Consider the following 52,435-nt stretch of genomic DNA (forward strand, 5'->3'; position numbering starts at 1 on the left):
GGTTGCTACCGGAGTCTTGTGTTCGCCGTCCAGAGGTAGGAAGCAATCCTCCTGGGCGTCGTAAGCGCGAATCTCACTGGTCTCGATGTCATAGACCCAGCCGTGAATGAACAGCTGACCGCTCGCCATTTTCGACGCCACTGAAGGGTGGGTGCGCAAATGCTGCAATTGGGCAATGACGTTCTCTTCGGTGAGCACGTGCATGGTTTCCTGCTCTCCGGAGCAACTGCAGTTGTCCTGCACTACGGTTTTGGCGACTTCGGCATGGCGCAGCCAGGCTTTGACCGTCGGCATTTTTTCCAGGGTGTCGGGGTTGAGCACCGCGCGCATGGCGCCGCAATCAGAGTGACCACAGACAATGATGTGCTGCACGCCCAACGCCAGCACCGCGTATTCGATGGCAGTGGACACGCCGCCGTTCATCGGGCCATAAGGAGGCACGACGTTACCCACGTTACGCGTGACGAACAGGTCGCCGGGCGAACTTTGAGTGATGAGCTCGGGGACGATGCGCGAGTCGGCGCAGGTGATGAACATGGCCCGCGGATGTTGTGCCGTGGCAAGCTTCTTGAACAGCTCTTCCTGTTGCGGGAAGACGTCCTGACGAAAATGTTTGAAGCCGTCGACGATATGTTGCAGCGCCTGTTCGGCGGATTCGGCGTTTGCCGTGGCTTGAGTCGTCGACGGCTGCGGTTGTTTATCCCTGTTGCTCATGTCTTATCCTCTCTGTCGGATTGAAGCGGAGTTTCCAGTGATTTGCGTGGATGTCCCACTTTTTTCTGGCATGACGGACAATTCCATCTATACGCGACCAGCAGGTCACTTGCGTAGCACCTTAGCGATGGAAACTTAATTGAAACTGAATGCATCGCTCTGGATCGCGGGTCTTGCTTAAGAAAATCTAAATCCGCGAGCGCTCCGCATCCCTACAGGTCTGCGTATCGAGAATTAAGACGCAATCAGAGTCACAACAACGACATCTGCCCGCCCGGCGGGCAAAAGGCCTGGCAATCGAGCTTGAAGCTCTCCCGGTGATTCAGGCCCAGTTTCTTCACCGCAAGACTGTAGCGTTGCGCTAGCAACTGGGCGAATACGCCTTCGCCACGCATTCGCGAGCCGAAGCGGCTGTCATACACCTGACCGCCGCGACTCTGCCGGACCAGGCTCATCACATGCTCGGCCCGGTGAGGGTAATGCGCCTGTAGCCATTCCTCGAACAACGGCGCGACCTCCAACGGCAGTCGCAGCATCACGTAACTTGCGCTCAAGGCTCCGGCAGCCTTGGCTTCGGTCATAAGCTTTTCCAGTTCCATGTCGTTGATCATCGGGATCATCGGCGCCAGCAGCACGCCCACAGGTACGCCGGCATCGCGCAGAACCCGAATTGCCCGCAGTCGCGCCTTGGGCGCCGCGGCCCGCGGTTCGAGAATGCGCTTGAGCTCATCATCCAGCGTCGTCAGGCTGATGAACACCGAGACCAGATTGAGCCTGGCCAGCTCAGCCAACAGATCCAGATCACGCAGAATCAACGAACCTTTGGTGATGATGGTCACCGGATGCCGATAGCGCAGCAGCACTTCCAATGTGGCGCGGCTCAGCTTGTATTCGCGCTCGATAGGCTGATATGGATCGGTATTGGCCCCGAGGGTGATCGGCGCCACGCTGTAGCCGGGTTTGGACAGCTGCTGTTCAAGCAGCGCCGCCGCGTTGGTCTTGGCAATGAGCCTGGTCTCGAAATCCAGTCCCGGTGACATGTCCCAGTAGGCATGGCTGGGTCGGGCATAACAGTAAATGCAGCCATGCTCGCAGCCACGGTACGGATTGATCGAGCGATCAAACGGGATATCGGGGGAGCAATTGCGCGCGATGATGCTCTTGGCGGTCTCCAGGGTCACGGTAGTGCCCTGGGTGACCGGCACTTCCTGATACCAGCCATCGTCCTGGGCCACCGAGCGATTCGGTGCGAAACGATTGTGGGGATTGGTCGCGGTGCCGCGGCCACGGGGTGGCAATGAAATGGACATGCGCGCTTCTCGATAACTGTTTATATATACAGTATCGCACTCGATGCAACCGTTCCAGAGTCAGACCCCTGCTTTATCAGAGCCCGGACAGGCGGTTTGGGCGCAAGACGCGCCGATTGCTCAAGCCACGTAACAATTGCAGTCAGTTTGACAATGGCCGGTTTCGGATATCCCGCCAATACTCTCGCTCAACTCCAGGATGGAGGGCACCTAGAGAAACCCTCAGTGCATGAAGCGCTGATATTTGAAAAGGATTTCAATCATGAATCAACTCCAAAGATACGCCAGTCTCTTCGGCGGTCTTTTTACAGTATTGACGACGGCGCATGCGGGTACTCACCCACTCGCTCAGAAAGACCTGCCTTTTGATCGTCTGAGCTGGGTTACCACTCATAATTCATACGAGAAAATAAATCAGAACTTCAGGGAGATTCCGCAGCAACTGGACGATGGGGTCCGTGGCTTCATGTTGGATCTTTATCACGATGAAAAATACTCAGACAGTGAGGCCATTCGGGTCTGTCATAAGAAAATCTGCTATGGCAGCTTCGCCAATCAACTGGGTAACGAAATTCTGCCTTTTCTAAAGAAAAACAGAAGTGAAGTCGTCACCCTGTTCCTGGAAACCTACGTTACCCGCGACCAACTTCAGAAGTTTTTGCACAGCTTTCCTCAAGTGGCCGACGTAGCGTTCAATCCCGATAACTTCCCGGCCGCCAGCTGGCCGACTCATGGACAGATGGCGCAAAAAAACCAGCGGCTGATCATTTTTACTGACAGGTCTGAAGTCGCCGGCACTTATACCGTCAGCGGGCGGCCCATCAAGGTCCTTTTCGATCAGGACTGGCTGGTGCAGAACCACTGGAAAACCTTAGGAGCAGCTGCCTCCAGCATTTCGGCCGCACACGATTTTTCCTGTCCGACCCGGTGGACCAGCCTGCCGCTATCAACCGTCAAGGTGGAGGCACGCACGGGCAAGCAGTGGAACCGCCTGTTTCTGATGAATCAGTTTCACTATGCAACATCTACCACTGCGGATTCGGCCACCTACGACAATAATCTGACCTGGCTGATGCGTCGCACGGCAAACTGCGGAACCACACCCAACTTCATCGGCATCAATAACTATCGCAATGGCGATACGCTGCCTTACACCCAGGCGTTGAGTCAGGGAGGCATCTATCTTTGGGAGCGCAATAACGCCAGCACAGCGGGCGACACCGTCTGCGTCATTCCCCGTCGGGCTCAAACGTTGAGACTGCCAGCCAACGGATGCGAAAACGATGAAGCTCGATCGCTCTCGCTGACCGGTATCGATAAGGGCACGCGCATCACGCTCTTCGACAACCCGAGCGGCAACCGTGCAGACGACCACCTCATCATTGATGTAATACGAGATATCGGCATTCATGAAAAAGTGGTCGTCGGCACCCTGGAACAAAGCCGGACCACCGACGCTTACCGAGCAGTGTATGTCCGTAACAACGGTCTGGCGGGCAAGGTCTCTCGCGTGGAAATTGGTACCACTCCTACCGACTTCTCCGATGCGTCTATTGCCCTGTATGAAGGCAATAACGCTGAACAGAACCTGGACTGCGTCGTGCCGTTTCATTACACCCACAATGTGAGGATGAAGCGTAACGGCTTCGGCTGTTCCAATGACGAGATCCGATCCGCCAGAATAGTAAAGGCCAAGGCGGGAACGGAGTTCACATTGACCGGCCATCCGGAGGGTAGCTCCGGGCAAGGCAGAACACACGTGATGGTACTTCGGGACATCACCACTCCTGTCGTTATTCCAAGCTTCAATCGTTCCTATCGGGACGTAAACGTGAAAGTGACGAACCACGGCCAGGGTATCGATGGAAAAATTTCCTTTGGTTACTTCTACGGGGGTCGATAGCGGTCTCAACCGGGGCGGTGCAACAGCGCCCCGGTTCCGTTTTGCAAACAAGCCTGCCGAAGTCCGGCCATAACGAAGTTTTGACATTCCCCTCACACTGCATTGACCCTGGGCCGTGGAGACTTACCTAACTTCTCTCACAGCTCGCTCGCACGGTATGACTCGATGCGCCTTCGATTGATTGCTCCGCTTGTCGCCATGCTCGTAGCTATTTCTGTCAGCGTATCGGCGCCAGCCGAGGACTCGACGTCGTCGGGATCGCGCCCTAGCCAGTGGGCGCAGCCGATCGATACACATTACAACCTGTACCGGATGACGCCGACGCTCTACCGCAGCCGACAGCCCGACGCCGACGCACAGCCGTTGCTCAAGCAGCTCGGTGTAGTGACCGTGGTGGACTTCATCAAGGAAAGCGACAGCAACTGGCTGTCGGATCCGACCGTGACGCTGATCCAGATTCCGTTGCAGACCGTCCACATCGATGACGAGGACATCATTCAAAGCCTGCGCGCCATTCAGACCGCCCAGGAAAAAGGCCCGGTGTTGATGCATTGCAAACATGGGCTGGACCGTACCGGTCTGGTGGCAGCGATGTACAGGATTGTCGTGCAGGGCTGGAGCAAACAAGACGCACTCGATGAGATGGAACATGGCGGGTATGGCAGTGTAGACAGCCTCAAGCACGGCATCGAGTACATCAATAAGGTCGATGTAGACGCCTTGAAAACCGCCTTTAACAGCGGCGCGTGCAGCACCAGCGCATTTGCTGGCTGCGCGCTCAAAGGCTGGTTTCAAAAAACCGATGTGGTGGGGGTGCAGACGATCTTGTGGCGGCTGTAAGCCTTCACAACGCCTTCTGACCTGGCCGAGGCCTGCAGGAGCCGGCTTGCTGGCTCCTGCAGGTTGATGCCAGCGTGTCAGCTCGGATCAATCGGCTTCTTCAGCTTCGGGTTGGGAAAAAACTGCACGCCCTGCACCTTTGGACCAGCCGGCTTTACCGCAGCCTTGGTGACGCGTGTCCCCAACTCTTTGGGGATCGACTGACCCTGAGCGTTGAGCGTGTCGCAATACCCGCAGTGCACGCACTCCCGATGCGGAACGTCGTCCTCGCTCCACATCATCAGCTTATCGGGCTCGCTGCACGCCGGGCAGACCGCCCCGGCGATGAAGCGCTTCTTGGTGATCACACGCGGCGTGTCGCTCATGCTGCCGCGTCCTCACTCAAGCCGCAGTGGCGCAGGAGTGCATCGATCGAAGGCTCGCGTCCGCGGAAGTCGACGAACAGCACCATCGGCGCCTGCGAGCCACCACGGGCCAGAATCGCTTCACGGAAAGCGCGCCCGGTTTGGGCATTGAGCACGCCGTCTTCTTCGAACTTGGAGAAAGCGTCGGCCGAAAGCACTTCAGCCCACTTATAGCTGTAGTAACCAGCCGCATAACCGCCTGCAAAAATGTGCGCGAAGCTGTTGGGGAAGCGGTTGTAAGCAGGTGGGCGCATCACCGATACCTCGTCGCGCACCCCATCGAGGACTTGCAGCGTGGTGCGGCCATCGCCATGGGTGGCATGCAGTTCGAAGTCGAAAAGCGAGAACTCCAGCTGGCGCACCATCATCAGGCCGGACTGGAAATTCTTCGCCGCGAGCATCTTCTCCAGCAGATCCTGAGGCAGCGGCTCGCCGGTTTCATAGTGGCCGGAGATCAGTGCCAAACCGTCCGGTTCCCAGCACCAGTTCTCCATGAACTGACTTGGCAGCTCGACCGCGTCCCAAGCCACGCCGTTGATGCCCGAGGCACCCGCATGTTCAACGCGGGTCAGCAAGTGATGCAGGCCATGGCCGAATTCGTGGAACAGGGTGGTGACTTCATCGTGGGTCAGCAGGGCAGGCTTGCCGGGTGACGCCGGAGTGAAGTTACACACCAGATTGGCAACAGGGCTTTGCAGGGAGCCACCGGAGGTACGGCGACGGTCGCGGGCGCCGTCCATCCAGGCACCGCCACGCTTGTTGGCGCGGGCGTAGAGATCGAAGAAGAAGCGTCCGACATGCTGTCCGTTCTCTTTGATCTCAAACAGGCGAACATCCGGGTGCCAGGTATCGAAGCCTTTCTGCTCGGCGATTTCGATGCCGTACAGCTTTTGTACGATGGCAAACAGGCCGCTCAACACTTTGTCGATCGGGAAATAGGCGCGAAGGGTTTCCTGGGACACGCTGTAACGCTGTTCACGCAATTTCTCGCCATAGAAACCCGTGTCCCAGCTTTGCAGATCCGCACAGCCCTGTTCAGCGGCATACGCCTTGAGCTCTTGCAGATCCTGAGCAGCGAATGGTTTGCTGCGCTTGGCCAGATCGCGCAGGAAACTTAGCACCTGATCGCTGGATTCGGCCATTTTGGTCGCCAGACTCAGCTCTGAGAAGCTGGAAAAGCCCAGCAGCCTGGCCAGCTCCTGGCGCAGATCGAGGATCTGCTCCATCACCGGGCCATTGTCGTTTTTGCCTGCATTGGGGCCCTGATCAGAGGCGCGAGTGCAGTAGGCTGCGTAGACTTCTTCACGCAGCGCACGGTCCTGAGCGTAGGTCATCACCGCGTAGTAGCTCGGGAATTCCAGAGTGATCAGGTAGCCTTCCAGGCCCTTGGCCTGGGCGGCTGCCGCCATTTGCCCCTTGGCCGAATCGGTCAGACCGGCGAGAGCGGCTTCATCAGCGACGTGTTTGGTCCACGCTTGCGTGGCATCGAGCAACTGATTGGAGAACTGGCTGCCCAGCTCCGACAGCTTGCTCTGCACCTCGGCGTAGCGCGTCTGCTGCTCGGGCGGCAGGTCGATACCCGACAGTCGGAAATCACGCAGCGAGTGTTCCAGAATGGTTTTCTGCGCCACGTCGTAGCTGCTGGCCTCTGGGCCGTTGGCCAAGGCTTCAAAGGCCTGGAACAGCTCGCGATTCTGGCCCATCTCGGTCGAATAGGCGCTCAGCGCAGGCAGGCAAGACTCATAGGCCTCACGCAGCTCAGCACTGTTACACACGGCGTTAAGATGGCTAACCGGGCTCCAGGCAGCGCCCAGGCGGTCGTTGAGCTCGTCCATCGCCAGCACCAGGCCAGCCCATGTAGGCTGTCTGCCCTGCTTGGCAAGAAGGTCCGCGATCGCGACACGATTGTCTGCCAGAATCTGGTCAATGGCAGGTTTTACGTGCTCGGCGCGGATCGCCGAGAAAGGTGGCAGGTCGTAGGATTGCAAAAGAGGGTTGTTCGCGCTCACGGTTTGGCACCTTGGCAGAAAGAAACACTTGAGCATCTTAATTACAATCGGCGCTGACCGCAGCTATCAGTGCCAGAGAAGGAGCCTATCGTGGCTATTCGCACGTTCCAGAATCACACGCCAGCCCTTGGCGAGCGGGTCTTTGTCGATCATTCGGCCATTGTCATCGGCGACGTTGAAATCGGCGCCGACAGCTCGGTCTGGCCGCTGACGGTGATCCGCGGCGACATGCACCGCATCCGCATCGGCGCCCGTACCAGCGTTCAGGACGGCAGCGTGCTGCACATCACCCACGCAGGCCCCTTCAACCCGGAGGGTTTTGCGCTGTTGATCGGCGATGAAGTGACCATCGGCCACAAGGTCATGCTGCACGGTTGCTCGATTGGCAGCCGGATTCTGATCGGCATGGGCAGCACGATCATGGACGGCGCGGTGGTCGAAGATGAGGTGATTATCGGCGCGGGCAGTCTCGTTCCTCCGGGAAAGCGTCTGGAGAGCGGCTTTCTGTATGTGGGTCGCCCGGTCAAACAAGTACGGCCGCTGACCGAAAAAGAGACCGCGTTCTTCCCCTACAGCGCTACCAACTACGTCAAGCTCAAGGATCAGCACCTGGCTGAGGGTTTCGATACACCCTGCTGAGATGTTTATCCAAGGCTGCCCGTGAGAGACGAAATGCATTACCAGAATATTCTGTTCGACCTGGACGGCACCCTGACCGATCCGCGCGAAGGCATCACCCGTTCGATCCAGTTTGCATTGAGTAAACTGGGCATCGATGAACCCGACATCACCCGACTCGAACACTTCATCGGTCCGCCCCTGTTAGAGCAGTTTATGCATGCCTACGCGTTTGACGAACCGAAGGCCTGGGAAGCAGTAGGCTTCTATCGAGAGCGCTTCAAGGTCACGGGCCTTTACGAAAACGTGGTGTTCGATGGCGTGTTCGAACTGCTCGACCTGCTGTCTGATCAGGGACGCACGCTGTTCATCGCCACCTCCAAGCCCTGGGTGTTCGCGCGGGAAATCGCCCGCCATTTTGACTTTGCCCGGCACTTCAAACTGATCTATGGCAGCGAGCTGGACGGCACACGGACCGACAAGGTTGAGCTGATCCGGCATTTGCTGGACGAGGAAAAGCTTGATCCGAAGCAGACGTTGATGATCGGCGATCGCAAACACGACTTGATTGGCGGCAAGCGCAACGGGCTGGATGTCGCAGCAGTGGGCTATGGTTTTGGCAGCCGTGAAGAGTTGCAGGCTGAAGCGCCGACTTATCATTTCGAGTCGTTGCAGGCGCTGCATCAGGCGTTTCTCAAACACTGAAACCACAGGAGCAGACCTGACCAGCACTGATCGAAATTGCTCACACAGGTGAAATGTATTCAGCCCGGCTTGGCTAACCGCGCCAACGCTGCCTTGCGCTGATCCGTGGGCAATCCGCCCAAATGTTCGACGGCATCAAAAAATGCAGGCCAAGCGCCGTTGACCTGATTGAACAGCCTCTCGAACGCCGGAACCCACTGGTCATACAGCCCGATGGGCAGCAGGCGTGCGTTGTTCATCGGCGCATAGATCCAGCTGTCGAAACGCTTGTCGCCGCCCCATTGGCTGTCGCGCAGCTGCCGGTACTCCACGCGCAGACGCTCGAATTCGGCGGCCTTGCGCTGACGCATAACCTGTGGGGCCAGCGGCGCGGCATACAAGGCTTTCAGGCGCTCGCGGGTATGGAGTACCAACCGGGTCAATTGATCGCGACGCCGGGTTTCGGATGACGCAGTTTCGGCAGGCATGCCACGTTCCGCGCGCCATTGGCGGGTGCCTTCTTCTTCAACGAAGGTGGCGTAAGACTCGTTGAACTCGCTGTCGTCCTTTACATAAAAACGCTGATGCGCCAGCTCATGGAAGATCAGGGTGGCCAGGCGTTCATCGCCCCAAACCATCATCGAACTGATGATCGGGTCGTTGAACCAGCCAAGCGTCGAATAGGCCTCAACGCCACTCACGTACACGTCCTTGCCGTCGCGCTTCTGCAAAGCTGCCTCACCTCGCGCCGCGCCTTGGCTGTAGTAACCGCGGTAGGCGACACAGCCCGCAATCGGGAAGCAGTGGGTGACCGGGTCGAGGGAAAACTCGCCAGTGGCGAAGACGTTCCAAACCACGTAAGGGCGATGGATGTCGGCGTACAGTCGGTAGCTTTTATTATCCGGCAGGTGCAAATGCTGGCTGGCGAAGTCCCGCGCCTGCTGCGACTTGAGCAGATGATCGCGCAAGTTAGGGTCACGCTGCGGATCGGTAATCACTTGCGCTACCGGCTCGCGAGCGCGCAACAGGGCTAGCTGACCGCTGGCCAATTGCGTGTAATAGGAAAGACTGGAGCAACCGCTAATGAGTAAAATCGCCAGCATTGGCAAGGCGCGCCGGAACCCCGGAATGTTCAATCGATTCATGCAGCGGCCTTTACGTCAAAATACAAAAGTTGCCCACCGCCGCCGTTATGCCGTACAGCCGACCTGTGACGCAACCAACATTGTCATCTGCCTGAATGCGGAGTCTGTCATGCGCTTGCCCCTGTCAATCATAGCTTTGAGTCTGCTGGCGGGATGCGCAGGCCCGCTGCCTGCGGTCGATCCTCAGAGGGCCTGGATCGATCTGCACACCTTCACCGGCAAAACACTGATGGCCGACAAGCTCGATGGCGTACGCACCGAAGACGGCCGTTATTTTCAGGTCACCCCAGGCAAGCACACGCTGGAGGTTCGCTACGACTATGAGTACGCGTCCGGCGGACTGGGCTTGTCGATGGACATTTACAATGAGCTGACCTGCTACGTCACCATCGACTATGACCACTTCGAAGCGGGGCAGCGATATCGGCTGGACGTGCGCCACGTGGCTAACAGCATCGATGCGCAATTGCGTGACGAGCAGCGCAGAGTGCTGGCGCAAGAGGGCCGGGTTTTTTGTATCCCGTGATGCGGTGAGCGTGCAGATCGGGGGCTATCGATGACCTGTGGAGGCGAGCTTGCTGCGTATGGGTCCGCAGATTCACAACATAACTAACGGCTGCGAGTCGGACGCCGCGAGTAAGCTCGCTCCCACCGAAGTCGTCTTCTGCCACGCCACAGTTGTGGTCATTTCCGCCCCTCTGCGCCGGCCTGCAAATTACCGATCATTATTCTGATAGATGATCTTCTTCGTGCCGTTGTCGCAGGTGCCCTTGACCATGTTGGGGTCCTTGGCTTCGTCATTGCTCACAATCTCGAGCGTGTAAGAGCTGACGTTCTGCGCCTGGATCTTGGCCTCGATCTCAGCCTTAAGTTCTTCACAGGGTTTGGGGGCGGCGAACACACTGGTGGTCAGTGCGCAGAGGATCAGGGTTACGGCTAAACGCTTCATGGTCGACTCCTTCGAGGCCGCGCGATACGCAGCGGCCACTCATGTGACATTGCTCGCCGCCGCCGGTTCTCTGCCCTCGGAAACGCAGATGACCCGCATAGGCGGGCCATCGAGGTCGTGCGCTGAGCGAAGGGTCAGCTCAGCAGGGTGGCATCCAGGGTGATCTTGGCGGAGAGTAGCTTGGACACCGGGCAGCCTTCTTTGGCTTTGGCGGTCAGTTCATCGAACTGCGCTTGGGTAGCGCCTGGAATCTTGGCCTTGAGAATCAGGTGCACAGCAGTAATAGAGAAACCACCATCCACCTGATCCAGTTTCACTTCAGCCTGCGTATCGATGGCGTCGGCTTTCAAACCGGCGTCGCCGAGAATCATCGACAGGGCCATCGAGAAGCAACCCGCGTGGGCTGCGCCGATCAGTTCTTCCGGGTTGGTGCCCTCGCCGCCTTCGAAGCGCGCTTTGAAACCGTAGGGCGCTTCACGCAGCACGCCGGTTTCAGTGGAGATGCTACCGGTACCAGACTTCAGGTCACCTTCCCAATGTGCGGATGCTTTCTTGACGATGCTCATGGTGTCTCCTCGTGAAAATAAGTGCGATTGGCTCGCACTGGACTAAAAGTGTGAGGAGTGTAGGCGGAACTTAGTTCCGCGGTTCTCACAGGCCAGCGTTATTTGCTGATTTCTCGCCGCGACAAATCCGACCAAATTAGTAGGAAATTGCTACTTCCCCATTGCAACCTGAAAATACGGCCTTATCCTAAAGCCTTAACGCAAATATTTAGGCTTAACGCAGGTTTGCTCTCGCGCCTTCGAGCTGGCGGCGCCTGGCCAAGCCCTCAAGAGGATCCATCACAGCCTATGAAACGCTTAGCTGATGTGAAGATTTCCACGCTCGACCTGGTGCCGGTTCGCGAAGATAAAGGACCGGCAGAATCGCTGCGCAACTCCCTGGACCTGGCTCAACACGTCGAGAAGTGGGGTTACAACCGGTTCTGGGTGGCCGAGCACCACAATATGGATGGCATCGCCAGCTCCGCAACTTCGGTATTGCTGGCTTATCTGGCAGGCGGCACCTCAACTATCCGGGTCGGCTCGGGCGGCGTCATGTTGCCAAACCACGCCCCGCTAGTGATCGCCGAACAATTTGGCACCTTGGCAAGCCTCTATCCCGGTCGTATCGACCTGGGCTTGGGTCGTGCGCCGGGTTCCGATCAAATGACCGCCCGCGCCCTGCGCCGTGAACGCTCCGGCAGCGCCGACGACTTCCCGGATGATGTCGCAGAGTTGATGAGCTATCTTGGCCCGCGCCAGCCGCACCAACGGGTGATCGCTGTGCCAGGCACCAACACCAACGTGCCGATCTGGCTGCTGGGCTCAAGCCTGTTCAGCGCGCAACTGGCCGGGCAACGCGGTTTGCCCTACGCCTTCGCTTCGCACTTCGCCCCACGCTTCATGCACGAGGCGATTCGCGTCTATCGCAACCACTTCCAGCCTTCGGCAGTGCTGGATAAGCCGTATGTGATGCTCGGCGTACCGTTGGCGGCGGCTGACACCGACGAGCGCGCTGAATACCTGGCAACCTCGGTGTATCAACGAATCCTGAGCTTGATTCGTGGGCAAAGTCTGATGCAGAAGCCACCGGTCGAAAGCATGAACGGGTTGTGGTTGCCCCATGAGCGCGAGGCAGTCATGGACTTCTTCGGTATCGCGATGGTCGGCGGCCCGGAAAAGATTCGCGCCAAGCTGGACGTACTGCTGGAACAGACCGACGCCGACGAGTTGATCTTCACCTGCGACATGTACGAACACGCCGACCGGTTGCGCTCTTATGAGATTCTCGCTCAGGTAGCGAGAGGCTAAATTCCTGAGCGCAATCAGACTGTGGTAGCGAATTCATTCGCGATGGGTGGGTGCATTAATGGATGTCCATCAGTTGCACCGTCTCGCGAATGACTTCGTTCCCACACTGGGTTGACCCCGATTTCAAGGGTCGGACACGACCTCACCCAGGGCACGCTCACCGGGCCCATAAAAAAACCGACGCCAATGCGTCGGTTTTTGTATGCTGCAACGGACCACATCAGCCGCGCTTGTATACCAGTTCCTTGGTGCCGCCTTCGCAGGTCCCGACGACTTTGCCATCGGCAGCGCTGCCCTTATCCACGGCTTCCAGGGTGTAGGACGAAGCACCATTGGCCTTGATCTTTGCGTCGATCTCCGCTTTCACGTCATCGCACGACTTTCCGGCCGCCATGGTGGTGCCTGCAATGCTTAACAACCCTACTGCCAACAGAATCTTCTTCATCAGTCACACTCCCTCGTCAGGCGCTTTGCAAGCGTAAAGGCCGCTCGAAAGAAGCGGCCCTGTCACACAATACCCGTGTCGCATTCACGACAGTGCGGTAGGTATAGCGAAGGTTGTGGCATTCAGCCAGTGCAAAAGTTCATCAACTCTTGTCGAGGCGAAACCCTACTTTGATGGTCACCTGAAAGTGTTCCACCTTACCGTCCTTGATGTGACCTCGAGTTTCCAGCACTTCGAACCATTCCAGAAACTTCACGGTTTCGGCCGCTTGGGCGATTGCATTCTGAATCGCATCGTCAACGCCAGTGGTCGACGAGCCGACCAGTTCAAGCAGCTTGTAGGTGTGGTGATCAGACATGGCAGTTTCTCCAGGGGGTCTTCAATGGCCGTAACAGCGAAATCGCTCTATACGTCAGTCGCGAAAAGCCTCCGAAAAGTTCACAAATAAAGGCACTTGCAAACCGCACTGCACTTTCTGGAAGCGCTGTAGTCGGAATCAACACACGCCACTCATCATTGCAGGAGAGTTAAATCATGGCATTCACGTCATCCCGTAAAGCGTCATTGCAAAGTATGGAAGCTGAAATCGAAAGTCTGCTCAAGTCTTTGGAAGGCTTGAAGTCGGACGCTTCGGACGAGTCGCGCAAAACCCTGAAAACCCTCAAAGCCAACGCCGAAAGCGCGCTGAGCCATTCGCGCAGTCTGCTGAGCGATGTCTATGAGGATGTCAAAGTGAAGACCCGCGAAACCAGCGTTGCAACACGCGACTACGCGCAAGAACACCCATGGACCACTGCTGGCGTTGCTGTCGGCGCGGTCGGTCTGCTGGCTGCCTATTTGCTGTGCAAACGCAGCAACTGATTACGTCCGGCCTGACCGTGTCAGCTCTTGCTTGAGCCACTGAGCCAGTTGTAGCGCACGCCCGTTAGCAGCACGTCCAGGTACCCATAACGCCAGTTGCGCCAAGGTTTCACTGAAACCCCACGGCGCAGCCAGGCGTCCCGCCTTCAAGTCGTCAGCCACCAGTTGTTCAGGTGCGATGGCAATCCCAAGTCCTGATACAGCGGCCTCCAGCAAGTAATACAGGTGCTCGAACCCTTGTCCGTACACAAGTGCCTCGGGATCGATGCCGTTTTGCCGTGCCCAACTGGGCCATGCCTGCAGGCGGGACATGGTTTGCAATAACGGCTCGCTGAGCAGCGCTTCTAGTGGCGCGTCACGCAATGCTTCAAAACGCGGGAGGTGCGGACTCAATACAGGTCCAATGCGCTCGCTTGCCAGCTCAAAGACCTGCATGTCGGCGGGCCAGGGCGGTTCGGCGAATACCAGCAACGCGTCCAGACCTGGCCGCCGGGGATCGAGATCACCTTCTCCGGCAGACAAATGCAGACGCAAGTCAGGAAGATCCGCATGAAGGCGTCCCAGTCGCGGAATGAACCAGCGCGCCAGCAAACTCCCTGAGCAGCCCAAGACGAACGGCGCGTCAACGCTCGCCTGAGTCAATTCAGCGCACACCCCGCGCAGACGATCAAATGCCTCCCCACTGGCGTCTCTTAATCTGACACCTGCATCTGTGAGTTTAATGCCGCGTCCATCCTTGCTGAACAAAGCGACTCCCAGATGCTCCTCCAGCACTTTCAACTGCCGACTGACGGCGCCGTGGGTAACGTGCAGCTGCTCTGCAGCCTGACTGACGCTGTTGAGGCGAGCAGCGGCCTCGAAGGCACGCAGGGCGTTAAGCGGGGGAAGGTCTCGGCTCATGGTATCTGTGAGTTTTTCTGACAGGTTAGGGCGATCTTATCGGTTTTCATCGATCATGACGCTCGTTAAAGTGTGTTCACTGCCTGACGGCTAACCCATTCGTCACCCTGGAGCGCCCCACCATGACCCAGACCCAATACCGTAACGGCCCGGATGCCCGTGGCATGTTCGGCGCGTTCGGCGGTCGCTATGTCGCCGAAACCCTAATGCCACTGATCCTCGACCTGAGCCGTGAATACGAAGCGGCTAAAGAAGATCCTGCATTTCTTAAGGAGCTGGCCTACTTCCAGCGCGACTACGTGGGTCGTCCGAGCCCGCTTTATTTTGCCGAGCGTCTGACCGAGCATTGCGGCGGCGCCAAAATTTATCTCAAGCGCGAAGAGCTGAACCACACTGGCGCGCACAAGATTAACAACTGCATCGGGCAGATTCTGCTGGCACGGCGCATGGGCAAGAAACGCATCATTGCCGAAACCGGCGCAGGCATGCACGGCGTGGCCACTGCCACCGTAGCCGCACGGTTCGGTCTGGAATGCGTCATCTACATGGGCACTACCGATATCGAGCGCCAGCAAGCGAACGTGTTTCGCATGAAGCTGCTGGGCGCTACCGTGATCCCGGTCGTTGCGGGCACCGGCACCCTGAAAGACGCGATGAACGAAGCGCTGCGTGACTGGGTGACCAACGTCGACAACACCTTTTACCTGATTGGTACTGTTGCCGGCCCACACCCTTACCCAGCGATGGTCCGTGATTTCCAGGCCGTGATCGGTAAGGAAACCCGCCAGCAACTGCAAGAGCAGGAGGGCCGTCTGCCCGACAGCCTGGTGGCATGCATTGGCGGCGGTTCGAATGCGATGGGCCTGTTCCACCCGTTTCTGGACGACACCAGCGTGCGCATCATCGGTGTCGAAGCGGCCGGCCACGGCATTGAAACCGGTAAACATGCAGCGAGCCTCAACGGCGGCGTGCCGGGCGTGCTGCATGGCAACCGCACGTTCCTGCTGCAAGATGACGACGGTCAGATCATCGACGCCCACTCGATTTCTGCCGGCCTGGACTATCCAGGCATTGGCCCGGAGCACGCCTGGTTGCACGATATCGGACGCGTCGAATACACCTCGGTCACCGATAACGAAGCCCTGGCCGCTTTCCACCAGTGCTGCCGTCTGGAAGGCATCATCCCGGCACTGGAAAGCGCCCATGCCCTGGCCGAAGTCTTCAAACGCGCGCCCACTTTGCCCAAGGATCACCTGATGGTGGTCAACCTGTCCGGTCGCGGCGACAAGGACATGCAAACCGTTATGCACCATCTTGATCTGTCCAGGCAGGAGACACACTGATGAGCCGCCTGCAAACCCGTTTTGCCGAGCTGAAAGAGCAGAACCGCGCCGCCCTGGTGACATTTATCACTGCGGGTGACCCGTCTTACGACACCTCTTTGGCGATCCTCAAAGGCCTGCCAAAAGCCGGTGCCGATGTCATCGAGCTGGGCATGCCGTTCACTGACCCGATGGCCGATGGGCCGGCGATTCAGCTGGCGAATATTCGCGCGCTGGACGCTAAGCAGAATCTGGCAAAAACCCTGCAAATGGTGCGCGAGTTCCGCACCGAGGACAGCAGCACACCTTTGGTGCTGATGGGTTACTACAACCCGATTCACAACTATGGCGTTGAGCGCTTCATCTCTGAAGCTCATGAGTCGGGTGTCGACGGGCTGATCGTGGTTGACCTGCCGCCGGAGCATAACGCCGAACTGTGCGACCCTGCGCAAGACGCTGGTCTGGACTTCATCCGGCTGACTACGCCGACCACTGACGATAAGCGCCTGCCAACCGTACTCAACGGCAGTTCGGGCTTTATCTATTACGTGTCGGTGGCCGGTGTGACCGGTGCAGGCTCTGCCACCATCGATCACGTCAAGGAAGCGGTGGCACGGCTGCGTCGTCATTCTGATTTGCCGATCAGCGTCGGTTTCGGGATTCGTACGCCGGAGCAGGCGGCGGCCATCGCTAGGGTTGCCGATGGTGTGGTCGTCGGCTCTGCGCTGATCGATCACATCGCCAACGCGCACTCCGCTGATGAGGCTGTCAGCAACGTGCTGCAATTGTGTTCGCAACTGTCCGAAGGTGTTCGTAAGGCACGTGTGTCCTGAAGGTAAAGTTCCTGATACAGAGGAATCTACGCCTTGGTCAGTGGACTAACCGGTACAGTGAAGGGGTTCGGACCTACGTTCTGAGCCCCTTTTGCTGACTCGAATTCGCTGAGGAGCGCGCTACATGAAAGTCTCGAATCGTTTGGTCGCAGGGTTAGGCGTATTAATGGTCAGCGCCAGCGCGCTGGTCCATGCGGCGCCACCGGATCAGCGTGGCGACCATGATGACAACGGCCCTGGTCAGCATCAGGAACAAGGCGCTCAAGGTGCTCAAGGTGGCCAGCAAGGAAACCGGGGCAATGACCGGGGCAACGATCATCGCGCGGACAACCAAGGCAATGATCGTCGCGGCGGGCGCCCACCGCAGGACTTCGGCGATGTTCGTCGCACGATCCAGGACCACCGTGAAGTCATCGGTCGCGGCCAGCCACTGCCGGCAAACATTCATGTCGAGAAAGGGCGCCCGTTGCCGCGTGGCTATGGCCGTCGACTGGATGACCGTTCGATGCAGTACCTTCCCCGTTACGACGGCTATGAATGGCGCCGACTGGGCACCGATGTCGTGCTGGTCGCCATTGGCAGCGGAATCGTCTACGAAATCCTGGATGGCGTTTTGAACTAAGGCATTTCCCGGACACATGGGACAAACCTGCAGGAGCGCATTCATTCGCGATGTAGCAGTACCTCTGAAAGATATCTATCAGGTGCCGCCCTCTCGCGAATGAAGTCGCTCCCAACGGGTCATTTTGCAGCGCACGGCCGCCACCAGCCTTGATACTGCGCTGAAAATGCTGGGACCGGCGGCCGTCGGCATTGCCGACGAGCTGGAACTGAACCTGCACGCACGCCAATGTGTGAATTGGGTTGCATGAGAGTGCGGTGAGCCTCTACACCGCAATCGATGGCAGCGGCTTGCCCACCAACGAATCCCCATTGAGCGCCTGCTCACTTTTTAACCAATCGACAAAACGCTGCACGATCTGCAATCGGCGTTTTCGCTGAGGCAGAACGATGTAATAGCCGTAAGCGGAAATTGCCGTGCCTGCGATGGGACGGCATAACAAACCTTGCTCCAACAGGTCGTCGACCAGGTGCCGCCAGCCAATCGCAACCCCCTGAGCGCCAATCGCCGCTTGAATCAGCAGTGTGTAATTGTCGAACCGCAATTGCCCAGGAGCCGGCATCTGCGCGATGTTCAGGGCGCGGAAGACACCGCCCCAGTCGAACCAGTTATTGCCGCCTTCTCCGCGCAGATGCAGCAACGCAAATTCTTTCAATGCCTCGACGGGCAAGGGCAGGTCACGCCCGGCGAGTAGTTTGGGGCTGCACACTGGAAATACTTCTTCACTGAACAGCCAGTGGCTTTCGCCCTGTTTGAAGCGCCCGTCGCCAAACAGTACGGCGACGTCGATGTCCGCGCGCAGCATGCTGTGGCTGCGCTCGCTGGTCACCAGACTGACATCCACGTCCGGATTGTCTTTGTGAAACCGATGCAGACGCGGCATCAGCCAATACGCAGCGAAGGCGAAGTCCGTCGCCACCTGCAGCACCTCATGCTGATGCTGCTCGGTAATCAGGCTCAGCCCGGCGTCCATCGACTGCAACCCAGCCTGCACATGATTGAACAGAATCTCCCCGGCGTCGGTGAGTTCGATGCCGCGGTAGATACGATCGAACAGGCGCGTTGCGAGTTGCTCTTCAAGCCTTTTCATTTGCTGGCTGATAGCCGGCTGGGTGGTGCCCAGCTCAATGGCGGCAGCCGTGAAACTGCGCAGTCGGGCAGCTGCCTCAAAGCCGCGAAGCAAATCCAGCGACATGTCACCAAGAGAAATAAACATAAGCGTGGCTTATCCTACACATTGTGTTTAACGGGCTTTACCGCTGAAGCCATGGGTCCCATCCTCTGAATCAGCAATTTCGCATAAATATTCACTATGGAATGCCGCGAAAACATGAAGCGCAAGAACATTCTTTTCATCATGGCCGATCAAATGGCCGCGCCGATGTTGCCGATTTACGCTCCATCTCCAATCAAGATGCCAAATCTGAGCCGCCTCGCCGCCCAAGGCGTGGTGTTCGACGCTGCCTATTGCAACAGTCCGTTATGCGCACCGTCGCGTTTTACACTGGTCAGCGGCCAGCTGCCGAGCAAGATAGGCGCCTACGACAACGCTGCCGATTTCCCTGCCGACGTACCGACTTACGCCCACTACCTGCGCAGCCTGGGCTACCGAACGGCGTTATCGGGCAAGATGCATTTCTGCGGCCCCGACCAGCTGCATGGCTATGAAGAGCGCCTGACCAGCGATATCTATCCAGCCGACTATGGTTGGGCAGTCAACTGGGATGAGCCCGACGTTCGCCCGACCTGGTACCACAACATGGCGTCAGTGCTGCAGGCTGGCCCCTGCGTTCGCACCAATCAGCTGGATTTCGATGAAGAAGTGGTGTTCAAGGCCCAGCAATACCTGTTCGATCACGTGCGCGAGGATGGCGACCAACCGTTCTGCCTGACCGTATCGATGACCCATCCGCACGACCCGTACACCATTCCCAAGGAATACTGGAATCTCTACAGCGACGACGAGATCCCGATGCCGTCCGCGCCACCCGCGCACGCCGACCAGGATCCACACTCCCAACGCCTGCTCAAGGTCTATGACCTGTGGGACAAGCCGTTGCCAACGAATAAGATCCGTGACGCCCGTCGCGCCTACTTCGGTGCATGCAGCTATATCGACGACAACATTGGCAAATTGCTGAAGACCCTGGAGGACACCGGTCTGGCGGAAGACACCATCATCGTGTTCTCCGGCGACCACGGCGATATGCTGGGCGAACGCGGGCTTTGGTACAAAATGCACTGGTTTGAAATGTCCGCCCGCGTACCGCTGCTGGTGTACGCTCCGGGGCAGTTCAAGGCGAGTCGCGTGAAGGCCGCTGTGTCGACCGCCGACCTGCTGCCCACGTTTGTCGCACTGGCAGAAGGTCGTCTGGATGCCGGTTTGCCGCTCGATGGCCGCTCATTGCTGCCGCATCTGCAAGGCGAGGGCGGTCACGACGAAGTGTTCGGCGAGTACATGGCCGAAGGCACCGATAGCCCGTTGATGATGATTCGTCGCGGCGCTTATAAATTCATTTATTCGGAAAAGGACCCATGTCTGCTGTATGACGTGGCCAATGATCCGAAGGAACAGGAAGAGCTGAGCCAGTCTGAAGTTCATCGCGACCTGTTCAATGCGTTCCTGGCCCAAGCCAGGGACAAGTGGGACATTCCGGCGATACACCACCAGGTGCTCGCCAGCCAGCGTCGTCGGCGTTTCGTTGCCCGATCGCTGGCCCTCGGCAAGCTGAAGAGTTGGGATCACCAGCCGCTGGTAGACGCCAGTCAGCAGTACATGCGCAACCATATTGATCTGGACGATCTGGAGCGCAAGGCCCGTTATCCGCAACCTTGACCCTGCCAATACCTAGAAAACCAAAAGGGGCACACCATGAAGAAATTGTTCACGACGTTGGCGGTTACGGTGATGAGCTTGAGCGGCGTTGTTGCAAACGCCGCTGACGAAAGTTGCAGTACGGTCAGGATGGCCGACCCAGGTTGGAGTGACATTGCTGCAACCAACGCCACGGCGGGGTTTCTGCTCGAGGGCATGGGTTACAAAACCAAGGTCGATACGCTAGCGGTGCCGATTGCCTATGGGGGGCTCAAGGACGGCAAGATAGACGTGTTCCTGGGTAACTGGATGCCTGCGCAGCAGGGCTTCTATGACAAGTTCATTGCCACGGGGGACGTGACTCAGTACGCGAAGAACCTGGAAGGCACCGAATTCACCCTGGCTGTTCCCGATTACGTTTACGACGCTGGCGTGCATGATTTCGCCGACCTGAACAAATTCGCCGACAAGTTTCACAAGAAGATCTATGGCATTGGCTCGGGCGCTCCGGCCAACGCGTCGATCCAGGAAATCATCAAGAACAATGAGTTCGATCTGAAGGACTGGAAGCTGATCGAGTCCAGTGAACAGGCGATGCTGGCGGAAGTGACGCGTAATGTGAAGAAGAAAGAGTTCGTGGTCTTCCTCGGCTGGACCCCCCACCCGATGAACGTGCAGATTAAAGGCATGCACTATCTGAAAGGCGGCGAAAAGTACTTCGGCGATACCGGCAGCGTCTACACCGTGACGCGTAAAGGCTACGCCGAGGCTTGTCCGAAAGTGGCTAAACTGTTTTCCAACCTGACGTTCACGCTGGACATGGAAAACAGCATCATGCAGGACGTCAACAGCAAAAAGATCAATAACGCCGAGGCAGTGAAGGCGTGGATCAAGGCCAATCCGGCGGTGCTGGACAAGTGGCTCGACGGCGTTAAAACCATCGATGACAAGGACGCACTGGCGGCAGTCAAAGCCAGTTTGTAATCGCCATCCGCGACCTTGGGATCTAGCTTGATCTCAGGGTCGCCCAAAGACCTGTAGGAGCGATCACCCAAGGATATAAGCGCTTGGGGCATGCAAAAACGAAGTTAACCCTCAGCCATCAACCTTCGCAACTCGGCCAGCACCGGTGCCGAATCAGGACGCACCCCGCGCCACAGATAAAAGGCTTCAGCGGCCTGCTCCACCAGCATCCCCAACCCATCCACCGCCTGCCCGGCATGATGTTGCACGGCCCAGCGGCAGAACGCGGTGGGCTCCTGAGCGTACATCATGTCGTAGCAGAAGGTTTCGCCGCGCTGGACAAGGATCGGCGGGATCGGCGGCAAATCACCCGACAGACTCGCCGATGTGGCGTTGATGATGATGTCAACCGGCTCTTCCAGCCAGTCGTACCCGGCAGGCAGGATCGGCCCCAGGTCGGCGAACTCCTGCGCCAGCTGCTGGGCCTTTTCCACAGTACGATTGGCGACCACGAGCACATGCGGCTCCTCGGTCAGTAACGGCTCCAGCGCGCCGCGTACAGCGCCGCCGGCCCCCAACAGCAAGATGCGTTTGTCTTTAAGCGCAACGCCGTGGTTGACCTTCAAGTCGCGAACCAGACCGGCGCCGTCAGTGTTGTCGCCCAAGAGGCTGCCATCTGCCTGACGCGCGAGGGTGTTCACAGCACCGGCTCTGCGACCGCGCTCGGTCAGTAGATCCGCCATCCGATAGGCCTCTTCCTTGAAAGGCACCGTGACGTTGGCGCCAAGGCCGCTCTCGAAAAAGTGTTTGGCGAAGGCGGTGAAGCGGTCCAGCGGCGCTAATGCAGCCTGGTAATCCAGCGTCTGTCCAGTTTGCTCGGCGAACAGTCGATGAATCAGCGGCGATTTGCTGTGGCCAATGGGATGGCCGAAGACGACGTAGTGATCCATGTGCATTCCAGACCTGGAGTCAGCCTCCAGCAATTAAGGGTGGGTCGGGGTGCTTTCGCAAGCCTGCTCGCTTCCACAACAGTGATGAGCTGAGCAGAACTTGACCTCTTTAGGCGAGCTTGCCTAAGGAGGGTTAACTCGCTCCGAGACCCAGCCAGTCGCGATCCTGCAGGTAATAATCGGTCAGGCGCGCCTCTTCACTGCCCGGCGCAGCTTTCCAGTCATAACCCCAACGCACCTGGGGCGGTAACGACATCAGAATGGACTCGGTACGCCCCCCCGATTGCAGACCAAACAAGGTGCCGCGGTCGTACACGAGATTGAACTCCACATAGCGACCGCGGCGGAATTCCTGGAACTCACGCTGTTGCGGGGTATAAGGCGTCGCCTTGCGGCGCTGGACGATCGGCAGATAAGCATGGACGAACGCATCACCGATGGCACGCAGGAATGCGAAGCTGGTGTCGAAATCCCACTCGTTCAGGTCGTCGAAAAACAACCCCCCCACGCCGCGTGGTTCGTTGCGGTGCTTGATGTGGAAATAGCGGTCACACCAGGCTTTGTAACGCGGGTAGACGTCCGCACCGAATGGCGCACAGGCCTGTTCGGCCACGCGGTGCCAATGTATGCAATCCTCATCGACGCCGTAATAGGGGGTCAGATCGAAGCCGCCGCCGAACCACCAGACCGGTTCTTCGCCCTCTTTTTCAGCGATGAAGAAACGCACGTTGGCGTGGGAGGTCGGAACATGTGGGCTATGCGGATGCATGACCAGCGAAACGCCCAGGGCTTCAAAACCGCGGCCAGCCAGTTCCGGACGATGGGCGCTGGCAGAGGGCGGCAGACCGGCGCCGAAGACGTGGGAAAAGTTGACCCCGCCTTTTTCGATGACATCGCCGTTTTCGATTACCCGCGTACGACCGCCACCGCCTGCGGGACGCTCCCAGGCGTCCTCGACGAAGCGGGCGCCGCCGTCTTCTTGCTCCAGAGCGGCGCAGATCCGGTCTTGCAGATCGAGCAGGTAAGCTTTGACGGCATCGGTGCGAAAGGACATAGCAGTACCCTGAATAACGTAAAACCGGTATTTGGGAGCGTCGTTGCACACGCCGCTTGCGGTCCACGACCGCCGCGAGCCTGAACGAAGCTCTGAAAGTGGCGCGTAGCATACACCGCCTTGACGGGCGCCGCAGTTGACGAGGACCAAACGAAGGAGTCCGATAGAAGCCTTTCGCACTCCCGGTTTTGTCCCAAAGTTTCGATTCATGATGGAGAAAGCACATGGCAAAGCGTATCCAATTCCGCGCCCACGGCGGCCCTGAAGTTCTCGAGTACGTCGACTTCGAACCGGCCAAACCGGGCCCGAAAGAAGTGCTCGTGGGCAACAAAGCGATTGGCGTTAACTTCATCGAGACTTATTTGCGCACCGGCCTGTATCCCGTTGCCTCGATGCCATCGGGTCTGGGCAATGAGGGCTCGGGCATTGTTGAGGCCGTCGGCGCAGAGGTCACACACGTTAAGGTCGGCGACCGCGTGGCTTACGGTACTGGCCCTCTGGGAAGCTACGCAGACCAGCACCTCGCGCCTGCCGCGAACGTGGTCAAACTGCCTGATGAGATCAGCTTCGAACAGGCGGCGGCAATCATGCTCAAGGGCTTGACCGTGCAGTACCTGTTTCGCCAGACCTACGAGATTCGTCCCGAAGAAATCATCCTGTTCCACGCTGCAGCCGGTGGCGTGGGCTCCATCGCCTGCCAGTGGGCCAATGCGTTGGGGGTCAAGCTGATCGGCACGGTCAGTTCGCCGGAAAAAGCCGCACATGCCAAAGCTAACGGCGCTTGGGAAGTCATCGACTACAGCAAGGAAGATGTGGCCAAGCGGGTGCTTGAGCTGACTGGCGGCAAGAAAGTCTCGGTGGTGTACGACGGCGTCGGCAAAGACACGTGGGAAACGTCATTGGACTGCCTTGAACTGCGTGGCTTGCTGGTCAGCTTTGGTAATGCGTCGGGCGCGGTTTCCGGCGTGAACCTCGGGATTCTGGCGCAGAAGGGCTCGCTCTATGTGACCCGCCCTACACTGGGCTCCTACGCGAATACCCCGGAAACGCTTCAGGCCATGGCCGACGAGGTGTTTTCCATGGTCAGCAGCGGCAAGGTGAAGGTCGATGACATCAAGAAATTCGCCTTGAAGGATGCTGCACAAGCGCACACCGAACTGTCCGCCCGACGCACCACCGGGTCAATCATCCTAGTGCCTTGATCACCTCAGTGCCTCGTCGCACAACCGGTGGGAGCGAGCTTGCTCGTGAATGCTGAAGCCAGGACACAAGGTGTGTCGCAGGCACCGGCCTTGTCCTGAGCAAGCTCGCTCCCCAGGTGTGTAAACGGTTGAGCCATCAGCCCGCTCTTACAACCTCAGCCGTCACCAGATCACGAATCACGCTTGGATTGCGCCGTCCGCCCAAGGGGCCGTTCAGAACATGGTCAAGTTGCCCGTGGAAGTACTGCTCGATCCGCAAACGCGTGCGAGCAGCAGGACGGCCCGTGGGGTTGGCGGAGGTCGAGACCAGCGGACCGGTCAGGGCGCACAGCTCACGCACCTGGGGATGATCGCTGACGCGCAGAGCTACCGTTTCGCGACCGCCGGTGATCCAGTCCGGCAATAGGCCTTGATGCGGTACCAGCCAGGTATTTGGCCCAGGCCAGGTGCTGGCCATGCGATCAATCCAAAGCTCAGGGAAGTCCTCGAACAGAAAGTCGAACTGACGAATGTTATCGGCAATCAGGATCAGGCCTTTTCCGACCGGCCGCTGCTTGATTGCCAGCAAGCGGTAAACCGCCTCGAAATCCCAAGGATCACAGCCCAGCCCCCAGACTGCTTCGGTTGGATAGGCAATCACCGCTCCGGCCCGGATCTCTTGTGCGGCTTGTTGCACACGCCAACTGCTGACCATTGTTCGCTCTCCGATTTACGCTGGGGGGCAGTTTAACCTCAGCGCGCCCGAGCAAACCATCGCCCGGCTTCACAGACCACGCTGCTGTCGAGTTCAAGCTCGGTCAATGCTGCCAGCACTTTTGGCAAAGGCCAGCCGCTGTTGGCAGCCAGCGCTTCACTGGTCTGCGGCGCAGCATGCAGCAAAGCCAGCAGTGGATGATCGGGGCTTGCGGAATTTGGCTCGGCTGCAGCGCTGGGCGGCAGGCTTTTCCAGCCCTGTAACCCCTCAAGAATGTGATCGACCGTTTCGACGAGCGTTGCGCCGTCACGAATCAGTTGGTGACACCCGCGAGCGCCCGGGTGATGAATTGATCCCGGAATCGCATACACCTCGCGGCCTTGCTCTGCAGCGAGCCTGGCCGTAATCAGCGAGCCGCTGGCAACGCTGGCTTCCACCACCAGCACGCCAAGCGACAGCCCGCTGATGATGCGATTGCGTCGAGGGAAATTGCTGGCGTGGGGCTCGGCGTCCAGAGGCAATTCCGAAATCACTGCGCCACCGTGGGCGATCATGGCCGCGGCAAGCTGACGATGGCGCTGTGGATAAAATTTTTCGATCCCCGTCCCAAGCACGCCGATTGTCGCGCCTTTTACATCCAGTGCACCTTGGTGAGCAGCACCGTCGATACCCAGCGCCAGGCCACTGGTAACCACGAATCCAGCGCTGGCCAGACTTCGTGCAAACGCGGCAGCAGTATCCAGCCCAGGCTTGGAAGCACGGCGACTGCCGACCATTCCCAACTGCGGACGATCAAGCAAAGTGCGATTGCCCGCAACGAACAACAGAGGAGGCGGGTCGGGAATTTCTGCAAGCAAAGCCGGGTAGTCGGGGTCGTCCCACATCAGCAAATGCTGGTCCGCACGCTCAAGCCAGGCCAACGCAACGCTGGCGCCATCGCGCACATCAGGGCTGCGTCGTGCATCGGCACTGGCCGCTGGCAGGCGCAACGAACGCCAGGCAGAGGCCGGTGCGCTGAGTGCGGCAGACGCGCTGCCGAAGGCATTGATGAGGGTCTGGAAGCGCTTGGGACCGATTTCCGGCAACCGGTGAAGACGCAGACGCGCCTCCAGTTCGGCAGGCGAATGCCCAGGTTTTTCGAACAGCGGCATGAGATCTTCCTTGATCCTGTGCCCACCTAAAACAGTGGGCGAATCTGTGGATAACTCTGTTAACAACATTTAGATAAGTGAAGCATGCCGGTGGAAAAAAGTGTTCTGGAGCTGATACATAGCATTACGGATTGCGGACCTTGTCGCTGACCGCCAAAGATCGGCTCGCATGCAAAACCATTGCATAGCTCAAGTGGTTGTAGGTGCGGAACACCATCAGCAAGCCGGAGCGCTCGTCGGGAATCTTGACCTGGTCGCCAGTGATCCGGTCACGCACGGTTTCGCCCGCCTTATAGATCGCCAGCACATTGCCCTCGGCCAGCCCTTCCAGCTTGCCGCGATCCAGCGTCACCACATCGAACTCACCGATCTGCGTGACGCCACGGGGTACGTCGATGATCGTGCCGCGAATGTCCTGCTTCGGCTCGCTGGGCACGAACATGGAGTTGATGGCGCGCTCTTCACTGACGAACAGCCGATCTCCCAGGCGCACTTCCTGAGTGGAGCGCTGCATTTGCAAGGTTGCGATATCGCCTTCGCGGGCCACGACATCACCGCTGCCGATATCGTCGGCATTGATGCCCAACGGCTTGTTGGTTTGAGCATCGAAGTAGGTCTTGCCCTTGCGAAAGATGCCGTACGACGCGTGATCCGGGCTGAAGGTACCGCGCGCATAAATGCGATCCCCTGCGCCACTGAGCACCCGCTCGCCGTTACCGGCCACGACGTACGGTGCATCCTCGAATTGCTCGGGCGTGTCCATGATCCGGTTGTTCAACAGAAAAGCGTTGATTGCGCCCAACGGGATGGTTGGAATGGCATCGGCAATCGGCGTGCTGCGCACACGCGGTGACAATTTGATGGTGCCCCGCGATTCACCGCGGGTGGCGACGATCCTCGGCTGACCGTCTACGTAAATCAGGTTCAGGGTATCGCCCGGGTAGATCAGATCCGGGTCATGCACCTGCGGATTGGCTCTCCAGAGCTGTGGCCACTTCCAGGGCTCGCTGAGAAACTTTCCGGAAATGTCCCAAAGCGTGTCGCCGGTGACGACGGTATAGCTTTGCGGATGCCCCTCCCTGAGCTGTACTTGCGCCTGAACAAAGCCTGTCGCGGCCAACAGCAGCAGGGCGAGTAGTGATTTCCTCATGCGGTGAATCCCTTTATCATGTTGGCTTCGCGTGAAACGTTGAGTCTTGCGAGACTTTTGTTTTACAAGGGCTGCCCGCTGGTGACATTTCCCAGCCTAGCAGCCGATTTCGACTTTACCCTACAAGTGCAGCTCTTACGTATATGGCCATTTTAAACATTCTCGAATTCCCCGATTCGCGCCTGCGCACCCTCGCCAAACCGGTGGACGCAGTGGACGACGGCATTCGCCAGTTGGTCGACGACATGTTTGAAACCATGTACGAAGCGCCTGGCATCGGTCTGGCAGCGACGCAGGTTAACGTACACAAGCGCGTGGTTGTCATGGACCTCTCGGAAGATCGCAGCGAACCCCGGGTGTTCATCAATCCTGAACTGGAGCCGCTGACCGAAGAGATGGATCAGTATCAGGAAGGCTGCCTGTCGGTTCCGGGCTTCTATGAAAACGTCGATCGCCCTCAAAGGGTCAAGGTCAAGGCGCTGGGCCGCGATGGCCAGCCCTACGAACTGATCGCCGAAGGCCTGCTCGCCGTATGCATTCAGCACGAATGCGATCACCTCAATGGCAAGTTGTTCGTCGACTACCTGTCTAATCTCAAGCGTGACCGGATCAAGAAAAAGCTGGAAAAGCTGCACAAGCAGAACGCTTGATCCCTTCGCCCCCAAAAGGCCTCCTGGAGGCCTTTTCTTTTTCTGAAACGAGAAGCCCATGACTGAGCCACTGCGCATCGTCTTCGCCGGCACCCCCGAATTCGCCGCCGAACACCTCAAAGCCCTGCTCGACAGCCCTTATGACGTGATCGCGGTCTACACCCAACCCGATCGCCCGGCGGGCCGCGGCCAAAAGCTGATGCCAAGCCCGGTCAAGCAACTCGCCCTGCAACAAAACATCCCGGTGCTGCAACCACCCACCTTACGGGCTCCCGAGGCGCAGGCCGAACTTGCGGCACTTAAGCCCGATCTGCTGGTGGTGGTCGCCTACGGCTTGATCCTGCCGCAGGCGGTGCTGGATATTCCGCGCCTGGGTTGCATCAACAGCCATGCCTCGTTGCTGCCGCGCTGGCGCGGAGCCGCACCGATCCAGCGAGCCGTGCAGGCGGGCGATGCCGAGAGTGGCGTGACCGTGATGCGTATGGAAGCGGGGTTGGACACAGGTCCCATGCTGCTCAAGGTCACCACGTCGATCACCGGTGAAGACACCGGCGGCACGCTGCACGATCGTCTTGCCGGGTTGGGCCCGGTTGCCGTCTTGCAGGCTATTGGCGGTCTTGCCGATGGCACGCTGGAGGGCGAGGTTCAGGACGACACCCTGGCCACCTATGCCCACAAGCTCAATAAAGACGAAGCACGCATCGACTGGACCCGTCCGGCCGATGAACTGGCGCACCTGGTGCGGGCTTTCAATCCGTGGCCGATCTGCCACAGCACCCTCGGTGGCGAAGCGCTCAAGGTGCTGACCGCGCAAGTCGCCGAAATGAAGGGCGCGCCGGGTACGATTATCAGTGCCAGCAAAGACGGCCTGATCGTGGCCTGTGGACAAAACGCGCTGCGTCTTACCCGTCTGCAACTGCCCGGCGGCAAGCCACTGAACTTCACTGACCTGTTCAACAGCCGCCGTGAGAAATTCGCGATCGGGACGGTACTGGGGCAACCGGTGGGCACACAATGAATCCGCGTCTGGCCGCCGCCAAGGCTCTGGCCGCCGTACTCAGCGGCAAGGCCTCATTGAACAGCTCGCTGCCGACTCAACTGGACAAGGTCGAAGACCGCGATCGCGGGTTGACGCAGGATCTGGCGTTCGGCACTGCGCGCTGGGAGCCTCGGTTGTCAGCGCTGGCAGCGAAGCTTCTGCAAAAACCCTTTAAGGCTGCGGACAACGACGTGCAGGCGCTACTGCTGATAGGCCTGTATCAACTGTTTTATTCGCGCATCCCGGCCCACGCGGCGATTGGTGAGACCGTCGGCTGCGCGGACAAGCTGAAAAAGCCCTGGGCCAAGGCGTTGCTGAACGCGGTCCTGCGTCGCGCACAACGAGAAGGCCAGGCGCTGCTGAGCGAGCTGGAACACGACCCGGTCGTGCGCACCGCTCATCCGCGTTGGCTGCAGAAGGCGCTCAAGGCGGCCTGGCCCGAGCACTGGGAAGCGATTTGCGCAGCGAACAACGCGCACCCACCGATGATTCTGCGGGTCAATCGTCGCCATAAAAACCGCCAGCAATACCTTCATCTGCTACAAGAAGCGGGGATTGGGGCCACTGCGAGCACATTCAGCCAGGACGGCATCGTGTTGGCCGAGCCTTGCGATGTCCGCGCGCTGCCGGGTTTCGCCGATGGCTGGATCAGCGTGCAGGACGAAGCTGCGCAACTGGCCGCCGATCTGCTGGAACTGGCACCGGGTCAACGGGTGCTGGACGCCTGCTGCGCACCGGGAGGCAAGACCTGTCATCTGCTGGAAGTGCAGCCGGGATTGTCCGGCGTGGTCGCAGTGGATCTGGAAGCCAAGCGCATGGTGCGGGTCAAAGAGAACCTCGACCGCCTAGGCTTGAGTGCCGAACTGATCGCCGCCGATGCCCGCGCCACCGATCGATGGTGGGATGGCAAGCCATTTCAGCGCATCCTGCTGGATGCGCCCTGTTCAGCCACGGGCGTGATTCGTCGTCATCCTGACATCAAGCTGACGCGTCAGGCCGATGACATTCCGGCGCTGGCGACTCTGCAAGGCGAACTGCTCGACGCGCTATGGCCCACATTGCAAGTGGGCGGAATGCTGCTGTATGCAACCTGCTCGACGCTGCCGACCGAGAACACCGAAGTGATCGACGCTTTCCTTGCGCGCACACCAGGAGCCAGAGAGTTGGACATCGCCGGTCAGCAAGGCAACCCGCCGCCCGGCCTGATGCAGCCACATGGTCGGCAGTTGCTGGCTCAGGAAGGCGGCCATGACGGGTTTTATTACGCGAAGTTGATCAAGATCGCGGCACCTTCAGGCTGAACACTTTCGCAAAGAGCGGCTTGCTCGCCAAGGGGCCGGCAAATTCTAATACATGCGCGCGGCGCCTGACCTATTGCTTTCGTGCGCAGTCTCCCTCCCACAGGGGAATGCGCGAGGCGCGATCTACATTCCAAGGAGAGACTGATTGAAGATCATCATTCTCGGTGCAGGGCAGGTGGGCGGCACGCTGGCTGAGCATCTGGCCAGCGAAGCCAATGACATCACGGTGGTTGATACCGACCCTGATCGCCTGCGAGCACTCGGCGACCGTCTGGATATCCGCACCATTCAGGGCCGAGGCTCGCACCCCACGGTATTGCGTCAGGCAGGTGCCGACGACGCAGACATGCTGGTGGCCGTTACCAGCAGCGACGAAACCAACATGGTCGCCTGCCAGGTCGCCTACACCCTGTTCCACACCCCGACCAAGATCGCCCGCGTGCGCGAATCCGCCTACCTGACCCGCGCAGGCCTCTTCAACAACGACGCCATTCCGGTTGACGTGCTGATCAGCCCCGAACAGGTCGTCACCAACTACATCAAGCGCCTGATCGAATACCCAAGCGCCCTGCAGGTCATCGACTTTGCCGAAGGCAAGGTGCAAATGGTGGCGGTGAAGGCCTATTACGGAGGCCCGCTGGTTGGCCAGCAACTGCGTCAGTTGCGCACGCACATGCCCAATGTCGAAACCCGAGTTGCCGCCATTTTCCGCCGAGATCGTCCGATCACTCCCCAAGGGGATACGGTCATCGAGGTTGATGACGAAGTGTTCTTTATTGCGGCCAAGGCGGACATTCGTGCGGTGATGGGCGAAATGCGCAAGCTTGACGTCAGCTATAAACGCATCGTCATTGCTGGCGGCGGGCAGATCGGTGAACGCCTGGCCGAGGCCATCGAAAACCGTTATCAGGTAAAGATCATCGAGATGAACCCGGCGCGCTGTCGCTATCTCTCGGACACACTCGACAACACCGTTGTTCTGCAAGGCAGCTCATCAGACCGCGATCTGCTGATGGAAGAGAACATCGATAACACCGATCTGTTCCTGGCCCTGACCAACGACGACGAAGCCAACGTCATGTCTTCGCTGCTGGCCAAGCGGCTGGGGGCGAAGAAAGTCATGACCATCATTAACAATGCAGCCTATGTGGATCTGGTGCAGGGCGGTGAGATCGACATCGCGGTCAGCCCGCAACTGGTTACCATTGGCACCTTGCTGGCCCACGTGCGACGCGGCGACATCGTCAGCGTTCACTCATTGCGGCGGGGCGCGGCAGAGGCCATCGAGATCGTGGCCCACGGCGATGCGAAGTCGAGCAGGGTGGTCGGCAAGGCGGTCATGCACATCAGCCTGCCACCTGGCACCACCATCGGCGCGATTACCCGGGCAGACCGGGTACTTATCGCTCACGACAGCACCGTCATCGAATCCGGCGACCACGTGATCATGTTCCTTGTGGATAAAAAACATATTCGCGACGTGGAGCGGCTGTTTCAGGTGGGGTTGAGTTTTTTCTGACGGAGGGTCCTCGTGCTCGTATCACTGGAAAAAATGCTCGCCAAGGGCGTGGACAACGCTCTGCTGCGCTTCGGCCTGGGCAAGGGCCATCTGGACGCTGGAGATCACACCAACGCCGTCGAGCACTTGCAGCGCTGCGTCGAATTCGATTCGAAATACTCAGCAGCATGGAAGTTGCTCGGCAAAGCCTGGCTGGCGGCAGGGGATGACGCCCAGGCCCGCCATGCGTGGGAACGGGGCCTTGAAGCCGCAGCGGCCCATGGCGATAACCAGGCCGAGAAGGAAATGACGGTGTTCTTGAAGAAGCTCGGTCGCAGGAACAACGCGTTATAGGAGCGCGCTGTCCGCGATGGGTTACGTCAGGCAAAAATACGTCATAGACACACCGCAAGCGTGCGCCTGCGGTGATGCGATAGCGCGAGCAGGCCTTAATACCAGCGCTTCTCGCCCTCAGGGCGCTTCTTGAAGCGTTTCATGGTCCACATGTACTGGCTTGGATAGGCCCGCACATACTTTTCCACCACCTTGCTCATTGCCGCCGCCGAGGTCTCGGTGTTGGTGCTGTACATGTCGTCTGGCGCGGCTTCCAGAACCACTTTGTAGCCTGAGCCATCGTCCAGACGCATGGCGTGAAGGAAGACGCCCACTGCCTTGCCGCCCGCCAGCATGTTCGGCACGAATTTGCTGGTTAGCGCCATGGTCCCGCAGAACGGTACGAAAATTCCGGCTGATTCCGCTGGCTCAGGGTCGGCTGGAATACCCACTGAGCCACCTTTGCGCACTTCCTTGATGACACTCAGAATGCCCTCCTTGGTGGAGGCTGCCACTCGATTTCCCAACTGCACGCGTTGTTTGCGCAGCAAGTCGTCCACCGCCTTGAGCTTGGGCGGGCGGTAGAAAATAATCGGTTTGCACTGGCTGCAATAGAAGTGGTTGAGCACTTCCCAGTTGCCCAGGTGGCTGGTAATTCCGACCACGCCTTTGCCGGATGCCAAGGCGTCTTTCAACACTTGCAGCCCTTGGACTTCGCGTACCAGATTGATCGATTTCTGAGCAGGCCAGATCCATGCGCAGGCGCTTTCGGTCAGCGTCTTGCCGATATCCATCAGACTGCGACCGACCAACGCCTCGAGTTCGGCAGGGCCCAGTTCGGGAAAGCACTTTGACAGGTTGATACGTGCGACTTCGCGGGAGCGGTTTGGCAGCTTCCACATCAGCCAGCCAATAGCGGTGCCGGTCCATTGCACGGCCCGCCATGGCAGCAGGGCAAACATCCGCAACGCGCCGACCATCACGGCGCCTTTGAACTTATCCACAGAGCACTCCTGAATTGATGAGGCGGGCATTGTAACCATTGACGGTAAATGATCGCCCAACCATCTGCGCTTGCCATTTTCGAACCCAATGCCCACAGAGGGCCGTGTTTGCAGCGCGACCGTGCGGCGCAGGGACTATCACCGGTATATCGCTTACGTTTTGACCAACTGTGCATACCGATCGCACTCAACGGTATGGTCCATGACCATGCCCGTAGCCTGCATGTAGGCATAGCAGATGGTCGGACCAACAAAGGTAAACCCTGCCTTCTTCAAAGCCTTGCTCATCGCTTCGGCCTCTGGCGTGATGGCGGGGACTTCGCTGCGGTCCTTGAAATGATTGACCTTAGGGGCGCCGCCGACGAACGACCAGACAAACTCGACAGGGTCCTTCAGACGCAACCAGGCTTGGGCATTTTTGCGTGCGGCATTGAGTTTCAGGCGATTGCGGACGATACCGGGTTCGAGCATCAGCGCCTCGATTTCAGTATCGGTCATCGCTGCAATCCGGCGTACGTCGAAGTTGAACATCACCTCGCGATAGCGGGCGCGCTTTTTCAGAATGGTGATCCACGATAATCCAGCCTGGAACCCTTCGAGCAATAAAAACTCGAACAACATCTGCGCATCGCGCAACGGCACACCCCACTCTTGATCGTGGTAGTCCATATAAAGCGGATCATCGTTGCACCAAAAGCAGCGTGGCATAGGGCTCCCAAGGGTGGAGGCACTGTCGAATCGGGTATACTCCCGCTCTTTAAATCGCAGCCCCCCAGTACAGGTGAATTTCGTGAGCCAGCCTACGCCAGCCGTGCGTACCTTCCAAGACTTGATCCTCGCCCTCCAGCAATACTGGGCTGAGCAAGGTTGTGTGGTACTTCAGCCCTACGATATGGAAGTGGGCGCCGGCACTTTCCACACTGCCACGTTTCTGCGCGCCATCGGCCCGGAAACCTGGAACGCAGCCTACGTACAACCGAGCCGTCGTCCTACCGATGGCCGTTATGGCGAAAACCCTAACCGCCTGCAGCACTACTACCAGTTTCAGGTGGTTCTGAAGCCGAACCCTGACAACTTCCAGGAGCTGTATCTGGGCTCGCTGAAGCATGTAGGCCTGGACCCGCTTGTCCACGACGTTCGCTTCGTCGAAGACAACTGGGAATCGCCAACCCTGGGCGCCTGGGGCCTGGGCTGGGAGATCTGGCTCAACGGCATGGAAGTCTCGCAATTCACCTATTTCCAGCAAGTGGGCGGCATCGAGTGCTACCCGGTGACCGGCGAAATCACCTACGGCCTCGAGCGTCTGGCGATGTATCTGCAGGGCGTGGAAACGGTCTATGACCTGGTGTGGACCGACGGCCCGTTTGGCAAAGTGACCTACGGCGACGTGTTCCACCAGAACGAAGTGGAGCAATCGACCTACAACTTTGAATATGCCAACGTTGAAAAGCTGTTCGAACTGTTCGACTTCTATGAAAGCGAAGCGGTGCGCCTGATCGAAGCGGAGCTGCCATTGCCGAGCTACGAAATGGTCCTCAAGGCTTCGCACACTTTCAACCTGCTGGATGCCCGTCGCGCAATTTCCGTGACGGCGCGTCAGCAATACATCCTGCGCGTGCGCACCCTGGCTCGCTCCGTGGCCCAGGCGTACCTGACGGCCCGGGCCAAGCTTGGCTTCCCGATGGCCGCACCCGATATTCGCGATGAAGTGTTGGCTAAGCTGGAGGCTGCACAATGAGTGCTCAAGATTTCCTGGTTGAACTGGGTACCGAAGAGCTGCCACCCAAAGCGCTGAACACCCTGGCCGATGCGTTCATGGCCGGCATCGAAAAAGGCTTGCAGGCAGCCGGTCTGACCTACAGCGCCAAGCAGGTTTATGCCGCGCCGCGTCGTCTGGCTGTGCTGATCACCGAGCTTGCGACTCAGCAGCCAGACCGCAGCGTCAATCTGGATGGCCCGCCCCGTCAGGCCGCATTCGACGCCGAAGGCAACCCGACTCAGGCAGCGCTGGGCTTCGCCAAGAAGTGCGGCGTCAATCTGAGCGAAATCGATCAGAGCGGCCCGAAACTGCGCTACAGCCAGAGCATTGCCGGCAAGCCGACTTCCAGCCTGCTGCCCACCATCATTGAAGACTCGCTCGACGACCTGCCGATTCCAAAGCGCATGCGCTGGGGTGCACGCAAGGAAGAGTTCGTGCGGCCGACGCAATGGCTGGTCATGCTGTACGGCGACCAAGTGATCGACTGCACCATTCTCGCCCAGACTGCTGGGCGCGAGTCCCGTGGTCACCGTTTCCATCACCCGGAAAACGTGCGCATTTCCTCGCCGGCCAACTATGCCAGCGACCTGCGCGCAGCCCACGTTCTGGCTGATTTCAACGAGCGCCGTCAGCTAATCAGCAAGCGTGTCGAAGAATTGGCCACCCAGCATGAAGGCACCGCGATCGTGCCGCCTGCGCTGCTCGACGAGGTGACCGCGCTGGTCGAATGGCCGGTACCGCTGGTGTGTTCGTTCGAAGAGCGTTTCCTCGAAGTGCCGCAGGAAGCGTTGATCACCACCATGCAGGACAACCAGAAATATTTCTGCCTGCTGGATGCCGAGGGCAAGCTGCTGCCGCGCTTCATCACCGTGGCCAACATCGAGAGCAAGGACCCGTCGCAGATCGTGCTGGGTAATGAGAAAGTCGTTCGCCCGCGCCTGACCGATGCCGAGTTCTTCTTTAAGCAGGACAAGAAGCAGAAGTTGGAAACCTTCAACCAGCGTCTGCAGAACGTGGTCTTCCAGGCTCAACTGGGCACCGTGTTCGACAAGGCCGAGCGTGTTTCCAAACTGGCTGCGTTCATCGCACCGCGCATTGGTGGCGACGCTGAGCGTGCGGGCCGTGCAGGCCTGCTGTCCAAGTGCGACCTGGCCACCGAGATGGTCGGTGAATTCCCTGAGATGCAGGGCGTGGCTGGCTACTACTACGCACTGGCCGATGGCGAACCGCAAGACGTGGCTCTGGCGTTGAACGAGCAGTACATGCCGCGCGGCGCGGGCGCTGAACTGCCAAGCACACTGACAGGCGCTGCAGTGGCAATCGCCGACAAGCTCGACACCCTGGTCGGTATCTTCGGTATCGGCATGCTGCCTACCGGCAGCAAAGACCCTTACGCACTGCGTCGCGCAGCGCTGGGCATTCTGCGGATTCTGATCGAGAAGAAGCTGGACCTGGACCTGATCAAGACCGTGCAGTTCGCGGTCGCTCAGTTCGGCGTCAAGGTCAAACCTGCCGGTCTGCCAGAGCAGGTGCTGGAGTTCATCTTCGACCGCCTGCGTGCGCGCTATGAAGATGAAGGCGTCGACGTTTCGGTTTATCTGTCGGTGCGCGCCCTGCAACCGGCTTCGGCACTGGATTTCGACCAGCGCGTGCAAGCCGTTCAGGCATTCCGCAAGTTGCCTGAAGCCGCCGCCCTGGCTGCGGTGAACAAGCGCGTATCGAACCTGCTGGGCAAGGCTGAGGGCAACATTGCCCAAACGGTTGAACCCAAGTATTTCGACAACGCCAACGAGTTCTCGCTGTACTCGGCCATTCAACAGGCAGATCAGGCGGTAGCGCCCATGTCGGCCCATCGTCAGTACACCGAAGCGTTGGCCCGCCTGGCAGCATTGCGTGAGCCTGTGGATGCTTTCTTCGAAGCGGTGATGGTCAATGCCGATGATGCCAGCGTGCGAGCCAATCGTTACGCGTTGCTGGCACGTCTGCGCAATCTGTTCCTCGGTGTCGCCGACATCTCTGTGTTGAACTAACACCGGAGCGGATGATTTGAAGCTGCTGATTCTCGATCGGGATGGGGTGATCAACGAGGACTCCGACGCTTACATCAAGTCGGTGCAGGAGTGGATTCCAATCCCCGGCTCGATCGAGGCAATCGCGCAACTGAGCAAGGCTGGCTGGACGGTAGCGGTCGCTACCAACCAGTCGGGCATTGCTCGCGGTTATTACGATCTGGCCACACTGCACGCCATGCACGCACGATTACGTGAACTGGTAGCGGAGCAGGGCGGCGAGGTCGGTCTGATCGTTTATTGTCCCCACGGGCCGGATCAGGAATGTGAGTGCCGCAAGCCCAAGCCTGGCATGTTGCTGACCATCGCCGGTCATTACGCCACGGATCTGCGGGGTGTCTGGTTCGTCGGTGACAGCAAGGGTGACTTGCAAGCTGCGGTGGCCGTCGACTCTCAACCTGTACTGGTCATGACGGGAAAGGGTCACAAGACGCGGAGTGCGCCGTTACCTGCGGGCACTCTGATTTTTGATGATCTGGCGGCAGTTGCCGCAGAACTTATCCACAATAGCGCCTCGCTGAACGGCTGACCGGTCGTACAGCGGCACGCTCAATCCGGGCACTGCCCGTAATGGTAAAAGCAGCTATGTCGATAGTGCAGGCCATCAGGATCTTCATCTTTTACCTGCTGCTGGGCACCACTGCCCTGCTGTGGTGTTCGCTGAGTTTCTTTATTGCCCCTTTCCTGCCTTTTCGCGTTCGTTATCGCTTCATCAACGTTTATTGGTGTCGCTGCGCGGTCTGGCTGACGAAGGTGTTTCTCAATATCAAAGTCAATATTACTGGCCAGGAAAACGTACCAAAGACGCCCTGCGTGATCGTATCCAATCACCAGAGCACTTGGGAGACGTTCTTTCTGTCGGCCCATTTCCAGCCACTGAGCCAGGTGCTCAAGCGTGAGCTGCTATACGTTCCGTTCTTCGGATGGGCGATGGCAATGCTGCGCCCTATCGCCATTGATCGCAGCAACCCGAAAGCGGCGCTAAAGGTGGTCGCGAAGAAGGGAGACGAGCTGTTAAAGGATGGCGTATGGGTCTTGATCTTCCCTGAAGGCACTCGAGTACCCTACGGCCAGGTTGGCAAGTTCTCGCGAAGCGGCTCGGCCCTGGCAGTCAACGCCGAACTGCCGGTCCTGCCCATTGCTCACAACGCCGGCAGATACTGGCCGAAAGAAGGATGGGGTAAAAAGCCCGGGACGATTGAAGTGGTGATTGGCGAGCCTATGTACGCAGAAGGTTCGGGACCACGTGCCATTGCTGCCCTCAACGACCGAATCTCTGCCTGGAATACAGAGACGCAGAAGGCTTTGGGCTCCCCCGCAGCGCCTGCACCCACACCAGAAAAAACGCCCACGTGAATTGTGGATAACCTGTGTATCAAATATGCAAAATTTTGCATTAACCGCGCTAAGCGCTTAATTTAAATACTTATTGTTTTGGGCATGTTTCGTGCCCAAAACGTGCATAAGTTTTTTTGACCATCACTTCCCTGCTTCTAGAACATCGGCCTTGAGCCTCCCAGGCCAAGACCGATGTCATTTCTACCCAGTCTGTTCGCTTCGCGATGTCCATAGATTGCACAGCGCCGCCATGGAGATCAGAACCAGCCCTCCCAATGCCGCTGCAATGAAGCCCATGGCAGGGGAGAGGCTGTCGATCGCGAATCCGACCAGGGGCGCGGAAAGGGTTTGACCGATGCGATAAGCCGAGTCATGCAAGCCCATCACTTCACCACGCACGCTGGCAGGCGCCAGCTTGGCAACAGCTTCCGAGCCTGCTGCCAGCGTCGGTGTACACAGCAAGTTTGTTGGCAACAACGCCAACATCAGCCACCACCACACCTGATCGAACAGCGCGACAGGCAGCAACAGTAAACTCATCGCCAGCGCCAGCCGTGTCTGCGACCACGAGCGATGAACGATGCCATGTACAAAACCGCCCGCAATGGAAGCGACTGACATTGCAGCGATCACATAACCGGTAAATGCGATCTCATCGTTGCTGCGCAAAACCGCGATCAAGGCCAACTCTGTGCCGTAAAGCACGAACAAGGCAGCAGCGCTGACAAACATCACACCCATCAGGCGGCCACTCATCCACGTGCGCAATTTGGGCCGGACCCGGCTGGACTCCTGGGCCACCTCGTCGAGGGAGCGCGTCGGCCAGTTCAGCTTGTAGAGCACGATATACGACAGCGCCCGCCATATACCAATGCCCAATATGGCCGCAGTCGCGGAATAGCTGGTGATCAGCAAAATACCGGTCGCCGGACCGATGACAAAGCCCAGCTCCATCAACATCATGTTCAGCGAGTAGGCCGGGCGGCGCTTGTCCTCCGGCACAAGACTGGCGACAAATTGTCTTGCGAGCGAACCGGTGGGCACTGTGAAAACACCAGCGACAAACGCCAGACCCACATAGACCGAATAACTCACCACCGGCAACAGCAGCCAGGCGACTGTGGATAAAGTCCCGCAAACCGCCACCACCGGGCGCAGCCCATGGCGATCAATCATGCGGCCCAGCAAGGGCGAACCGACGGCAAAACCCAATGCCGTGGCGGTACCGACAATTCCCGCATCCAGGTAGCTGCGGCCCATTTCATTGAGCACATGAAGGCTAAGCGTGAGGGTCATGATCGTCAGCGGCAAACCGGCGACAAACATGAATAACGTGGCAGGCAACACCCTTGGGATTGCCAGGACTTTCTGATATTTACGAAACGACATCCCGCAACAGCTCCTTGATTAGCGTTCGTCCTGATTCAACGCGGCCGATCGTCTTCAAGCGGCTAACGCATTATTCCTTCGGTTGAAGCAGAAGAGCCACTAAGGCACTCCAGCCCGTCTGATGTGAGGCGCCGAGACCACGTCCGTTCTCGCCGTGGAAATATTCGTGAAATAGCACTAGATTCTGGCTCTCAGGGTCCATTTCAAGTTGTGGATAACTGGCCATGGAAGGGCGATTACCTTCTTCATTGCGTAGGAACAGTCTGTTTATGCGGTGGCTGAGCCCGTCAGCTACCTCTCCAAGAGAGGCTAGATAGCCGGAACCACTGGGGTATTCGACGGAAAAATTCTCGCCGTAATAGCGATGAAACTCACGCAGTGATTCGATGAGCATGTAATTCAACGGCATCCACACCGGCCCGCGCCAATTGGAATTGCCGCCAAATAGCCGAGATCGCGATTCCGCTGGCTGATAGTCCGCCGACAGCACGTGGCCGTCTATCTGCATGCTGAAAGGCGCTTCACCATAGTGGCGCGACAAAGAACGCACACCATAGGGCGAGAGAAATTCACTGTCATCGAGCATCCGTTTTATCAGGTCTTTGGTACGTTGGCCACGCAACAGCGCCAGCAGCATGCGATTGCCTTTGCCCGGCTCGGTCCAGCGCGACACCAGGGCAGCCAGATCGGGCCGGTGATGCAGAAAACCCAACAGCCTCTCTCGCAGATCCTTGAGCCCTTCATGTTCTCGCTGCTCTAGCACACGCACGGCAAACAGGGGGATCAATCCAACGAATGAGCGCAGCTTGACCGACTCACGAAGCCCGTCCGGACGATGCAGCACGTCGTAGAAGAACCCATCCTGATCATTCCACAATCCTTCGACTTCATCCTTATCAACTTCGTTGATCGCACCCGCTATGTACAGGAAGTGCTCGAAAAATTTTACCGCGATATCGGTGTACACCTCATTGTGCTGAGCAAGCTCAAGTGCGATGCGCATCAAGTCCAACGCGTACCCGGCGACCCAGGCAGTGCCGTCTGCCTGGTCAAGTTGATAGCCGGGGGCGAGGGCCGCTGAACGGTCGAATAGGCCAATGTTATCCAGGCCCAGGAACCCACCCTGAAAAATATTGTGCCCTTCGGCATCCTTGCGATTGACCCACCAAGAGAAGTTCAGCAGAAGCTTGTGGAAAACCCGCTCGAGAAAATCCACATCGCCCTGACCCTTTTGCGCCTTTTCCATTTGATAGACACGCCACGATGCCCACGCGTGAACAGGCGGATTTGCGTCGTCGAAGCGCCACTCATACGCCGGTAACTGGCCATTGGGATGCATGAAGCGATCTTTCACCAGCAGCAACAGCTGATCCTTGGCGAAGTCGACATCAATCAACGCGAACGCCACGGCTTGGAAGGCAAGATCCCAAGAGGCGTACCACGGGTATTCCCATTTGTCCGGCATCGAGACAATGTCAAAGTTGTACAGATGCCGCCATTCGTTGTTGCGAATGTGCGAACGGCTGGCGGGCAGAGGAGGTAGCCCGGGGTCACCTTCGAGCCAGGCTTTAACGTCGAAGTAGTACAGCTGCTTTGACCATAACAAACCCGCCAGCGCCTGGCGCTGAACATTGCGTGCATCAGCGTCTTCGAGGTTGTGCTGTAAGGCACGGTAAAACTCGTCTGCCTCGCTGTGACGTTGCTCAAACAGCGCCCGGGCATTCACATGCGCCGAATCGGCGGGAGCGAAGCGTAAGTAGACCGAGTGAGAGGCACCGCCCTCAAGAGTCATCGCAAAATGTGCCGCTGCTTTGGTACCGGCGTCGTGGCGAATTGCATCAGTCTCGCCGGCCAGTAGCCAGTCGTTAATGCCATCCTTGAAGGGTCCTGTACTCGGCTTGCCGAATAGCTTCGGTGTGTTGGTGCGGTTCTCGCAGAACACCCACTCGCACGGCTCATGCCCCCAGGCTGTCGCTTCCTTGAGCGGTTGTGAGGAGTGGCGCGCCATGACCCGGTTGTCCACAAGTGACAGGGCAGGGCGTTCCCCCTCCGCTACCCAACTCCAGACATCTCGCGCCCACAGTTGCGGAAGTACATGCAGCCGAGCCGAACGGGTAGATCGGTTGACCACCGTTACACGCATGAAGATGTCGTCCGGGGTGTGCTTGGCGTATTCGATACTCACGTCGAAGTAATGGTTGTCGTTGAACACGCCGGTATCGAGGACTTCGTACTCAGGATCGTCCAATCCCCGTCGGGCATTTTCCTCGACCAGATCGCTATAGGGAAACGCTGCGTGAGGGTATTTATAGAGCATGCGCATATAGGCATGGCTCGGCACGCCATCAACGTGGAAATACAGCTCTTTGACGTCTTCGCCGTGATTGCCTTCGGCATTGTCCAGGCCGAACAAGCGTTCCTTGAGAATGGCATCGTGTTCATTCCATAGCGCAAGGCCCAGGCACCAATGCTGTGCCTTGTCCGAGAAACCGGCCAGACCGTCCTCGCCCCAGCGATACACCCGACTGCGTGCGTGGTCATGAGGAAAATAATCCCATGCATCGCCATCGGCGCTGTAATCCTCACGTACCGTGCCCCATTGGCGATCACTGAGGTAGGGTCCCCATTCACGCCACTGTGCGGCCTCTGTTGCACCAAGTCGGGAGCCTTCGATGGTGTGCTGCAGGTTTGCTTGGGCGGAATCGGCTGGCATGTTCACTTCCATAAATAACACTATCAGAACGGCTGGATATCCAAGGAGAGTGCAGAACAATCTATCGCGTTCCTGCCGTGAAAGCAGGCTCGAAAACCGTCAGGTGGTGCTGCAACTTTCTTTCAGTTGTCGCCTGTGCTGATTTGAGATCAAACCCAGAAACACACGCAACATCATGTCTCCGGCCTCAGCAATGTTCTAGACCGTGCTGCCATCCAGCGCAATCAAACGGATTTGCTCCATCGGCTTAGCGAGGATTTTTTCCAGAACGGGCATGGCTTGAGTCAACGTCGGCGCCTTCATGTGGACGAGCAGGGCCGCCTCATTATCCCAGGCTTCGTATGAAAGAAATCTGCAGGGATCTTCCTTGTCTTGCAGCACGGCGTACGCCTGACAACCAGGCTCACTCTGGAAACCTGGCAGCGCTTTTTGAAGCAGCGCACCGAGTTCCTTCTCGTGTCCCGGCTTGGCTTGCATAATGGCTACGACATTCAGAGTTTGGGTCATATCTTCAATCCTGAGTACAGGTCGCCAAAATAGCGCCGTTGATTAGCTGACCGCGCAATCGTCCAATAACTCAACATCTTCCGTCGTCTGCACTAACTGATGCCCACAAAAAAGCCAACGTAGAACGTTGGCGTTTTTGTTTACTCGGCTACGGATAACGATTCGTGAACATTTTGAGCCTTGTGAAGGCGTAGAAATGTTGTCGATGGGCATATTAAGTGTCATGCGTGCCCTAGGTGGAATCAGGGTCCCACGTGGAATAGGGACACTATAAATGCCGCAGATGAGCCCTAATTAATGTCGTACTGCGGTTTTTTGACCTTATTAAATGTCGTTACTGGTCCAGCAACGAGCCGAGCACCACTGCCTATACGTAATTCCAACGCTGCATGGCCTTTCTCTGTGCCGCTCTTGGCCGATTTCTGCCTATCGCGACCGTCAGCTTTGGATCGACTTATGCCAGCCAGTCATGCATACCGGGCAACCTAAAGCTTTTGGTTTTCACCATTCCTTGATATCCTGGCCGGCTCTGAAAGATTCAGGGTGGTGCATACCCAGATGCGCCCTACTCAGCCCTGAGCGCATCCGATGAGCAGAAGCCGACGCAAAACACCTATCTTCGGTATCACCACAGCAAAGTCAGAAGCTTTTGATAAGGCCTGCTGGCATCGAGCATTTCGCCGCGCCGAAAGCCAGCGCTTGCAGGCTGCGCCAGATCGAACACCTCAAGATATACGAGAGTTTTACAACCCGTGGTCGATGCATAAGGATGGCAAGCGGTGGTGGTCGGGGACTCAGCTAAACGATCGCATCATGAGAAAATAGGGAGATCAGCAGGGATCTTTATGAAACCATCGTTGAAGAGCCACATCTGTGACAGCTCCGATCTCGACGTTATTGCTAATCTTCAGGCTGTTCCCCTCAAGCGCTCAACGAAAGTACGCAGGCTACATTTATGCCCGTCGTACGCCGAGGTTGTTGGCAAAGTTCTTACCAACGAGTTGTAGCTAATGTCCTACGTTGACCTATCCGCGCTCTTCCTGGCCGACAGCTGTCGATAGAGAACTCGCGAGCGTAAAATGGAAGCTCGATTCGTCAGCAGAGAGCAGGGCCTGCATCCAATGAGTGAATCTTCGCGGACAACTGTGGAATGCCAAGACCCTGGTGATGGCAGCGGGGATGTCATAATCAACCTTCCTTCCCACCTCCTCGAAAGCAAGAATTTCAACCTTGGTGATTCACTGAGTATCGAGCTGGTTAACGGGGCAATAGTGCTCAAGCCCATCCGTGATGTTAATAACCCGTCCTGAGGCAGCTATCGACCCAAAGCTGCCTTTCACCGGAATGCCGGAATCGGCCAAAAGAGGTCGGCTAGCCTCTTTTTTTGGGCGTCATATCTGCTTGGGGAGAGACCATTGCGATTGATGTCAAACTCACATTACCCTTCGGGTTGAGTGCTGTGGAAATGGCGAGTCGCCTTTCCAGTCTCGACGCCATACGGACAACGAAATGCTCAAATTTCCTGGAAGGTTAAAGCGAATGGCCAAAAGAAACGTTACGCAAGCTACCCAGCTTATGCCAGATGTAACATCGCTGCCACTGACGCAACATCCACTGAACGCTGTTCCGAAAATCTGCCTGGTTGACACCGCCCCCGACGTCTCTGATCTGCTAACCCAGAAACTCTACGATTGCACGACAGCCACTCTGGGCGGCGATGTAAAGACGCCCAAAAACAGAGCGGGTATGCAGACCTACCTCCGCCCATTGGTACTGCTGCCTTCCAACCTACACGAGTTTCACGTGGTCGTGGTCGACCTAGCGAAGACAGACGGCATAGACGAGTCTGAAGCACGCGCCGAGTTGAAAAACACCAGTGGCAAAACAGCATATGCGATGGTTAGTTCCTATCCAGAGCAAGTTTTCAATTCGAAGGGATTTGGAGCAAGAAGATTTTCTACTGAAATCGAGGATGTGCTCAAGAAGGAATCGGTTGTTGTGATTTTCGCAGCGGAAAATGAAAAAATTCATTACGACCTTGTCGAGATCGGAATACATGGCGCGAGTGTAGTGGATAACTTTAACTGCGAGACCTTACGCCTTTGCAGCGGCATAAAAGTTTTCAAAAACAAATTTGGAAGGACAATTGAGCTGTATAAAGAAGAGACACGATTCCACTCCTTTATCGGCAAATACCTGAAAGACGCATACTATGAAGTGACCTTTCCCCATCCCTTTGTTTGGGAGAACGGAGCCAACAAGCCAGACGAAAAATTTGTCCCTATTCTGGTCAATGCAGCGGATGAAATCGTTGGGTACGCGACGTTTGTTGACAAAGGCGCCGTCTTCGTCCTTCCGCAGATGGTGCGCAAAGCAGAATTTTTGGTTGAGTTTTTCGACAATCTTGCAGGAGTGTTTCCGGACGTTTTTCCGTACAATGGCATGTTTTCATGGCTGGACGACGGCTCTCACCCACTCCCCGGCGAAGTTGAAATTCGTGAACAACGTGCAGGGATTGAGGCACGATACGTAACCGATGTCGCTGCGAATGAGACCGCCATTGCAGATCTGAAGAGTGAATTCAGCTTCCTTCGCGTGATGCTGTCTGGAACAGGGGACGAGTTAGTAGATGCCGTACGTGAATACCTCGTCTGGCTGGGATATACCTCCGCAAAAGCCATGGATGAACACAGCGAAGATACGCTGGAAGAAGATATTCAGATTGAACTGGAGCCTGGCCTCTTGGTGATAGAGGTCAAAGGCATCGGCGGGACGTCCAAAGACAAAGAATGCGCTCAGATCTCCAAAATCAAGAATAGACGTCAGGAGGAAAGAAAAGCGTGGGACGTATCAGCCCTGTATATCGTGAACCACCAAAGATACGTCGCTCCCAAACGGCGGGTGAACCCGCCTTTTACTCCAAACCAGATCAAAGACGCGCTGCTGGATAAGCGGGGGCTGATCACGACGTATCAACTTTACAACGCCTATTTTGACATCCTTCGCGGATTGATTACCAAGGAAGATGTTCGAGCCCAGCTGCTGGGGTTCGGGCATGTAAAAATCGCACCGCCTGAGCTGACCGAGATCGGCGTCGTCAACGAAGTGTTTCAAAACGGCCGCGTAGTTATATTGCACCTGGATGAAGCAACGGTGTTTGTTGGCAGTAAGCTGTACATCCTGAAAAACGACGTATACGAAACCCGGAATGTCGTAGGTCTTCAGCTAGACGGGGTGTCAGTAGATCAAGCCTCAGGTGGCGAGTTTGGTATTCAAGTGGACGCAGCGATCAAGAAAGGGAGCCGCATTTTCATCCCAACCCAGGTGCATGAGCCGAAGGGCATGGCAGGATGATATCTGGCTTCTGAACACCGCTCCATAGACGCGTCAGCACGAAGAGCCAGTAGAGACAAGCGCTCCCCCGTTTAGTGGTGCAGCGTCGGGACTGATTGAAAACTGACCAATTGTTCCGATTGAAAGATGCCCTGCTGATTTGTCATCAGCAGGTGTGGAATAGCGTAGCTGCTTGCTTACATGGGCTTGACCATCCATTTGCACTCGACTTGACCAGTCGCATGGATCGAATTTGACCAGCGCACGGGTACGCCTTGACCGGTAGAAACCGACCCATGGCGGACCTTAGACACGGTCCGCGTTCAGCTGGAAGCAGTCACTTGGATGTATCTAGAAGTCTTTGGCGAATCACCGATCAAGCCGCTGATGTGCACTATGGATCTCTCGAATACTCTTTATCAACGTGCGCTTCTTGAGCATGGGGGCGGTGCGCCCGCAAGGAGTGAGGTCGTCGAGCACAAGATTGATAAGAATTGCTCGTTCTGGTATGCAGTGAGTGAGGGCGCAACGGACTCCTGCTTTTTGGCACGTCGCGTCTTCGCAAGTGCGGTCGAAGCCATCCTTCAGTTATGGAAGAAGATTTTATGGGAATGCAGAAGGACAAAATTTATCTATTTGATCATCCGACTCTTCAGAATTATAGGATCATAGATGGTTGGGTTAAATTGCACGGTAAGGATGTAGGGGTTATTGGTAAGAATAATGGGGCATTCCGATTTTATTCAGAAGGGGTTATTGATTTCCACGCCCATCTTCCAGACTTGCCAAAAGAATGGAAGAAATCCATCATTATTCGTGGGCTAACTGCAACCCTGCCTGGTGAAGAATTAATTTCTCTTTACGAAATGCATTCTGAGCGTCCGAGTAGTATTGAAAAACGGCGTGCTGAAGCGTTGCGCTATGAAGCTGCATTCAACGATCTGGCCAATGGGATCCTTGATGAGGTCAAAGGCTATCTGGGCGAAAATCACGATCCAGCGGCAGTCAAACGCTTCTATAGTCTGCTTATATCATTTAAGAGCCGAATGGGGCGTGATGCTTCTTCGCCAAGCTTGAATGGCTTTTTCTTAGGCCTTCTGGCTGCGTCGATTTTGGATGAAAAGCAATCCCAACTTATTAGTGGAAAGGTTAACCAGCTTCACGAACTTGGAGGTATATATTCAGACTATATATCTCACCGTTAAACAATGCTTCTGGTATTAATGGTGGAGCGTTGACATAAATTCCTGATGATAGAGGGCTCCATCGCCTCGGCGTCCCGCAGAAATGAGGGCCACTGAGGCATTTCTGCCCAGTCTTGCGGTGCGAATCGACGTCTCTGCGAACATTTCAACCAGATGCTGTAGCCAATGTCGGCGACCGGCACTTCATGAGCTATAGCTGCTCTTCACCAGCGGCGGTTGAGAGTCGATAGCAGTCAGTCATGACTGACCGCTAATGGCCGATAGCTGCCATTCGTCCAAATCCACCAGCGCAGACTTATTGATTTGATCGTAAGGGACGCACAGGAACCACAGGCGCATAATGGACGACTGGATTCGCGCGTTATTGATTCCCAGGCAATGGCCCGGAGAACAAGATCCGCAATATGTCTTGATCTTCGCCGCCGCCCTCGCCGCGTTCAGACACAGGTGCAGCGAATGTGCAATTCAGATGAGGACGAGCCCGGAAATGCGGACCTTGTCCGCTTCGCGCCTCTTTGACAAAAATTGCTCGGTGCCGTACTTGATACAAACGATATCGCCGCTGCGTTTGAGACCCAAGCCGCGACCATCATCACTTGAGCTAGAGATCTGCCCCTGCTCAAACACACGTAACACCAGCTCGGGACCCGATTCGGGCTTCGAAAAATCAAGTTCCCGACAAATGCTAGGATATTTCTGCTCAAGAAGGGGCTGAAGACTTCCAACAATTCCAATGCCACTGTCAGATATTACCGTTTGGATTTTTCGACCCTTTGGATAATGCTCGAGCGTGGCGAAGCCTGATATCTGAGACTGCGCGTGGTACCTGACGCTCCCGAATAACTCAGAAATCACGGTGAATGCCGACTGCGAAAATTGATCTCCAGCACAATTCACGAAACTTGTCTCTAAGCGCTTGGGAATGCTCTCATCGGGTAATAGATGATCAATCGCCGCCAGTTCAACTACACCATCATTGTTGCCATGGTGTACTTTTGCAGCAGACCACCTGGGTCTGTCGGGGAGCACGTTGACCTGACCGTCTAGATGGTCGAAGAAGCCTAGGCGATTGAAATAGCTCAGCGTCTGCTTGCATGCGTTGAATCGCTTGATACTGACCTTTCCAGCATTATTAATTGATTGCATAAAGCGAGAATGCGCGCAACCGCATCAATCATGATTTTGCAGCCCTTGGGCATGACTATCTCGACGACCGGGCAGTCGAAATCTAACGGTGACCCGGTGACCGCAAGCGCCTCCTCGTAGGATGCACCATCGACCCATGTGTTTTTGAGGGTGATAGTCATACGGTCCGGGTTAACCAAAAACCAGCAGCTCTTATCGTCCCGCGAAAAAGTATGGGGTTGGCGGTACAGGTGTGAGTTCACCACAGATTTCTGTGTACCGAGATGACGAGCAATTTCCTTTGCCATCACGCCCGGGTTCGATCTAAGAAATCTCTCAATTTCGCAATCATCAAAGGGCTCAATCACCTAATTTCCTTGGCTCTCAGCCTTCTTGGCTGAGTTGTACGGCAAGCATGGCCGCCACTATTAATGTCACCATAACTCTTGCACACCATAGTGGCCTATCGGAATCTGTACTAAAATTACCACGAATGAGCCTCGGCCCCCCCTCCAAAATCACCGCCAGCTACTGTGGAAACCTAGCATGCCTTCAGACCAATTTGATCTCATCCCACACGGGAGCCGATGGTTCCCCTGGGCAGACGTTGAGAAGTGTTTCTGGCCAGGTCAGGGAGGCCGATCTCACGCTATTAATCCGAGCCTCGCCAGCATCAGAAATGCAGCGGGTATTTACTGTATTGCCTGGGGTCCAACCAGCAGGATGCCCATTCCAGAGGAGCCGAAAGTGCAATACATCGGGCAAACGAAAAACTTCAAAGCGCGCATGGCTCAATTTGCATCGTCAGCCGGCATATTTTGGAAAGACCGTTACGATGGGCATTCGGCGGCATGGCGCTGGCCGAAAGGAGAGACGGCAAAAATGATGATCTCGTTTTTTCCATTGCTTGAATCTGAGGCGGACCATATGCAATCCGGGCGTTTGTTTTGGTACGAGGCATTAGCCATCAATTCGTACTACCTTGAGCATGGCAATCGTCTGCCGCCACTCAACGTGGTGAAAGGTCCTAGCGCAGTAGAATTAAATTAGAGATGTGCCTGAGCTGATCAGATGCCCCCCTCGCGGGCTAGGTTTTCAACGGATTTCGCTCATCGTCACCGTCGTCGTTATTGAGCGACAAACATCTATCAATCGACTCCAAAGCGCTGGCTAGCTCATTTCTAATCGCGGGGAGCGCGATTACGCCTGCTAGACCGTCTCGCTGACAAATAAGCAGGAAGTAAGCTAGGACCTGGTCTGAGTGCATGACCAAACGGACAAGGTATTCCCCGCGTGGTCCACTAGCACCACTCAGCCAGTTTTTCGCCGTACGCTCATTCGCATCCGTCCATTTAATAAGTGTTTTTACAGCTTGGTGTGTTGATCCCAGTTCCTGCTGAAGCGCTGCTGCCACGCCGCGCGCGTAATCCTGCCTGGAGGGAAAAGTATTGCCCTTTTTCGGAAACATGTTTCCCACCTAATCTTCTATGGTTGATAAGACTACACGGCGGACTTGAGAAGCCATCATAGAACGCCCCCTACAGCAAACATCCATGGCGGATGCACGCAGGGCTATTTGTATGGGCCGTCGCAATGGCAACTCAATCCAAGAATCTCAACATGGCCCACGGCTGGCAGTGGCCTATGTGCGGATGTCTACTGAGCATCAGCAGTACTCAACCGAAAATCAGCTCGACACCATCAAGCTCTATGCCGCAGCGAACAGCTTGGAAATCACAAAGGTTTACAGGGACACAGGGAAAAGCGGCCTAAGACTGGAGGGTCGTCATTCGCTTATTCAGCTGTTCAAAGACGTTGAGGGGGGCCTGGTAGAATTTTCCGTCATTTTGGTTTATGACGTTAGTAGGTGGGGCCGCTTCCAGGATCCTGATATCGCCGCAAGCTTCGAAGTACGTTGTCGGCAGGCAGGTGTGGCTGTGCACTACTGCGCTGAACAATTTGCCAACGACGGCTCTCCATTTTCCAACATAGTGAAAAACTTGAAACGCATGATGGCTGGCGAATACAGTCGCGAGTTGTCAGTTAAGGTCTTCGCCGGTCAATCTCGTCTCATTCAGATGGGCTTTCGACAAGGCGGTGTTGCGGGATACGGACTTCGCCGCCAGCTTGTCGACTTCTCTGGCCAGTCGAAAGGGGAGTTAGGGTTTGGGGAGCACAAAAGCATTCAGACCGACCGTGTAAAGCTGATTCCCGGTCCGGCGTCGGAGATTGAAACCGTTCAATGGATCTACAGACAGTTTGTCGAGTCGGGTTACTCGGAGGCAGAGATTGCAGAGCAACTAAACCTACGCAGTCCTCGAACCGACTTTGCTAGGCCATGGTCCAGAGGTACTGTCCACCAGGTCCTAACGAATGAAAAATATATTGGTAATAACGTTTGGAACCGTAGTTCATTCAAGTTGAGGGATGAGCACGTTCGAAATCCACCACGGGAGTGGATACGCTCGAATGGGGCTTTTTCAGCGCTGGTATCGCCGGTCCTCTTCGCTGCGGCGCAGGAAATTATCCTTACCCGTAGCTACCGCATGCCCGACGCCGAGATGCTGGAGCGATTGAAAAAACTGTACGAAAAATGTGGTTGTTTGTCTGGCTTCATCATCAATGAATCCGAGGATTGCCCCTCAAGCACAGCCTATCAATACAGATTTGGTAGCCTTTTGCGAACCTACTCACTCATCGGTTACATGCCGGTGCGTGACTACGCGTACATCGCAGCCAATCACCAGCTGCGCCTGATGCACCCGTTAGTACTGGCTGAAACCATAGAGCGGATTCAGCAACTCGGGGGGAGAGTATGTGTACACCCCATCAATGAGCTTCTCATCGTGAACGGCGAGCTGCTGGTCTCTTTGGTGTTATGTCGTCACCAAAGCACAGGCTCAGGTACCTCTAGGTGGAAGATTCGGTTTGATACAGGGCTCTCACCCGACATCACCGTAGCCGTGAGAATGGAGCCCAACGGCAAGGCAGCACGTGATTACTATATTTTTCCGAGACTGGATATCGAGCAAGCACAGATTCGACTGGCCGAGTACAACGCCTCCCACCTAGAGATCTATAGATATGACAGCCTCGAAGCGCTTGCGCAGCTGTCTCGTCGCACTGTGGTAGGGAGAGCTGCATGAATATGCCTGAGGCTCCGATAAACCGACATCATGTGGCGGAAGCCACAACGATTGAGCTGGTGAATCTCGACCGGATTCGCATTCTTAACCCACGCGCAAGGAACACACAGGTCTTTGCGAAATTGATCCAGAATATTTCAAGCCTTGGATTGAAAAGGCCAATCACTGTCACGCCGTGTACCGCCCCTAACAATAATGGTTTCTTTGAACTGGTGTGCGGCCAAGGGCGATATGAGGCATTCCGCGCTCTGGGTGAGCGTGAAATACCCTGTGTGGTTGTAAATGCTACTGAGGCAGAACGATTTTTGATTAGCCTCGTTGAAAATCTAGCGCGCCGTAAGCATTCAAATAAAGACTTATTATACGCCATACAATTGCTGTCAGACCGGGGGTACTCCACAAAACAAATCAGTGCCAAAACCACCCTCGACCCTACGTACATTAATGGCATTCTGATACTGCTGCGCCAAGGTGAGGTGCGATTGATAGCCGCGGTTGAAAAAGGTTGGCTGCCTATCAGTATTGCGACTGAAATCGCTAGGGAAATCCTGAAAAAGACTTCCTGATTTGGCAAAATCCCCGGACACCAATCGCCGAGCTTTTCGATGATGAAGCAAATGACCTTCGCCGAT

50 protein-coding genes and 1 pseudogene (1 of these 51 running past the window's edge) are annotated in these 52,435 nt (G+C 57.0%); 28 read left to right on the forward strand and 23 right to left on the reverse strand.

The window, feature by feature from the left end:
• On the reverse strand, positions 1-714 hold the 5' portion of the coding sequence (locus EC915_RS22200; RefSeq protein ID WP_133752654.1) for a carbonic anhydrase. Its footprint begins 21 nt before the window's first position; 714 of the gene's 735 nt are visible here — the first part of the coding sequence; its start codon is at positions 712-714; its stop codon lies off the left edge, out of view.
• 251 nt (positions 715-965) lie between these two features.
• Positions 966-2,024, reverse strand: a complete 1,059-nt coding sequence (locus EC915_RS22205) for a PA0069 family radical SAM protein (protein ID WP_133752655.1) — start codon at positions 2,022-2,024, stop codon at positions 966-968.
• Between the two features lie 262 nt (positions 2,025-2,286).
• Here EC915_RS22205 and EC915_RS25370 point away from each other — a divergent pair, with 262 nt between their 5' ends.
• On the forward strand, positions 2,287-3,927 hold the full coding sequence (locus tag EC915_RS25370; RefSeq protein WP_256658807.1) for a hypothetical protein: 1,641 nt from the start codon (positions 2,287-2,289) through the stop codon (positions 3,925-3,927).
• A 165-nt stretch (positions 3,928-4,092) separates the two neighbouring features.
• The gene (locus EC915_RS22215; RefSeq protein WP_218568093.1) at positions 4,093-4,767 is read left to right on the forward strand and encodes a dual specificity protein phosphatase family protein; all 675 of its coding nucleotides are present in this window, start codon (positions 4,093-4,095) and stop codon (positions 4,765-4,767) included.
• 77 nt (positions 4,768-4,844) lie between these two features.
• On the opposite strand, the gene EC915_RS22220 is transcribed toward EC915_RS22215, so the two are convergent.
• Both EC915_RS22220 and prlC read right to left on the reverse strand, forming a co-directional pair.
• A complete protein-coding gene (locus EC915_RS22220) occupies positions 4,845-5,132 on the reverse strand; it encodes a YheV family putative zinc ribbon protein (protein ID WP_133752656.1) in 288 nt (95 codons plus the stop codon).
• The gene (gene prlC / locus EC915_RS22225; RefSeq protein ID WP_133752657.1) at positions 5,129-7,180 is read right to left on the reverse strand and encodes an oligopeptidase A; all 2,052 of its coding nucleotides are present in this window, start codon (positions 7,178-7,180) and stop codon (positions 5,129-5,131) included. Before prlC ends, EC915_RS22220 begins: the two co-directional genes overlap by 4 nt.
• A gap of 90 nt (positions 7,181-7,270) precedes the next feature.
• On the opposite strand from prlC, the gene EC915_RS22230 reads away from it, so the two are divergent.
• Together EC915_RS22230 and EC915_RS22235 are read left to right on the forward strand one after the other, a co-directional pair.
• Positions 7,271-7,819 (forward strand): gamma carbonic anhydrase family protein, encoded by a 549-nt coding sequence (locus EC915_RS22230; RefSeq protein WP_133752658.1) that lies wholly within the window; start codon positions 7,271-7,273, stop codon positions 7,817-7,819.
• Between the two features lie 33 nt (positions 7,820-7,852).
• The gene (locus EC915_RS22235; protein ID WP_133752659.1) at positions 7,853-8,503 is read left to right on the forward strand and encodes an HAD family hydrolase; all 651 of its coding nucleotides are present in this window, start codon (positions 7,853-7,855) and stop codon (positions 8,501-8,503) included.
• Between the two features lie 59 nt (positions 8,504-8,562).
• Here EC915_RS22235 and EC915_RS22240 read toward each other — a convergent pair whose 3' ends face one another.
• Complete coding sequence (locus EC915_RS22240) at positions 8,563-9,627, reverse strand: aminopeptidase (RefSeq protein ID WP_133752660.1); 1,065 nt, start codon at positions 9,625-9,627, stop codon at positions 8,563-8,565.
• Between the two features lie 109 nt (positions 9,628-9,736).
• Between EC915_RS22240 and EC915_RS22245 the strand changes: the two genes are divergently transcribed.
• The gene (locus EC915_RS22245; RefSeq protein ID WP_133752661.1) at positions 9,737-10,153 is read left to right on the forward strand and encodes a hypothetical protein; all 417 of its coding nucleotides are present in this window, start codon (positions 9,737-9,739) and stop codon (positions 10,151-10,153) included.
• Positions 10,154-10,342: 189 nt separating this feature from the next.
• Here EC915_RS22245 and EC915_RS22250 read toward each other — a convergent pair whose 3' ends face one another.
• On the reverse strand, positions 10,343-10,576 hold the full coding sequence (locus EC915_RS22250) for a DUF1161 domain-containing protein (protein WP_133752662.1): 234 nt from the start codon (positions 10,574-10,576) through the stop codon (positions 10,343-10,345).
• Between the two features lie 134 nt (positions 10,577-10,710).
• Entirely contained in the window at positions 10,711-11,142 is a 432-nt protein-coding gene (locus EC915_RS22255) for an OsmC family protein (RefSeq protein WP_133752663.1), read from the reverse strand.
• Positions 11,143-11,430: 288 nt separating this feature from the next.
• Here EC915_RS22255 and EC915_RS22260 point away from each other — a divergent pair, with 288 nt between their 5' ends.
• The gene (locus EC915_RS22260) at positions 11,431-12,432 is read left to right on the forward strand and encodes an LLM class flavin-dependent oxidoreductase (RefSeq protein WP_133752664.1); all 1,002 of its coding nucleotides are present in this window, start codon (positions 11,431-11,433) and stop codon (positions 12,430-12,432) included.
• A gap of 220 nt (positions 12,433-12,652) precedes the next feature.
• On the opposite strand, the gene EC915_RS22265 is transcribed toward EC915_RS22260, so the two are convergent.
• Positions 12,653-12,877, reverse strand: coding sequence for a DUF1161 domain-containing protein (locus tag EC915_RS22265; RefSeq protein WP_133752665.1), 225 nt, complete (start codon positions 12,875-12,877; stop codon positions 12,653-12,655).
• Positions 12,878-13,019: 142 nt separating this feature from the next.
• Positions 13,020-13,235 (reverse strand): dodecin, encoded by a 216-nt coding sequence (locus EC915_RS22270; RefSeq protein WP_133752666.1) that lies wholly within the window; start codon positions 13,233-13,235, stop codon positions 13,020-13,022.
• Between the two features lie 176 nt (positions 13,236-13,411).
• On the opposite strand from EC915_RS22270, the gene EC915_RS22275 reads away from it, so the two are divergent.
• Positions 13,412-13,738: a YqjD family protein gene (locus tag EC915_RS22275; protein ID WP_133752667.1), complete on the forward strand. Its 327-nt coding sequence runs from the start codon at positions 13,412-13,414 to the stop codon at positions 13,736-13,738.
• Here EC915_RS22275 and EC915_RS22280 read toward each other — a convergent pair whose 3' ends face one another.
• Positions 13,739-14,638, reverse strand: a complete 900-nt coding sequence (locus EC915_RS22280; protein ID WP_133752668.1) for a LysR family transcriptional regulator — start codon at positions 14,636-14,638, stop codon at positions 13,739-13,741.
• Between the two features lie 122 nt (positions 14,639-14,760).
• Between EC915_RS22280 and trpB the strand changes: the two genes are divergently transcribed.
• The 3 genes from trpB to EC915_RS22295 all read left to right on the forward strand — a co-directional run bounded on the left by trpB (position 14,761) and on the right by EC915_RS22295 (position 17,415).
• Positions 14,761-15,981: a tryptophan synthase subunit beta gene (gene trpB, locus EC915_RS22285; RefSeq protein ID WP_133752669.1), complete on the forward strand. Its 1,221-nt coding sequence runs from the start codon at positions 14,761-14,763 to the stop codon at positions 15,979-15,981.
• The gene (gene trpA, locus EC915_RS22290) at positions 15,981-16,793 is read left to right on the forward strand and encodes a tryptophan synthase subunit alpha (RefSeq protein ID WP_133752670.1); all 813 of its coding nucleotides are present in this window, start codon (positions 15,981-15,983) and stop codon (positions 16,791-16,793) included. Before trpB ends, trpA begins: the two co-directional genes overlap by 1 nt.
• Before the next feature lie 124 nt (positions 16,794-16,917).
• The gene (locus tag EC915_RS22295; protein ID WP_133752671.1) at positions 16,918-17,415 is read left to right on the forward strand and encodes an anti-virulence regulator CigR family protein; all 498 of its coding nucleotides are present in this window, start codon (positions 16,918-16,920) and stop codon (positions 17,413-17,415) included.
• 265 nt (positions 17,416-17,680) lie between these two features.
• Here EC915_RS22295 and EC915_RS22300 read toward each other — a convergent pair whose 3' ends face one another.
• Positions 17,681-18,631 carry a LysR family transcriptional regulator gene (locus EC915_RS22300; RefSeq protein WP_133752672.1) on the reverse strand — a complete coding sequence of 317 codons (951 nt, stop codon included), beginning with the start codon at positions 18,629-18,631 and terminating at the stop codon, positions 17,681-17,683.
• 114 nt (positions 18,632-18,745) lie between these two features.
• Between EC915_RS22300 and betC the strand changes: the two genes are divergently transcribed.
• Positions 18,746-20,251, forward strand: a complete 1,506-nt coding sequence (betC, locus tag EC915_RS22305) for a choline-sulfatase (RefSeq protein ID WP_133752673.1) — start codon at positions 18,746-18,748, stop codon at positions 20,249-20,251.
• Positions 20,252-20,287: 36 nt separating this feature from the next.
• Complete coding sequence (choX, locus tag EC915_RS22310) at positions 20,288-21,214, forward strand: choline ABC transporter substrate-binding protein (RefSeq protein ID WP_133752674.1); 927 nt, start codon at positions 20,288-20,290, stop codon at positions 21,212-21,214.
• A 104-nt stretch (positions 21,215-21,318) separates the two neighbouring features.
• Here the strand turns inward: choX and aroE are convergent, their stop codons facing one another.
• Complete coding sequence (gene aroE, locus EC915_RS22315; protein WP_133752675.1) at positions 21,319-22,143, reverse strand: shikimate dehydrogenase; 825 nt, start codon at positions 22,141-22,143, stop codon at positions 21,319-21,321.
• Positions 22,144-22,276: 133 nt separating this feature from the next.
• A complete protein-coding gene (gene hemF / locus EC915_RS22320) occupies positions 22,277-23,197 on the reverse strand; it encodes an oxygen-dependent coproporphyrinogen oxidase (protein WP_133752676.1) in 921 nt (306 codons plus the stop codon).
• Positions 23,198-23,421: 224 nt separating this feature from the next.
• Between hemF and EC915_RS22325 the strand changes: the two genes are divergently transcribed.
• A complete protein-coding gene (locus EC915_RS22325) occupies positions 23,422-24,399 on the forward strand; it encodes an NADPH:quinone reductase (RefSeq protein ID WP_133752677.1) in 978 nt (325 codons plus the stop codon).
• 136 nt (positions 24,400-24,535) lie between these two features.
• Here the strand turns inward: EC915_RS22325 and EC915_RS22330 are convergent, their stop codons facing one another.
• The 3 genes from EC915_RS22330 to EC915_RS22340 all read right to left on the reverse strand — a co-directional run bounded on the left by EC915_RS22330 (position 24,536) and on the right by EC915_RS22340 (position 27,394).
• Positions 24,536-25,093, reverse strand: coding sequence for an L-threonylcarbamoyladenylate synthase (locus tag EC915_RS22330; RefSeq protein ID WP_133752678.1), 558 nt, complete (start codon positions 25,091-25,093; stop codon positions 24,536-24,538).
• 38 nt (positions 25,094-25,131) lie between these two features.
• The gene (dprA, locus tag EC915_RS22335; RefSeq protein ID WP_166651060.1) at positions 25,132-26,244 is read right to left on the reverse strand and encodes a DNA-processing protein DprA; all 1,113 of its coding nucleotides are present in this window, start codon (positions 26,242-26,244) and stop codon (positions 25,132-25,134) included.
• Between the two features lie 124 nt (positions 26,245-26,368).
• Positions 26,369-27,394 carry a LysM peptidoglycan-binding domain-containing protein gene (locus EC915_RS22340; protein ID WP_133752680.1) on the reverse strand — a complete coding sequence of 342 codons (1,026 nt, stop codon included), beginning with the start codon at positions 27,392-27,394 and terminating at the stop codon, positions 26,369-26,371.
• Between the two features lie 143 nt (positions 27,395-27,537).
• On the opposite strand from EC915_RS22340, the gene def reads away from it, so the two are divergent.
• From def to EC915_RS22365, 5 genes are all read left to right on the forward strand, one after another.
• Positions 27,538-28,044, forward strand: a complete 507-nt coding sequence (gene def / locus EC915_RS22345; RefSeq protein ID WP_133752681.1) for a peptide deformylase — start codon at positions 27,538-27,540, stop codon at positions 28,042-28,044.
• Between the two features lie 58 nt (positions 28,045-28,102).
• The gene (gene fmt / locus EC915_RS22350) at positions 28,103-29,062 is read left to right on the forward strand and encodes a methionyl-tRNA formyltransferase (RefSeq protein ID WP_133752682.1); all 960 of its coding nucleotides are present in this window, start codon (positions 28,103-28,105) and stop codon (positions 29,060-29,062) included.
• Entirely contained in the window at positions 29,059-30,384 is a 1,326-nt protein-coding gene (gene rsmB / locus EC915_RS22355) for a 16S rRNA (cytosine(967)-C(5))-methyltransferase RsmB (protein WP_133752683.1), read from the forward strand. The genes fmt and rsmB overlap by 4 nt, the downstream gene beginning before the upstream one ends.
• Positions 30,385-30,529: 145 nt before the next feature.
• Positions 30,530-31,903, forward strand: coding sequence for a Trk system potassium transporter TrkA (gene trkA, locus EC915_RS22360; protein WP_133752684.1), 1,374 nt, complete (start codon positions 30,530-30,532; stop codon positions 31,901-31,903).
• Between the two features lie 33 nt (positions 31,904-31,936).
• A complete protein-coding gene (locus EC915_RS22365; RefSeq protein WP_166651061.1) occupies positions 31,937-32,236 on the forward strand; it encodes a tetratricopeptide repeat protein in 300 nt (99 codons plus the stop codon).
• A gap of 95 nt (positions 32,237-32,331) precedes the next feature.
• Here EC915_RS22365 and EC915_RS22370 read toward each other — a convergent pair whose 3' ends face one another.
• Entirely contained in the window at positions 32,332-33,219 is an 888-nt protein-coding gene (locus tag EC915_RS22370; RefSeq protein ID WP_133752686.1) for a lysophospholipid acyltransferase, read from the reverse strand.
• Positions 33,220-33,372: 153 nt separating this feature from the next.
• Positions 33,373-33,927, reverse strand: coding sequence for a DNA-3-methyladenine glycosylase I (locus EC915_RS22375; RefSeq protein WP_133752687.1), 555 nt, complete (start codon positions 33,925-33,927; stop codon positions 33,373-33,375).
• Between the two features lie 82 nt (positions 33,928-34,009).
• On the opposite strand from EC915_RS22375, the gene glyQ reads away from it, so the two are divergent.
• From glyQ to EC915_RS22395, 4 genes are read left to right on the forward strand one after another with little or no spacing between them, the layout of a single operon-like run.
• Positions 34,010-34,957: a glycine--tRNA ligase subunit alpha gene (gene glyQ, locus EC915_RS22380; RefSeq protein ID WP_133752688.1), complete on the forward strand. Its 948-nt coding sequence runs from the start codon at positions 34,010-34,012 to the stop codon at positions 34,955-34,957.
• Entirely contained in the window at positions 34,954-37,008 is a 2,055-nt protein-coding gene (gene glyS / locus EC915_RS22385) for a glycine--tRNA ligase subunit beta (RefSeq protein ID WP_133752689.1), read from the forward strand. The genes glyQ and glyS overlap by 4 nt, the downstream gene beginning before the upstream one ends.
• Positions 37,009-37,024: 16 nt before the next feature.
• Positions 37,025-37,576: a D-glycero-beta-D-manno-heptose 1,7-bisphosphate 7-phosphatase gene (gmhB, locus tag EC915_RS22390; protein WP_133752690.1), complete on the forward strand. Its 552-nt coding sequence runs from the start codon at positions 37,025-37,027 to the stop codon at positions 37,574-37,576.
• Between the two features lie 56 nt (positions 37,577-37,632).
• Positions 37,633-38,403: a 1-acyl-sn-glycerol-3-phosphate acyltransferase gene (locus EC915_RS22395; RefSeq protein WP_133752691.1), complete on the forward strand. Its 771-nt coding sequence runs from the start codon at positions 37,633-37,635 to the stop codon at positions 38,401-38,403.
• A gap of 183 nt (positions 38,404-38,586) precedes the next feature.
• Here EC915_RS22395 and EC915_RS22400 read toward each other — a convergent pair whose 3' ends face one another.
• The 3 genes from EC915_RS22400 to EC915_RS22410 all read right to left on the reverse strand — a co-directional run bounded on the left by EC915_RS22400 (position 38,587) and on the right by EC915_RS22410 (position 42,994).
• Positions 38,587-39,774, reverse strand: a complete 1,188-nt coding sequence (locus EC915_RS22400) for an MFS transporter (RefSeq protein ID WP_133752692.1) — start codon at positions 39,772-39,774, stop codon at positions 38,587-38,589.
• Between the two features lie 70 nt (positions 39,775-39,844).
• Complete coding sequence (locus tag EC915_RS22405) at positions 39,845-42,487, reverse strand: glucosidase (RefSeq protein WP_133752693.1); 2,643 nt, start codon at positions 42,485-42,487, stop codon at positions 39,845-39,847.
• Positions 42,488-42,685: 198 nt separating this feature from the next.
• On the reverse strand, positions 42,686-42,994 hold the full coding sequence (locus tag EC915_RS22410; protein ID WP_133752694.1) for a putative quinol monooxygenase: 309 nt from the start codon (positions 42,992-42,994) through the stop codon (positions 42,686-42,688).
• Positions 42,995-44,115: 1,121 nt separating this feature from the next.
• On the opposite strand from EC915_RS22410, the gene EC915_RS25375 reads away from it, so the two are divergent.
• From EC915_RS25375 to EC915_RS22425, 3 genes are all read left to right on the forward strand, one after another.
• Complete coding sequence (locus EC915_RS25375) at positions 44,116-44,304, forward strand: AbrB/MazE/SpoVT family DNA-binding domain-containing protein (RefSeq protein WP_133752706.1); 189 nt, start codon at positions 44,116-44,118, stop codon at positions 44,302-44,304.
• Between the two features lie 229 nt (positions 44,305-44,533).
• Positions 44,534-46,348, forward strand: coding sequence for a hypothetical protein (locus EC915_RS22420; protein ID WP_133752695.1), 1,815 nt, complete (start codon positions 44,534-44,536; stop codon positions 46,346-46,348).
• Between the two features lie 569 nt (positions 46,349-46,917).
• Entirely contained in the window at positions 46,918-47,532 is a 615-nt protein-coding gene (locus tag EC915_RS22425; protein WP_133752696.1) for a hypothetical protein, read from the forward strand.
• 465 nt (positions 47,533-47,997) lie between these two features.
• Here the strand turns inward: EC915_RS22425 and EC915_RS22435 are convergent, their stop codons facing one another.
• The gene (locus EC915_RS22435; RefSeq protein WP_177413427.1) at positions 47,998-48,678 is read right to left on the reverse strand and encodes a hypothetical protein; all 681 of its coding nucleotides are present in this window, start codon (positions 48,676-48,678) and stop codon (positions 47,998-48,000) included.
• Positions 48,612-49,025 (reverse strand): hypothetical protein, encoded by a 414-nt coding sequence (locus tag EC915_RS25005; RefSeq protein WP_177413429.1) that lies wholly within the window; start codon positions 49,023-49,025, stop codon positions 48,612-48,614. The genes EC915_RS22435 and EC915_RS25005 overlap by 67 nt, the downstream gene beginning before the upstream one ends.
• A 379-nt stretch (positions 49,026-49,404) precedes the next feature.
• Between EC915_RS25005 and EC915_RS22440 the strand changes: the two genes are divergently transcribed.
• From EC915_RS22440 to EC915_RS22455, 3 genes and pseudogenes are all read left to right on the forward strand, one after another.
• Positions 49,405-49,707 (forward strand): hypothetical protein, encoded by a 303-nt coding sequence (locus tag EC915_RS22440; protein ID WP_133752698.1) that lies wholly within the window; start codon positions 49,405-49,407, stop codon positions 49,705-49,707.
• Between the two features lie 530 nt (positions 49,708-50,237).
• Positions 50,238-51,803, forward strand: a complete 1,566-nt coding sequence (locus tag EC915_RS22450; RefSeq protein ID WP_133752707.1) for a recombinase family protein — start codon at positions 50,238-50,240, stop codon at positions 51,801-51,803.
• Positions 51,800-52,345 (forward strand): annotated as a pseudogene (locus tag EC915_RS22455) (ParB N-terminal domain-containing protein); the annotation flags it as partial. The gene EC915_RS22450 and the pseudogene EC915_RS22455, both read left to right, overlap by 4 nt.
• Positions 52,346-52,435: the final 90 nt, after the last annotated feature.

The sequence above is a fragment of the Pseudomonas sp. LP_7_YM genome, assembly GCF_004364435.1.
GTDB lineage: Bacteria > Pseudomonadota > Gammaproteobacteria > Pseudomonadales > Pseudomonadaceae > Aquipseudomonas.

Bases quoted from the DNA above. Each gene is read 5' to 3' on its own strand.
- EC915_RS22395 (WP_133752691.1), top strand. From the start codon at position 37,633: ATGTCGATAGTGCAGGCCATCAGGATCTTCATCTTTTACCTGCTGCTG.
- EC915_RS22235 (WP_133752659.1), top strand. From the start codon at position 7,853: ATGCATTACCAGAATATTCTGTTCGACCTGGACGGCACCCTGACCGAT.
- hemF (WP_133752676.1), bottom strand. From the start codon at position 23,197: ATGTCCTTTCGCACCGATGCCGTCAAAGCTTACCTGCTCGATCTGCAA.
- EC915_RS22270 (WP_133752666.1), bottom strand. From the start codon at position 13,235: ATGTCTGATCACCACACCTACAAGCTGCTTGAACTGGTCGGCTCGTCG.
- EC915_RS22250 (WP_133752662.1), bottom strand. From the start codon at position 10,576: ATGAAGCGTTTAGCCGTAACCCTGATCCTCTGCGCACTGACCACCAGT.
- EC915_RS22245 (WP_133752661.1), top strand. From the start codon at position 9,737: ATGCGCTTGCCCCTGTCAATCATAGCTTTGAGTCTGCTGGCGGGATGC.
- EC915_RS22275 (WP_133752667.1), top strand. From the start codon at position 13,412: ATGGCATTCACGTCATCCCGTAAAGCGTCATTGCAAAGTATGGAAGCT.
- EC915_RS22265 (WP_133752665.1), bottom strand. From the start codon at position 12,877: ATGAAGAAGATTCTGTTGGCAGTAGGGTTGTTAAGCATTGCAGGCACC.
- fmt (WP_133752682.1), top strand. From the start codon at position 28,103: ATGACTGAGCCACTGCGCATCGTCTTCGCCGGCACCCCCGAATTCGCC.
- EC915_RS22400 (WP_133752692.1), bottom strand. From the start codon at position 39,774: ATGTCGTTTCGTAAATATCAGAAAGTCCTGGCAATCCCAAGGGTGTTG.
- choX (WP_133752674.1), top strand. From the start codon at position 20,288: ATGAAGAAATTGTTCACGACGTTGGCGGTTACGGTGATGAGCTTGAGC.
- trpB (WP_133752669.1), top strand. From the start codon at position 14,761: ATGACCCAGACCCAATACCGTAACGGCCCGGATGCCCGTGGCATGTTC.
- EC915_RS22300 (WP_133752672.1), bottom strand. From the start codon at position 18,631: ATGTTTATTTCTCTTGGTGACATGTCGCTGGATTTGCTTCGCGGCTTT.
- glyS (WP_133752689.1), top strand. From the start codon at position 34,954: ATGAGTGCTCAAGATTTCCTGGTTGAACTGGGTACCGAAGAGCTGCCA.
- EC915_RS22215 (WP_218568093.1), top strand. From the start codon at position 4,093: ATGCGCCTTCGATTGATTGCTCCGCTTGTCGCCATGCTCGTAGCTATT.
- EC915_RS22280 (WP_133752668.1), bottom strand. From the start codon at position 14,638: ATGAGCCGAGACCTTCCCCCGCTTAACGCCCTGCGTGCCTTCGAGGCC.
- EC915_RS22330 (WP_133752678.1), bottom strand. From the start codon at position 25,093: ATGGTCAGCAGTTGGCGTGTGCAACAAGCCGCACAAGAGATCCGGGCC.
- EC915_RS22410 (WP_133752694.1), bottom strand. From the start codon at position 42,994: ATGACCCAAACTCTGAATGTCGTAGCCATTATGCAAGCCAAGCCGGGA.
- EC915_RS22255 (WP_133752663.1), bottom strand. From the start codon at position 11,142: ATGAGCATCGTCAAGAAAGCATCCGCACATTGGGAAGGTGACCTGAAG.
- EC915_RS22435 (WP_177413427.1), bottom strand. From the start codon at position 48,678: ATGCAATCAATTAATAATGCTGGAAAGGTCAGTATCAAGCGATTCAAC.
- EC915_RS22450 (WP_133752707.1), top strand. From the start codon at position 50,238: ATGGGCCGTCGCAATGGCAACTCAATCCAAGAATCTCAACATGGCCCA.
- EC915_RS22375 (WP_133752687.1), bottom strand. From the start codon at position 33,927: ATGCCACGCTGCTTTTGGTGCAACGATGATCCGCTTTATATGGACTAC.
- EC915_RS22295 (WP_133752671.1), top strand. From the start codon at position 16,918: ATGAAAGTCTCGAATCGTTTGGTCGCAGGGTTAGGCGTATTAATGGTC.
- EC915_RS22365 (WP_166651061.1), top strand. From the start codon at position 31,937: ATGCTCGCCAAGGGCGTGGACAACGCTCTGCTGCGCTTCGGCCTGGGC.
- EC915_RS22205 (WP_133752655.1), bottom strand. From the start codon at position 2,024: ATGTCCATTTCATTGCCACCCCGTGGCCGCGGCACCGCGACCAATCCC.
- EC915_RS22260 (WP_133752664.1), top strand. From the start codon at position 11,431: ATGAAACGCTTAGCTGATGTGAAGATTTCCACGCTCGACCTGGTGCCG.
- EC915_RS22405 (WP_133752693.1), bottom strand. From the start codon at position 42,487: ATGCCAGCCGATTCCGCCCAAGCAAACCTGCAGCACACCATCGAAGGC.
- rsmB (WP_133752683.1), top strand. From the start codon at position 29,059: ATGAATCCGCGTCTGGCCGCCGCCAAGGCTCTGGCCGCCGTACTCAGC.
- trpA (WP_133752670.1), top strand. From the start codon at position 15,981: ATGAGCCGCCTGCAAACCCGTTTTGCCGAGCTGAAAGAGCAGAACCGC.
- EC915_RS25375 (WP_133752706.1), top strand. From the start codon at position 44,116: ATGAGTGAATCTTCGCGGACAACTGTGGAATGCCAAGACCCTGGTGAT.
- EC915_RS22325 (WP_133752677.1), top strand. From the start codon at position 23,422: ATGGCAAAGCGTATCCAATTCCGCGCCCACGGCGGCCCTGAAGTTCTC.
- aroE (WP_133752675.1), bottom strand. From the start codon at position 22,143: ATGGATCACTACGTCGTCTTCGGCCATCCCATTGGCCACAGCAAATCG.
- def (WP_133752681.1), top strand. From the start codon at position 27,538: ATGGCCATTTTAAACATTCTCGAATTCCCCGATTCGCGCCTGCGCACC.
- EC915_RS22220 (WP_133752656.1), bottom strand. From the start codon at position 5,132: ATGAGCGACACGCCGCGTGTGATCACCAAGAAGCGCTTCATCGCCGGG.
- EC915_RS22240 (WP_133752660.1), bottom strand. From the start codon at position 9,627: ATGAATCGATTGAACATTCCGGGGTTCCGGCGCGCCTTGCCAATGCTG.
- EC915_RS22340 (WP_133752680.1), bottom strand. From the start codon at position 27,394: ATGAGGAAATCACTACTCGCCCTGCTGCTGTTGGCCGCGACAGGCTTT.
- EC915_RS22425 (WP_133752696.1), top strand. From the start codon at position 46,918: ATGGAAGAAGATTTTATGGGAATGCAGAAGGACAAAATTTATCTATTT.
- EC915_RS22420 (WP_133752695.1), top strand. From the start codon at position 44,534: ATGGCCAAAAGAAACGTTACGCAAGCTACCCAGCTTATGCCAGATGTA.
- betC (WP_133752673.1), top strand. From the start codon at position 18,746: ATGAAGCGCAAGAACATTCTTTTCATCATGGCCGATCAAATGGCCGCG.
- EC915_RS25370 (WP_256658807.1), top strand. From the start codon at position 2,287: ATGAATCAACTCCAAAGATACGCCAGTCTCTTCGGCGGTCTTTTTACA.
- dprA (WP_166651060.1), bottom strand. From the start codon at position 26,244: ATGCCGCTGTTCGAAAAACCTGGGCATTCGCCTGCCGAACTGGAGGCG.